Annotated in this window: 58 protein-coding genes and 1 pseudogene (2 of these 59 only partly in view); 26 read left to right on the top strand and 33 right to left on the bottom strand. The window is 54.3% G+C overall.

All coding sequences use genetic code 11. The features are described from left to right. Positions 1-846: the 3' portion of a LysR family transcriptional regulator gene (locus tag AC0T7J_RS22615; RefSeq protein WP_473797316.1), read on the top strand. It extends 48 nt beyond the left edge of the window; only the last 846 of its 894 coding nucleotides appear in the window; the start codon falls outside the window, past its left edge; its stop codon occupies positions 844-846. 20 nt (positions 847-866) lie between these two features. Here the strand turns inward: AC0T7J_RS22615 and AC0T7J_RS22610 are convergent, their stop codons facing one another. From AC0T7J_RS22610 to AC0T7J_RS22595, 4 genes are read right to left on the bottom strand one after another with little or no spacing between them, the layout of a single operon-like run. Then, positions 867-1706: a metal ABC transporter permease gene (locus AC0T7J_RS22610; RefSeq protein ID WP_473797313.1), complete on the bottom strand. Its 840-nt coding sequence runs from the start codon at positions 1704-1706 to the stop codon at positions 867-869. Next, positions 1706-2566 carry an iron/manganese ABC transporter permease subunit SitC gene (gene sitC / locus AC0T7J_RS22605; protein WP_473797310.1) on the bottom strand — a complete coding sequence of 287 codons (861 nt, stop codon included), beginning with the start codon at positions 2564-2566 and terminating at the stop codon, positions 1706-1708. The genes AC0T7J_RS22610 and sitC overlap by 1 nt, the downstream gene beginning before the upstream one ends. A 2-nt stretch (positions 2567-2568) precedes the next feature. Next, positions 2569-3384: a manganese/iron ABC transporter ATP-binding protein gene (locus AC0T7J_RS22600; RefSeq protein WP_473797307.1), complete on the bottom strand. Its 816-nt coding sequence runs from the start codon at positions 3382-3384 to the stop codon at positions 2569-2571. Continuing rightward, positions 3381-4295 (bottom strand): metal ABC transporter substrate-binding protein, encoded by a 915-nt coding sequence (locus AC0T7J_RS22595; RefSeq protein WP_473797305.1) that lies wholly within the window; start codon positions 4293-4295, stop codon positions 3381-3383. Before AC0T7J_RS22595 ends, AC0T7J_RS22600 begins: the two co-directional genes overlap by 4 nt. A gap of 458 nt (positions 4296-4753) precedes the next feature. On the opposite strand from AC0T7J_RS22595, the gene AC0T7J_RS22590 reads away from it, so the two are divergent. The 4 genes from AC0T7J_RS22590 (at position 4754) to AC0T7J_RS22575 (ending at position 6418) form a co-directional block, all read left to right on the top strand. Continuing rightward, the gene (locus AC0T7J_RS22590; protein ID WP_473797302.1) at positions 4754-5047 is read left to right on the top strand and encodes a hypothetical protein; all 294 of its coding nucleotides are present in this window, start codon (positions 4754-4756) and stop codon (positions 5045-5047) included. A 247-nt stretch (positions 5048-5294) separates the two neighbouring features. Continuing rightward, complete coding sequence (ycgZ, locus tag AC0T7J_RS22585) at positions 5295-5540, top strand: regulatory protein YcgZ (protein WP_473797299.1); 246 nt, start codon at positions 5295-5297, stop codon at positions 5538-5540. A gap of 172 nt (positions 5541-5712) precedes the next feature. Then, positions 5713-6006, top strand: coding sequence for a hypothetical protein (locus AC0T7J_RS22580; RefSeq protein ID WP_473797296.1), 294 nt, complete (start codon positions 5713-5715; stop codon positions 6004-6006). A gap of 157 nt (positions 6007-6163) precedes the next feature. Further along, positions 6164-6418 carry a biofilm/acid-resistance regulator YmgB/AriR gene (locus AC0T7J_RS22575; RefSeq protein ID WP_010246887.1) on the top strand — a complete coding sequence of 85 codons (255 nt, stop codon included), beginning with the start codon at positions 6164-6166 and terminating at the stop codon, positions 6416-6418. A gap of 469 nt (positions 6419-6887) precedes the next feature. On the opposite strand, the gene AC0T7J_RS22570 is transcribed toward AC0T7J_RS22575, so the two are convergent. Then, complete coding sequence (locus AC0T7J_RS22570) at positions 6888-7082, bottom strand: hypothetical protein (RefSeq protein WP_010246886.1); 195 nt, start codon at positions 7080-7082, stop codon at positions 6888-6890. A 425-nt stretch (positions 7083-7507) separates the two neighbouring features. Between AC0T7J_RS22570 and AC0T7J_RS22565 the strand changes: the two genes are divergently transcribed. Further along, on the top strand, positions 7508-8524 hold the full coding sequence (locus AC0T7J_RS22565; RefSeq protein ID WP_473797293.1) for a substrate-binding domain-containing protein: 1017 nt from the start codon (positions 7508-7510) through the stop codon (positions 8522-8524). A 116-nt stretch (positions 8525-8640) separates the two neighbouring features. Continuing rightward, entirely contained in the window at positions 8641-9036 is a 396-nt protein-coding gene (locus AC0T7J_RS22560; protein WP_010246880.1) for a (R)-mandelonitrile lyase, read from the top strand. Positions 9037-9058: 22 nt separating this feature from the next. Here AC0T7J_RS22560 and AC0T7J_RS22555 read toward each other — a convergent pair whose 3' ends face one another. Further along, on the bottom strand, positions 9059-9943 hold the full coding sequence (locus AC0T7J_RS22555; RefSeq protein ID WP_473797289.1) for a LysR family transcriptional regulator: 885 nt from the start codon (positions 9941-9943) through the stop codon (positions 9059-9061). A gap of 99 nt (positions 9944-10042) precedes the next feature. Between AC0T7J_RS22555 and AC0T7J_RS22550 the strand changes: the two genes are divergently transcribed. Next, positions 10043-10768: an SDR family oxidoreductase gene (locus AC0T7J_RS22550; protein ID WP_473797285.1), complete on the top strand. Its 726-nt coding sequence runs from the start codon at positions 10043-10045 to the stop codon at positions 10766-10768. Positions 10769-10814: 46 nt separating this feature from the next. On the opposite strand, the gene AC0T7J_RS22545 is transcribed toward AC0T7J_RS22550, so the two are convergent. The 4 genes from AC0T7J_RS22545 to AC0T7J_RS22530 all read right to left on the bottom strand — a co-directional run bounded on the left by AC0T7J_RS22545 (position 10815) and on the right by AC0T7J_RS22530 (position 14046). Further along, positions 10815-11555: a YoaK family protein gene (locus AC0T7J_RS22545; protein ID WP_473797282.1), complete on the bottom strand. Its 741-nt coding sequence runs from the start codon at positions 11553-11555 to the stop codon at positions 10815-10817. Positions 11556-11765: 210 nt separating this feature from the next. After that, positions 11766-12095, bottom strand: a complete 330-nt coding sequence (locus AC0T7J_RS22540; protein WP_473797279.1) for a DHCW motif cupin fold protein — start codon at positions 12093-12095, stop codon at positions 11766-11768. A 33-nt stretch (positions 12096-12128) separates the two neighbouring features. Then, positions 12129-12821: an aspartate/glutamate racemase family protein gene (locus tag AC0T7J_RS22535; protein ID WP_473797401.1), complete on the bottom strand. Its 693-nt coding sequence runs from the start codon at positions 12819-12821 to the stop codon at positions 12129-12131. Positions 12822-12888: 67 nt separating this feature from the next. Next, complete coding sequence (locus AC0T7J_RS22530) at positions 12889-14046, bottom strand: MFS transporter (protein WP_473797398.1); 1158 nt, start codon at positions 14044-14046, stop codon at positions 12889-12891. 137 nt (positions 14047-14183) lie between these two features. On the opposite strand from AC0T7J_RS22530, the gene AC0T7J_RS22525 reads away from it, so the two are divergent. Beyond that, the gene (locus AC0T7J_RS22525; RefSeq protein WP_045139980.1) at positions 14184-14690 is read left to right on the top strand and encodes a MarR family winged helix-turn-helix transcriptional regulator; all 507 of its coding nucleotides are present in this window, start codon (positions 14184-14186) and stop codon (positions 14688-14690) included. A 5-nt stretch (positions 14691-14695) separates the two neighbouring features. Here AC0T7J_RS22525 and AC0T7J_RS22520 read toward each other — a convergent pair whose 3' ends face one another. After that, a complete protein-coding gene (locus AC0T7J_RS22520; protein WP_473797276.1) occupies positions 14696-15298 on the bottom strand; it encodes an XRE family transcriptional regulator in 603 nt (200 codons plus the stop codon). 43 nt (positions 15299-15341) lie between these two features. On the opposite strand from AC0T7J_RS22520, the gene AC0T7J_RS22515 reads away from it, so the two are divergent. Together AC0T7J_RS22515 and AC0T7J_RS22510 are read left to right on the top strand one after the other, a co-directional pair. Then, complete coding sequence (locus AC0T7J_RS22515; RefSeq protein WP_473797274.1) at positions 15342-16037, top strand: B3/B4 domain-containing protein; 696 nt, start codon at positions 15342-15344, stop codon at positions 16035-16037. Between the two features lie 115 nt (positions 16038-16152). Further along, positions 16153-16473 (top strand): hypothetical protein, encoded by a 321-nt coding sequence (locus tag AC0T7J_RS22510; RefSeq protein ID WP_473797272.1) that lies wholly within the window; start codon positions 16153-16155, stop codon positions 16471-16473. A gap of 31 nt (positions 16474-16504) precedes the next feature. On the opposite strand, the gene AC0T7J_RS22505 is transcribed toward AC0T7J_RS22510, so the two are convergent. After that, complete coding sequence (locus tag AC0T7J_RS22505) at positions 16505-16834, bottom strand: hypothetical protein (RefSeq protein WP_191918215.1); 330 nt, start codon at positions 16832-16834, stop codon at positions 16505-16507. A 93-nt stretch (positions 16835-16927) separates the two neighbouring features. Here AC0T7J_RS22505 and AC0T7J_RS22500 point away from each other — a divergent pair, with 93 nt between their 5' ends. The 4 genes and pseudogenes from AC0T7J_RS22500 to AC0T7J_RS22485 all read left to right on the top strand — a co-directional run bounded on the left by AC0T7J_RS22500 (position 16928) and on the right by AC0T7J_RS22485 (position 20057). Beyond that, the gene (locus AC0T7J_RS22500) at positions 16928-17386 is read left to right on the top strand and encodes an STM2901 family protein (RefSeq protein ID WP_473797269.1); all 459 of its coding nucleotides are present in this window, start codon (positions 16928-16930) and stop codon (positions 17384-17386) included. Beyond that, positions 17380-17673, top strand: coding sequence for a DUF1493 family protein (locus tag AC0T7J_RS22495; RefSeq protein ID WP_473797266.1), 294 nt, complete (start codon positions 17380-17382; stop codon positions 17671-17673). Before AC0T7J_RS22500 ends, AC0T7J_RS22495 begins: the two co-directional genes overlap by 7 nt. 242 nt (positions 17674-17915) lie before the next feature. Beyond that, positions 17916-19063 (top strand): annotated as a pseudogene (locus AC0T7J_RS22490) (IS3 family transposase). Between the two features lie 616 nt (positions 19064-19679). Further along, positions 19680-20057, top strand: a complete 378-nt coding sequence (locus tag AC0T7J_RS22485; RefSeq protein ID WP_473797262.1) for a RidA family protein — start codon at positions 19680-19682, stop codon at positions 20055-20057. Positions 20058-20082: 25 nt separating this feature from the next. On the opposite strand, the gene AC0T7J_RS22480 is transcribed toward AC0T7J_RS22485, so the two are convergent. The 3 genes from AC0T7J_RS22480 to AC0T7J_RS22470 are packed head-to-tail and all read right to left on the bottom strand — an operon-like array spanning position 20083 to position 21301. Continuing rightward, entirely contained in the window at positions 20083-20610 is a 528-nt protein-coding gene (locus tag AC0T7J_RS22480) for a DUF4865 family protein (RefSeq protein WP_473797259.1), read from the bottom strand. Continuing rightward, positions 20607-20996: a tautomerase family protein gene (locus tag AC0T7J_RS22475; RefSeq protein WP_473797256.1), complete on the bottom strand. Its 390-nt coding sequence runs from the start codon at positions 20994-20996 to the stop codon at positions 20607-20609. The genes AC0T7J_RS22480 and AC0T7J_RS22475 overlap by 4 nt, the downstream gene beginning before the upstream one ends. Then, a complete protein-coding gene (locus AC0T7J_RS22470) occupies positions 20996-21301 on the bottom strand; it encodes a carboxymuconolactone decarboxylase family protein (RefSeq protein WP_473797253.1) in 306 nt (101 codons plus the stop codon). Before AC0T7J_RS22470 ends, AC0T7J_RS22475 begins: the two co-directional genes overlap by 1 nt. A 96-nt stretch (positions 21302-21397) precedes the next feature. On the opposite strand from AC0T7J_RS22470, the gene AC0T7J_RS22465 reads away from it, so the two are divergent. Beyond that, on the top strand, positions 21398-22279 hold the full coding sequence (locus AC0T7J_RS22465) for a LysR substrate-binding domain-containing protein (RefSeq protein WP_473797250.1): 882 nt from the start codon (positions 21398-21400) through the stop codon (positions 22277-22279). 1 nt (position 22280) lies between these two features. Here the strand turns inward: AC0T7J_RS22465 and AC0T7J_RS22460 are convergent, their stop codons facing one another. The 4 genes from AC0T7J_RS22460 to AC0T7J_RS22445 form a co-directional block, all read right to left on the bottom strand. Next, entirely contained in the window at positions 22281-22826 is a 546-nt protein-coding gene (locus AC0T7J_RS22460) for a TetR/AcrR family transcriptional regulator (RefSeq protein WP_473797247.1), read from the bottom strand. Between the two features lie 127 nt (positions 22827-22953). After that, a complete protein-coding gene (locus AC0T7J_RS22455) occupies positions 22954-23085 on the bottom strand; it encodes a hypothetical protein (protein WP_010670579.1) in 132 nt (43 codons plus the stop codon). Positions 23086-23222: 137 nt separating this feature from the next. Beyond that, entirely contained in the window at positions 23223-23777 is a 555-nt protein-coding gene (locus AC0T7J_RS22450; protein WP_473797244.1) for a GNAT family N-acetyltransferase, read from the bottom strand. A gap of 243 nt (positions 23778-24020) precedes the next feature. After that, on the bottom strand, positions 24021-25574 hold the full coding sequence (locus AC0T7J_RS22445) for a methyl-accepting chemotaxis protein (RefSeq protein ID WP_473797241.1): 1554 nt from the start codon (positions 25572-25574) through the stop codon (positions 24021-24023). A 264-nt stretch (positions 25575-25838) separates the two neighbouring features. On the opposite strand from AC0T7J_RS22445, the gene AC0T7J_RS22440 reads away from it, so the two are divergent. Continuing rightward, positions 25839-26456 carry a pyridoxamine 5'-phosphate oxidase family protein gene (locus tag AC0T7J_RS22440; RefSeq protein ID WP_473797238.1) on the top strand — a complete coding sequence of 206 codons (618 nt, stop codon included), beginning with the start codon at positions 25839-25841 and terminating at the stop codon, positions 26454-26456. Between the two features lie 123 nt (positions 26457-26579). On the opposite strand, the gene AC0T7J_RS22435 is transcribed toward AC0T7J_RS22440, so the two are convergent. From AC0T7J_RS22435 to AC0T7J_RS22425, 3 genes are all read right to left on the bottom strand, one after another. After that, positions 26580-26972, bottom strand: a complete 393-nt coding sequence (locus tag AC0T7J_RS22435) for a VOC family protein (protein WP_473797395.1) — start codon at positions 26970-26972, stop codon at positions 26580-26582. A 289-nt stretch (positions 26973-27261) separates the two neighbouring features. Further along, positions 27262-27627: a type II toxin-antitoxin system PemK/MazF family toxin gene (locus tag AC0T7J_RS22430; RefSeq protein ID WP_473797236.1), complete on the bottom strand. Its 366-nt coding sequence runs from the start codon at positions 27625-27627 to the stop codon at positions 27262-27264. Further along, positions 27627-27899, bottom strand: a complete 273-nt coding sequence (locus tag AC0T7J_RS22425) for an AbrB/MazE/SpoVT family DNA-binding domain-containing protein (RefSeq protein ID WP_473797233.1) — start codon at positions 27897-27899, stop codon at positions 27627-27629. The genes AC0T7J_RS22430 and AC0T7J_RS22425 overlap by 1 nt, the downstream gene beginning before the upstream one ends. 151 nt (positions 27900-28050) lie before the next feature. Here AC0T7J_RS22425 and AC0T7J_RS22420 point away from each other — a divergent pair, with 151 nt between their 5' ends. Then, a complete protein-coding gene (locus AC0T7J_RS22420; protein WP_473797230.1) occupies positions 28051-29241 on the top strand; it encodes an MFS transporter in 1191 nt (396 codons plus the stop codon). 112 nt (positions 29242-29353) lie between these two features. Then, positions 29354-33883, top strand: coding sequence for an ATP-dependent helicase (locus AC0T7J_RS22415; protein WP_473797392.1), 4530 nt, complete (start codon positions 29354-29356; stop codon positions 33881-33883). Here AC0T7J_RS22415 and AC0T7J_RS22410 read toward each other — a convergent pair. Next, entirely contained in the window at positions 33848-34795 is a 948-nt protein-coding gene (locus AC0T7J_RS22410) for a LysR family transcriptional regulator (RefSeq protein ID WP_473797227.1), read from the bottom strand. The genes AC0T7J_RS22415 and AC0T7J_RS22410 overlap by 36 nt on opposite strands. A 95-nt stretch (positions 34796-34890) precedes the next feature. On the opposite strand from AC0T7J_RS22410, the gene AC0T7J_RS22405 reads away from it, so the two are divergent. After that, positions 34891-35745: an aldo/keto reductase family oxidoreductase gene (locus AC0T7J_RS22405; protein WP_473797224.1), complete on the top strand. Its 855-nt coding sequence runs from the start codon at positions 34891-34893 to the stop codon at positions 35743-35745. 39 nt (positions 35746-35784) lie between these two features. Here AC0T7J_RS22405 and AC0T7J_RS22400 read toward each other — a convergent pair whose 3' ends face one another. The 4 genes from AC0T7J_RS22400 to AC0T7J_RS22385 all read right to left on the bottom strand — a co-directional run bounded on the left by AC0T7J_RS22400 (position 35785) and on the right by AC0T7J_RS22385 (position 40754). Then, on the bottom strand, positions 35785-37284 hold the full coding sequence (locus tag AC0T7J_RS22400; protein ID WP_473797222.1) for an alpha/beta hydrolase: 1500 nt from the start codon (positions 37282-37284) through the stop codon (positions 35785-35787). Positions 37285-37302: 18 nt separating this feature from the next. Continuing rightward, positions 37303-37863, bottom strand: a complete 561-nt coding sequence (gene pagP, locus AC0T7J_RS22395; RefSeq protein ID WP_473797220.1) for a lipid IV(A) palmitoyltransferase PagP — start codon at positions 37861-37863, stop codon at positions 37303-37305. A gap of 337 nt (positions 37864-38200) precedes the next feature. Next, positions 38201-39652, bottom strand: coding sequence for a sugar porter family MFS transporter (locus AC0T7J_RS22390; protein WP_473797218.1), 1452 nt, complete (start codon positions 39650-39652; stop codon positions 38201-38203). Between the two features lie 199 nt (positions 39653-39851). Then, positions 39852-40754, bottom strand: a complete 903-nt coding sequence (locus AC0T7J_RS22385) for a LysR substrate-binding domain-containing protein (protein WP_473797216.1) — start codon at positions 40752-40754, stop codon at positions 39852-39854. A gap of 197 nt (positions 40755-40951) precedes the next feature. Between AC0T7J_RS22385 and AC0T7J_RS22380 the strand changes: the two genes are divergently transcribed. The 4 genes from AC0T7J_RS22380 to AC0T7J_RS22365 are packed head-to-tail and all read left to right on the top strand — an operon-like array spanning position 40952 to position 44921. Then, positions 40952-41701: an SDR family NAD(P)-dependent oxidoreductase gene (locus tag AC0T7J_RS22380; protein WP_473797213.1), complete on the top strand. Its 750-nt coding sequence runs from the start codon at positions 40952-40954 to the stop codon at positions 41699-41701. Between the two features lie 54 nt (positions 41702-41755). After that, positions 41756-43054 carry an MFS transporter gene (locus AC0T7J_RS22375; protein ID WP_473797210.1) on the top strand — a complete coding sequence of 433 codons (1299 nt, stop codon included), beginning with the start codon at positions 41756-41758 and terminating at the stop codon, positions 43052-43054. A gap of 12 nt (positions 43055-43066) precedes the next feature. Beyond that, complete coding sequence (locus tag AC0T7J_RS22370) at positions 43067-43909, top strand: transketolase (protein ID WP_473797207.1); 843 nt, start codon at positions 43067-43069, stop codon at positions 43907-43909. A 1-nt stretch (position 43910) separates the two neighbouring features. Then, the gene (locus AC0T7J_RS22365) at positions 43911-44921 is read left to right on the top strand and encodes a transketolase family protein (protein ID WP_473797204.1); all 1011 of its coding nucleotides are present in this window, start codon (positions 43911-43913) and stop codon (positions 44919-44921) included. Between the two features lie 1159 nt (positions 44922-46080). On the opposite strand, the gene AC0T7J_RS22360 is transcribed toward AC0T7J_RS22365, so the two are convergent. From AC0T7J_RS22360 to AC0T7J_RS22350, 3 genes are all read right to left on the bottom strand, one after another. Further along, positions 46081-47052 (bottom strand): ParB family protein, encoded by a 972-nt coding sequence (locus AC0T7J_RS22360; RefSeq protein WP_010246824.1) that lies wholly within the window; start codon positions 47050-47052, stop codon positions 46081-46083. Positions 47053-47059: 7 nt separating this feature from the next. After that, a complete protein-coding gene (locus AC0T7J_RS22355) occupies positions 47060-48259 on the bottom strand; it encodes an AAA family ATPase (RefSeq protein WP_010246822.1) in 1200 nt (399 codons plus the stop codon). 1757 nt (positions 48260-50016) lie between these two features. Continuing rightward, on the bottom strand, positions 50017-50946 hold the full coding sequence (locus AC0T7J_RS22350) for a RepB family plasmid replication initiator protein (RefSeq protein ID WP_010246820.1): 930 nt from the start codon (positions 50944-50946) through the stop codon (positions 50017-50019). Between the two features lie 459 nt (positions 50947-51405). Between AC0T7J_RS22350 and AC0T7J_RS22345 the strand changes: the two genes are divergently transcribed. Continuing rightward, complete coding sequence (locus AC0T7J_RS22345) at positions 51406-52776, top strand: aldehyde dehydrogenase family protein (RefSeq protein ID WP_473797201.1); 1371 nt, start codon at positions 51406-51408, stop codon at positions 52774-52776. Positions 52777-52778: 2 nt separating this feature from the next. On the opposite strand, the gene AC0T7J_RS22340 is transcribed toward AC0T7J_RS22345, so the two are convergent. Beyond that, complete coding sequence (locus AC0T7J_RS22340; RefSeq protein WP_473797198.1) at positions 52779-53957, bottom strand: NAD(P)/FAD-dependent oxidoreductase; 1179 nt, start codon at positions 53955-53957, stop codon at positions 52779-52781. Between the two features lie 92 nt (positions 53958-54049). Continuing rightward, complete coding sequence (gene zigA, locus AC0T7J_RS22335; RefSeq protein WP_473797195.1) at positions 54050-55279, bottom strand: zinc metallochaperone GTPase ZigA; 1230 nt, start codon at positions 55277-55279, stop codon at positions 54050-54052. A 119-nt stretch (positions 55280-55398) separates the two neighbouring features. On the opposite strand from zigA, the gene AC0T7J_RS22330 reads away from it, so the two are divergent. Then, a complete protein-coding gene (locus AC0T7J_RS22330) occupies positions 55399-55737 on the top strand; it encodes an ASCH domain-containing protein (protein ID WP_473797193.1) in 339 nt (112 codons plus the stop codon). Here the strand turns inward: AC0T7J_RS22330 and AC0T7J_RS22325 are convergent, their stop codons facing one another. Next, positions 55738-55961, bottom strand: the 3' end of a protein-coding gene (locus AC0T7J_RS22325; RefSeq protein WP_473797190.1) for a helix-turn-helix domain-containing protein. It continues 325 nt past the right edge of the window; the window shows 224 of its 549 coding nt (coding positions 326-549); its start codon lies off the right edge, out of view; the stop codon is at positions 55738-55740.

Genomic DNA, 55961 nt, shown 5'->3' with positions numbered 1-55961 from the left:
GAAGAGCGCAGTTTCACCCGGGTGGCGGCAAAGCTGGGTGTGTCGCAGTCGGCGCTGAGCCACGCGATTCGCGCTCTTGAAGAGCGTCTCAGCGTCCGGTTGCTAACGCGCACGACACGCAGCGTTGCCCCGACAGAAGCGGGTGAGCGGCTTATCACTACCCTCGCCCCGCTGTTCAGCGAAATCGAGTCTGAGCTGGTCAATGTCGCTGACAGCCAGGGTAAAATCTCTGGCACCATTCGTATCACCGCAGGCGAACATGCGCTGAGCTCCACACTCTGGCCGCTGCTTAAACCCTTTCTGCAACGCTACCCCGATGTCAATGTTGAAGTGTCGGTGGATAACAGCCTGACCGATATTGTCAGCGGCCGTTTCGATGCGGGCGTGAGGCTGGGTGAGCAGGTTGAAAAGGATATGGTGGCGGTGCGCATCGGGCCTGACTGGAATATGTGCGTGGTGGCAGCGAGCAGCTATTTTGATCAGCACGGCAGACCTGAGACTCCCTATGATTTACAGCAGCATAACTGCATCAACCTGCGGCTGCCCACGCTGGGTGGCCTTTATAACTGGGAGTTTATGCGTGATGGCAAGGAGATCAGAGTCAAAACGCAGGGTCAGTTAGTTTTTAATCATCTCGCGTCGCGCATTGATGCGGCACTGAGCGGGATGGGGATCTGCTATGTACCGCAGGATAGCGTAGCGGAACACCTTAAAAGTGGCCGTCTGGTTCAGGTGCTGGCTGACTGGTGTGAGCCTTTTCCGGGATATTATCTTTACTATCCCAGCCGCAGGCAGCACACCAGTGCCTTTGCGCTTTTGATTGATGCGGTGCGCTATCGCGGCTGAGCTACAGTCGCGATAGCCAGTCAGCTGGCATTAAGCCGCTGACGTTCCAGTTGCCGGGTTTTGCGGCCTGAAATCACCATCGCCACGATAAACACCAGTGCAAACAGCACCACGATCGTGGGGGCTGGCGCGCTGTCGATAAAGAACGAGAGATAAACGCCGCTTAGCGACACCAGCACCGACACGACGACCGACACCAGCAGCGCATGAGAGAAACGCCGGGTGAGCAGAACCGCGATAGCACCGGGCGCGATCAGCAGGGAAATCGACAGGATAATTCCCACTGCTTTCAGCGTCGCCACAATGGTCAGCGAGACCATGCAGAGCAGCCCGTAATGCAGCCAGCGTGCGGGTAAGCCAGAGACCTGCGCCTGCTGCGGATCAAAACTGAACAGCATAAAATCACGCCATTTCACCGCAATGACCACGACGATCAGCGCTGCGATAAGCGATGTCTGAATAATGTCAGCGCCTGTAATGCCGAGCATGTCACCAAACAGAATGTGATCAAGATGCACCTCAGGTTTCACGGCGATATAGAGGATCAATCCCACCGCGAACATGCCGGAAAAGACGATCCCCAGCACCGTGTCCTGTTTGATGCGACTGTTGTCCTGCAGAAATCCGCTGGCAACGGCACAGAACAGACCCGCAACAAATGCGCCCACAGCCAGCGGCAGCCCTGCCATCCAGGCGAGCACGATGCCGGGGAACACCGCATGACTCATGGCATCGCCCATCAGCGCCCAGCCTTTCAGCACCAGAAAGACCGACAGCAACGCACAGGGGATCGCCACCACCAGCGCAATCAGCAACGCGCTGTTCATAAAAGCGAACTGGAAAGGTTCAAAAATCCACATCAGCCAGGCTCCTTTACGGGACGATGGCGGCCACGACGCCGGTTAGCCAGCAAGCCATGTTTTGGCGCAAAGACAAACGCCAGCAGGAACAGCAACGTCTGCGCCACCACGATGATGCCGCCCGTTGCGCCATCCAGGTAGTAACTCGCCCACGCACCGAGAAAACTGGTGATACTGCCAATCGCTACGGCAATCATCAGCAGACGCGGGAAGCGATCGGTGAGCATCCAGGCGGTCGCGCCTGGCGTCACCACCAGACAGATCACCAGAAATGCACCGACGGTTTGCAGCGCCGCCACGGTTGAGACTGCCAGCAGGGTAAAGAAGAGAACTTTCAGTCGTTCAGGGCGCAGTCCGATGGCGCGCGCGTGATTCTCATCAAAGAAGGTGACCATCAGATCCTTCCACTTAAACAGCAGAATGAAGATCGACAGCCCGCCAATCAGCGCCAACTGGAGTATATCCGCAGGTGCAATCGCCAGAATATTGCCGAGCACAATGGTCTGAATGTTTACCGCTGTCGGATTGAGCGACACCATAAACAGACCCAGACCAAAGAAGGAGGAGAAGATCAGGCCGATGATTGCATCTTCTTTTAAGCGGGTGCGCTGATTGAGTAACAGCATACTGCCCGCCGCCAGCCCGCCTGAGAGAAACGCGCCCAGCGCAAAGGGCAGTCCCAGCATGTAAGCACCCGCCACGCCCGGCACGATGGAGTGCGACAGTGCATCGCCAATCAGCGACCAGCCTTTGAGCATCAGATAGCAGGAGAGAAACGCGCACAGGCCGCCGACCATGGCGGAGACCCACATCGCGTTGAGCATGTAGTGATAACCAAAAGGCTCCAGTAACAGTTCCATGGTCAGTTCCCGTCTTCAGGTGCCGTACGTGGCGCAATAAAAGGCCGCTCATCGTCGGTGATAATCTGATCGTCCAGCCCTTTCACCATCACATGACGCAGCACCCCACTGAACGCGCGCTCAAGATTAGCCGCGGTAAAGGTGGTACGGGTCGGGCCGCTGGCCAGAATGGTGCCTTTGACCATCACGGTGTAATCGCAGAACGCCGTGACCGAACCCAGATTATGCGTTGAGACCAGCATGGTCTTGCCTTCATCACGCAGCTCACCCAGCAGGCTGATGATTCTGGCCTCAGTCTGAACGTCCACGCCGGTAAACGGCTCATCCAGCAGGATAATGCTGCCCTGCTGGGCAATGGCGCGCGCCAGAAATACCCTTTTCTTCTGTCCGCCGGAGAGCTCACCGATTTGACGATGGCGGTAATCCAGCATATCGACCCGCGCCAGCGCCTCACTGACAATCTGCTGGTCGTGCGGTTTGGGTCGACGCAGCAGGCCCATATGACCGTAGCGACCCATCATCACCACATCGTCCACCAGCACCGGAAAAGACCAGTCCACTTCTTCCGACTGCGGCACATAAGCGACCAGACTCTGACGCAGCGCTTCACGGGTTGGCATGCCGAGCACCGAGATGCTGCCGCTGGCGAGCCGGACAAACCCCATCAGCGCTTTGAACAGGGTGGACTTGCCGGAGCCATTCACTCCCACCAACGCCGCAATCGATCCACCCGGCACGCTGAAGCTGGCATCATGCAACGCGGTGTGACCGTTGCGATAGGTCACGGTCACATCGGAAACAACGATAGTGTCTGTCATTGCGCTTTCTCTCCCGCTTTGATGCCCTGCGCCAGCGTCTGGGTAGTGACTCTGAGCAGATCCAGATAGGTCGGCACCGGTCCCTGAGCGTTGCTTAATGAGTCGACGTAAAGCACCCCACCGTAATGCGCACCCGTTTCCCGCGCGACCTGACGGGCTGGCTTATCCGACACAGTACTTTCACTGAACACCGCCGGAATAGCATTTTTCTTCACCTGGTCGATCACTTTTCTCACCTGTTGCGGCGTGCCCTGCTGGTCCGCATTTACAGGCCACAGGTAGAGTTCTTTCATGCCCAGGTCGCGAGCCAGATAAGAGAATGCGCCTTCGCTGGTCACCATCCAGCGTTTATCCTCCGGGATGTCGGCAATCTGCTGGCGAAGCGGATCCAGCGCGGTGGTGATTTTTTGCTTATAGGCGGCTGCGTTCTGACGATAGGTTTCCGCATGCGCCGGGTCATATTTCACCAGCGCATCGCGAATGTTATCGACATAGATCAGTGCGTTGTCCGGTGACATCCAGGCGTGCGGATTCGGTTTACCGTTATAAGGCCCCTCGCCAATACCAATCGGTTTTACCCCGGCAGAGACAATCACTTCAGGTACCCCATCCAGATGCTGATAAAAACGCTCAAACCAGCGTTCGAGATTAAGCCCGTTCGCCATAATTAACTGCGCACCCTGCGCACGTTTGATATCGCCGGGCGTCGGCTGATATTCGTGTATTTCAGCACCCGGTTTGGTAATGGAAGTCACTTCAGCCGCATCGCCCGCCACGTTCTTTACCATGTCAGCGATTACCGTAAACGTCGTCACGACCTTAAATTTTTCTGCTGCATAGCTGCTGGTCGCCATCAGGGTTGTCAGCAGCGCACTCAGTAGCAGGATGGTTATTTTTCTTATCGGGACCATAAGGTGATCTCCAGAGGTGATTAAAAACAGAACATAATTAGCATAGGCTATTTTTTATAGCACAGGCTATACCTTTGTGACAGCGCGGGCTTGTGAAGTTTTTTCAGCATCCGGTGCCGAATGTGAAGTTTTGTAAATGAATAGTTTTAATTATTGATATATAAGAAGTTAATTTCAATGATGGGCGGTTTATGGAAAGCGTGAGGTAGAGTTATAACCGGGTTTTACGCCCTTCTTATACCCAGCTGGGTAAACTGCAAAAGCGATAACAGGGTTACAATGAGACCATCCTGACGGTACAATCAATTGAACAGCGTTCTGTAATCTGGCGGCTCTCGCCTGACACGCACAGCAGAGCAACAATTAAAATAATCTTATTGCCAGGCTGAATTGATTAAGCTTCGTAAATTTTTTTGCTACAGTTAATGTTACTTACCGCAATCACCCAGGAGGATAATTTGTATTTTTCCAGCGACGAAAAAGCGAATGTCATCATTGGCGAAGCCGCAATGAACCTGTTTAATGCCGGTCAGGAAGTGAATGTTGAATTGCTGATTAATGAGCTAAAGGTCATGGCTAACTCTGAAGTTAATGAGAATCGCCTTGAGCAGATGCAGCATGCGCTTCAATGGCTGATGGGGTTCAAAACCATTGGTTCTCGCAGCACCGCTCCGGCGAACTGGCTTTCCAAAACTTTTGGCAAAGAGCCCGCGGCTCCCGTCTCTGCTGATGACATCTTCTTTAAACACTAACCCGGATGTGCCGTTCCGCGCCGGCCTTAATATTCAGGTCGGAGCGTCGGTGGAGTGTTAATGATACAAGAATCTGGTACAATTTTTACCTCTCTACAAACTCCTCGTAACACCCTGTTTTAAAAGCCATAGCATTTTTTGCACAAAAAAAATTAATCCAAAAATCCAAAATTCTGTACAAGTTTTGGAAAGATGTATAACTTGCGCATCCAGAGTGCATACATTTAAACCACCTGAGGACAACAACATGCGTCAGAACGGACAAGCCCCGGAAACGATCAGCGATATTGCCCGTTACTTCAATCAGGCCAGCTCACCGTCGCAACAGGAGACGCTGGGTTCGGTTGTAGTGGAAATTCTGCGCGCTGGTCATACCCTTAGCCGGAAAACGATTTGCAGCAAACTGTTAAGTCGTCTTGAACTGGCTGCGACGCCAGAAGAAGAGAGCCATCTGCATGAACTCATTGCGATGCTTTTTCGTCGCGACGAGTAGTGCCCTCTCACGGTCGTACGTTATTCAGGACGCCTGCTTTCAGCCATCATCCAGGAAGATCTAACGTAGTAATAAGCCCAGTACTGCTTCCCGTATCAGGTGTGCTAAGTCGCACCCGCTGACGCATACGGACCCGCAGCATGGCCATTGATTCGCAATCAGAGAAGCCAGTATGTACAGAAGTGAAGATGAGAAACTGACAGATGTCATGATCGGCGAAGCCGTTCTGACATTACTCAAGTCAGACAAACCGGTATCCAGTAATGCCTTAATCGCACAGCTCGAACAGATGGCTGCTGATGCTGATGACGACATGAAAGTGTCAGTGATCCGCAAAGCCATCACTGAAGTCCGTAATGGCATGGTTGCCGCACGCAAACGCGTGCAGGGTGACGGCGCCGAACGTGATAACACGGCTCATCGTATGAACAGTGATGGCCCGCCTGAGGGTTCGAAAAAGCATTAATTGAGCCTACTGCGTACCTGATACATGCGGCTAATTTTAAGCGAAACGGCAGACCTGAACAGAATTTTAAAGCAGGATGGGCAAAACGAAAACAGCGGCTACACTCGTTTTTGACTTCAACCATTGCATCTGACTCATTTTCCTCAGAGAAAAAATCATGCAGCATTCATCATCAGATTCTTCAATCATTGACTACTTCCGCAGCGCAGGCGATCAGCTTGCTCCGGAAACTGAACTGCTGGGCGCAGTGATTCGTGACATTGTTGCTGATCAGGGACGTGTAACCAATAAAGCGATCATCCTCTATCTGATCGCTGAACTGGAATGCACTTCAGATGTTGTCAGGCTGGATGTGTTACGCAAAACGCTGGAAATCGTCGTTGGCCGCACGCCAGACGATACCGGCATCTGATACGCCATCCTGCGTTACCTCTGGTAACGCAGGATCCCCTGCCTGCCCCGCCCGCTTTTGTTACTTTCCATCACTTTCGCTGTATACCCGATATGCCACACAGAAATTATCCGATATAACCATTCTTCTGCAGATTAATGATGTGTCAGGGATTTTATCCCGGCGATAACGCTTTTTTGCAAGCATACCTGATGATAATCATTCAGGCTTAATAAGATCTGCCAATGAAATGACATACTTCTTTATCTGACGTCCGCTACCCATATTGAATAATCAACAGAAGGATCTGACTGACATTTTTAATGTAGTCATCAACCGTCTCACTGAATAAAAAACAAACGACCGAACCACAGAAAAAACCAGCTTAATGTCTGCCTGCATGATTTAGTGTCTCTTATTCCCGCCGAGGTGAAAAGAGGCAGCAGGGCAGCTATCTGGTCACAGTCTGGGATAACGCCCGACATCAGCCTTAATGCATCTTGCGGGTGAAAAAGCTTATCGCTTCCTGGCACAATGCTTTCAGCCTGCTGTCGCGCGTCTCTTCGCTCAGGCGAAACAGCGCGTCCGTAATGTCGTGAAAATGAACCGGCTCTCCCGCCTTGATCAAATCACTGACTACCGCACCAACCAGCGCACGGATTTCATTATCGTTGTCGTACTTCACACGACCTCCCGATGGTGTATGCATATACAGTCTATCATTAGCGGGAGCCAAAAAACAAAAAAGACGTTAAGCGGGAAATATAAACGAAGCGGCAGAAAGGTTATTAAATATACAGCCTCAGAATATTATCTGGCTTTATTTTCACCCGGTGCAGCCCTGAAGCTATAAATAGCCAAAACGGGGGTAGCAACCGCTGTAATCTATTTTTGCCCGTGTATGATGATAGTCGGGTATTTATATATCGGGGAAACAGACTCCCGGCTGAATGTGTTATAAACACTTTTACAACTCACTGTTTGTTGCGATAACCTGCGCGGCAACTTTCCCGGCCTGATATGTTCTGACCAGCCTTCCTCAAATGATCATCAGACAATGGCCAGCAGTATGATAAAACTAACGTCATCCTCTGGTGTCACGAGCAGCACATGGCTAAATTTACTCTGAAACAGATTGCGGCCCAGTCGGGACTCAGTCTGGCAACCATTGACCGGGCCCTGCATCAGCGCGGCAACGTGCATGCCACGACCCAGCACCGAATTCAGCAGGCGATAGCGGACCTGGAGCTGATGCAAAAAGCGGGGCTCGCCAGGGGAAGAACGATCTACTTCGACGTCATCATGCATACACCTGACCGCTTCCAGCCACTGATCCGTGAGGCGTTCAGCAGTCAGATTGCCAGTTTTACTGCCTTTAAACTTCAGCTGCGTTTCCACTTCGGCGCGAATTTTACTGCGGAGGCGATTAACGCGCTGCTGAATAAAAAGGCGTTGCATAGTCACGGCGTCATTCTTAAGGCAGCCTGTTCCGGTGAACTTAATCCCACCCTTGAATCCCTGCTGAAACAACGCGTTCCGGTGGTCACCATGATGAGCGACCTGCCCGGCAGCGCGCGCCTGCGCTATATCGGCATGGATAATTTTGATGCCGGTAAAGTGGCGGCTTTTCTGATGTCTAAATGGCTGCGGGTGAGTCGTTCGCATATTGTGGCAGTGACCGGCAGTCACGATTTCATTGGCGAACAGGAGAGAATTCAGGGGTTTCAGCGAGCGATGCAGGAGTTTGCGCCCCAGCATCAGGTGAGCGTGGTGGCAGGCGGTTATGGCATTGACGCCCGAATGCAGCGGTCGGTAACACAGTTTTTGCAGAGCCATCCGGATGCAGATGCGGTCTACACCGTCGGTGGGGGCAATCCCGGCATACTGCGCGCTTTTGCCGAACAAAAACGAACGGTTAACGCTTTTATTGGTCACGATCTCGATCGTGAAAATCGTGCACTGCTGCAGGCCGGTAAAATTGATGCCTTGATCGAGCATAATTTACAGCTTGATGCGCTGCACGCCTTCAGAACGCTGCTGGCGTTTCATGGATTTTTGCCCGCCTCAGAACCGGCCGCGCCCTACTCCAAAATCAACATCATCACCCGTTACAACATGACAGCCTGAAAAACTGTCAGGCAATTAATGAACCCGGCTCATAACCGTTTGCCGACTGAGCGGGCTAATCACTCTCTGGCTTGCCGGTTACACTGCGTATCAGACGTTAACAACAGGAGTGAGTCATGAAAATTATCGCCAACGGATCGCTGCCTTCGCGTAAAGGGCCTGCTGAATATTTTACCGGCACGGTACGTATTGATGCGCCATTCCAGGCAACCGAACCCGCCCGAGTGGGTGGCGCAACGGTGACGTTTGAACCCGGTGCCCGTACCGCATGGCATACCCATCCACTCGGGCAAACCCTGATAGTCACGCATGGCCAGGGCTGGATTCAGTGTGAGGGTGAAGCCATTCAGGTGATGAACACCGGTGATATTGTCTGGATCCCGGAAAACGTGAAGCACTGGCACGGGGCAACGCCGGATAACGCCATGACGCATATTGCTATCGCTGAGTCACTGAACGGCTCGCCAGTGGACTGGCTGGAGCAGGTCAGCGATCAGCAGTATCAGCGTTAAACCCGCAGCGGGCATTCTGTCGCTACAGTCTGACGTGATCGATCAGCGCCCTCAGCTTGGGGGCCAGGTTTTTGCGGCTGGGAAAATAGAGATAGAAGCCGGGAAAGACGGGCAACCATGCATCGAGCAGGGTTACCAGTTCGCCACGTGCGATGTAAGGCTGGAAGGTTTCTTCCATGCCAAAGCTGATGCCGCCCCCGGCGCAGGCGGTGCGAATCATCACCCCCATATCGTTGGTGGTGAGTTGTGGATTGACGGCAACATCAAACTCGCGCCCCTGCTCTGCGAACTCCCAGCGATATGGAGCCAGACCAGGCCCTTTTCGCCAGCCGATGCAGCGATGATTGACCAGATCCCCGGGATGTTGCGGCGTGCCTGCGCGCGCCAGATAGGCGGGTGACGCTACTGCCACCTGACGCTGCGCGGTGGACACCGGCACCGCAATCATATCCTGAGCAATCACCTCCCCCAGCCGCACGCCCGCGTCATAGCCCTGTCCGACAATATCAAACTCCTCATCGGTGACGGTGATCTCCAGCTCAACCTGCGGGTAAGCAGTAATAAAGCTCGCCAGCAGTTCTCCCCCCAGCATTCGCTCTGCAATCGAGGAGATCGCCAGCCGCAGCTGGCCCCGGGGTTCCGCAGCCAGTTCGGCAATATCGGTCACGGCGCGATTGAGCTGATTAATCGCCGGCGCCACTTCGGCATAGAGCCGCTGTCCGGCTTCTGTCAGCTGAACCGAGCGTGTGGTGCGCTGCATCAGCGTGATATTAAGCCGGTCTTCCAGACGTCGCAGACTCTGGCTGATCGCCGGCCGCGTCACACCCAATTGTTCTGCGGCCAGCCGGAAATTACGCGTCTGCGCCACAATCACAAAAACTTCGAGAGCATTTTTATCGGCATTCATTGGTCAGATTCAGTTACCAGTGCGTAAAGTGTTTGGTGGATTATCTTTATAATCCAGCCGCCGTATGATCGCCAGTGACAACCTGACTGGAGAAACAAGATGACTCAGAAAGTGATTTTAATTACCGGCGCCTCAAGCGGCATCGGTGCAGGCATTGCACGCGAACTGGCGAAAGCAGATGCCATTCTGCTGCTGGGTGCGCGGCGGGAAAGCCGCCTGGCCGCGCTGGCTGAAGAGCTGCAAATCAATGGTGCAGAGGTGGCGATTAAAGCGCTTGATGTCACGCGCCGCGAAGAGGTGACGCAGTTCGTTGAGTATGCGCTGGAGAGATGGGGCCGGGTGGATGTGATGATTAATAACGCCGGTATTATGCCCTTGTCTCCGATGGCATCGCTGAGGGTGGAAGAGTGGGAACAGATGATCGATGTAAACATCAAAGGGGTGCTGTATGGCATTGCGTCAGTGTTGCCGACCATGCTGACTCACCAGCGTGGTCACATCATCAACATCGCGTCGATAGGTGCGCTGGCCGTGTCGCCCACCGCGGCTGTCTACTGCGCCACCAAGTTTGCAGTGCGGGCGATTTCCGACGGATTACGTCAGGAGAACAGCCAGCTGCGGGTGACCTGTGTTCATCCTGGTGTGGTGGAAAGCGAGCTGGCATCAACCATTACCGATCCCGCAGCCGCCGGGGCGATGCAACACTATCGCGCTATCGCATTGCAGCCAGACGCCATTGGGCGCGCCGTGCGCTATGCCATTGAGCAGCCTGAAGAGGTGGATGTGAACGAAATTGTGGTGCGGCCAACCCGAACGCAGCAGTAAGCAAACCGCCCGATGCGCTCTGTGCATCGGGCGGAAGATTTTACTGTCAGTAAAGGCTTCTGCGGGTACGCTGCACGGTAATGGCGATGGCCGTCAGTGCCACCAGCATCAGAACGATCCCCAGCCCAACCATGGCATTAAAGCCATAGACTTTAAACAGCAGGAGACCTGCAATACAGCCGCTCAGGAATGAAAATACGGTAGTCAGATGGGTGTGCAGAACCTTCTGGAAAAAGCGGCGATCGTCGGTTTCAAGATGCACGGCGTGGGACGTGTGAGCAAAGATCCACGAACCCAGCGCAATACCCGCATCGGTCAGCGTGCCGGTAATGTGGGTCGATCTGACGCGGCCATTGGAGAGCTGCGTTGAGGTCGCATTATGAATCCCCATTAAAAAGCCCAGCATCAATAGCACTTCCCCGTTAAAACTTGGCCGGTAGAAGACGATCTCAAAGACCGATGCCGCCGTCAGCGCCGCCCCTTCCGTCAGAATAATCAGACAGAATATCGTGCGTAACTTATGTCTGATCCCCACCACCACCGCCAGCCGGGCAACGGTACAGCCCAGCACAAAGGCAATAATCAGTGCCATTAAAAACAGCATGGTATGGAGGTCGCTGGTGGTCACTTCCTGGGAGATCTGCGACGTGTTACCGGTCATATGCGATGGGAAAAATCCAAACGCGCCCAGCGCCATGGCATTAAGGATGCCGGCGGTGGTAGCGAGCACCAGCGCCAGCAGTCGATCTTCGGTATGTGAACGAACTTTCTTCTTTTTAATCAGCACAGGTTTCCCCACCTCAGGTGAATGCAAACGTTCTTATAAGGCTCCAAGCATACAGCCTGATGGGAATTATTCCTGTCAGAACCAGATAACTCTGATGAAATAAGCCATTAATTTTGCTGATTTTTATAAAGCTGATTCAGTTTACTTTTAAAAGTGTCAATAACGCGATGATTCACCAGCGAGCGACCACCCAAGGTGCTGACAGTGGTCTCAGTCAACGATAAAGAGTTGCGCGCCGGTAGACGTAAAGGAGCGATGTGGTTCGGCATCGTCCGCCACCTGATAGCTGACGCCCGGTGTCAGCACGAAACGGCGACCATCTTCCAGTTCAGTATGCAATTCACCCGCCATGCACAGCAAAATATGGCCCTTTGTGCACCAGTGATCGGCGACATAGCCTGGTGAATAGTCGACCATCCGCACCCGGATATCATTAAACGTCACGGTTCGCCAGGTCGCCTGTCCCTGGTCGCCGGGATGAATCGTCTCTTCAATCTGATCCCACTGAGTCAGGCCAAACGGCAGATTTTCAATTTTCATGCGATTTCCTTGTGGTTAAGTGCAGGATAAACGTCAGGCCAGCGCCTGGATAACGGCCTCTTCCGCGTGGATAAGCGTGGTATCAAACAGGGGCACGCTGGCATCCGTGGCATCCACCAGCAGTGTGATTTCGGTGCAGCCCAGAATAATAGCCTCCGCCCCCTGCACAACCAGCTGCTGCATGATCTCACCAAAACGGCGACGCGACGCGGGATTGATTTCGCCCAGACAAAGCTCGTGATAAATCACCTCATGCACAAAAATCCGATCCTCTCTCTCCGGCGTGATCACCTCAAGATTGAACTGCTGCTGAAGCCGCCCGCGATAGAAATCCTGTTCCATGGTGAATCGCGTCGCCAGTAATCCGACCTTACGCACCCCGGCCTGCTGAATGCGGCGGCCAGTGGCGTCGGCGATATGCAGCAGCGGAATGCCTGTTGCGGTGCTGATTTGTGCTGCCACTTTATGCATGGTGTTGGTACAGAGTACGATGAACTGCGCGCCAGCCCGTTCCAGATTGCGTGCCGCTTCAGCCAGTATCTCTCCCGCCTGCTGCCACTGGCCCGCGGCCTGTAGCTGCTCAATGCGCTGAAAATCGACGCTATAGAGCACCAGTTCCGCCGAGTGCAGGCCGCCCAGCCGCTGTTTAACCTGCTGATTCAGAATGCGGTAATAGAGCGCGGTAGACTCCCACGACATACCGCCTAACAGACCAATGACTTTCACAATGCACTCCGCGTTCAGGGGTTTCATTCCAGCATGCCAGATCGACATTGTTCGGCAACGGCTTTGTTCAGTGGATACTGTTCTGCGGTCTGAAGCATCGGGCAATCACCATCAACAGCACCACGCCAGCGCTCATGATCAGCCAGGCCTCGGTCATTGATGTGCCGCTATCACGCACCCAGCCTGCCAGCAGCGGCATCAGAGCTGCAATCAGATATCCGCCTCCCTGCACGCGTGACAACAGAATGCCCGCCTCTCTGGCACTGCGCGCATGATCCAGTGTGACGATCAGCGACAGCGGAAAGAGCGCACCGATGCCCGTACCCAGTAACAGCGAAGAGAGTATCGGCATCGTACCTGGGTAAAACACCAGACTCAGCAGCCCCAGCAGCAACAAGGCCAGCACGCCAAGCAGCAGCGGACGGCGATCGGGAAAGCGATGTAACGTCGCCGAGACGATGAATCCTGCTACCACTTCGGTTAAGGTCAGGGCCGCGAGCAGATAGCCACTGTGGCGAGCACTCCAGCCCAGTTGAATATAGAATGGCGGCAGCCAGGCCAGCACCAGCGTGTACGCACCCGTGCCGATGCCAAAAAAGAGCATCAGCAACAGGGTACGCCGCACAGGCAGCGTCGTTGCATCAGAGGCCACGCTCACCTGCGGCGATCGCCTGACTAAAGTCAGCCAGATCAGCAGTGTGACCAGCGTTAACCCACCGGAGAGCGCCAGCGCGGGTTGCAGGCCCAGCCATGAAAACAGCGGGTCGGCACCGGCAGCGGTCAGTGCCGCGCCTGCCATAATGCCCGTGCTGAACAGCGCCATCAGCGTCGCCGCGGCCTCAGCAAAGCGTTGCCGGATCAGAGCGGGCATCAGCGCCTGTATCACGCCAATCCCTGCGCCTCCCGCCAGCGCGGTGAGCAGCAGCTGAGAGGGAGTCAGCGTAACGCCGCGCCACAGGCAGGCGACCGTCAGACAGAGCAAACCGGCGGCGATTCCCCTTACCGGCCCGATGCGGGCGATCAGCCACGGGCCAGAGAGTGCGGCCAGCCCCATCATCGCCACCGGCAGGGTGGTCAGCAGACTGAACGTCGTCGCCGTCAGCCCGGCCTGCAGTTGCAACACCGGGAACAGCGGGCCGATAATCGCCAGCATAGGACGCAGGTTCAGCCCGATAAGAAAAGCGATCACGGCAAACAGAACGGGGAACAACACTTTATTTTTCATCATCGACGCCTTGAAAGAGGATTGACGTTGACAGCACCGGGCTGTCACCATTTATCTTAACGTTAAGATAAATTACCCCCGGTGTTAAGAGGCTGCGCACAACCCGACAACATAACCACAATATTTAAAGGTGATTTATGCATGACCATATTGATTTCGTTGTCAGTCAGTGGGACGACGCGATGCCCGATCTCGACGCCTCTTCAATGCGGATCTTCGGCAGGGTGCTGCGTCTGATGAAACATCTGGCGAAAGCGCGCAGTCAGGCACTGGAGCCTTTTGGTTTTCAGGAGGGAGAATTTGATGTGCTGGCGACATTGCGACGGGCGGGATCGCCTTTTCGCCTGTCGCCCACCCAGCTCTACCAGGCGCTGCTGGTGACTTCCGGTGCGATGACAAATCGTCTGAACCGGCTGGAGCAGCAGCATCTGATTGAGCGTATTGCCGCGCCAGAGGATAAGCGCAGCATGCTGGTCGGGCTGACGCCGCACGGGCAGCAGCAGATTGAGCATGCACTCCGCGTCCATACCGCTACGCAGGAGGCGCTGCTGGCCCCGCTTGGCGCTTCAGAGCGTGCCGAACTGGAAAGGTTGCTGAAAACGCTGCTGCTGGTGTGTCCAGGCGAAGCGACAGCCGCAGAATAACGCCGTCAGCGCTGCAGTTCGGCCACTGTCATGGTGAAGATAACCGGCAGTTGATCGGCACTGGCATAGGCATGCGGCATATCGGTTCGCGCTACGGCTGCACAGCCCTGTTGTACCACCAGGGTCTGCTCTCCCACCGTTAGGGCCAGCGTGCCCTGCTCGACATGCAACAGTTCGAGCGTGCCTGAGGAGTGACCGGCAGAACGGAAAGCTTCGCCCGCCAACATCTGCCAGCGCCATAGCTCGATCATATCCGGCCCACGGGTGCCCGCCAGCAGCTGCGCATAACCGCCCTGCTCACCCTGCCATAGCCGGGGCATTTCGCTGTTCTCAATCAGCCAGGCGTCAGGCGCATGCGCAACGTTAACGATATCTGCCACCGAGACGCCCAGCGCGGCTGCCACTTTACAGAGAATAGCGATGCTGGGATTGGCAGCACCCTTTTCGATCTCCACCAGCATGCCTTTACTGACACCAGCCCGGCGCGATAACTCATCCAGCGAGAGTTTCTGACTTTTACGCCAGCTTTTGATGCTGTCCGAAACAGCCTGATTGACACTGGCGACATCGGCACCCGCATCGGTCGTTATATTGACTTTTTTGGTCATCGGTCATTACTATGAAATAAATTAGTCACTGAGAGAGTATCCGATGTTATCTGTTCATCCGTCAATCGATCCCGCTGTTTTCGCGCTCGCTCCCGGCTTTCGTGCCATGAGTATTGTGGTGGAAACCACACCGATTACCCGACCAGAAGTTGCCAGCGAAGCACTGAAGAGTGCATGCCAGCAGGTATTAAATAATGATGCGGCTTGGGCAGACGCGCATCTCGCCGCCTGGGCTGAGGTGTTTAAAGCCTTTGGTGCCAAAGCGAAACGTACACCCTGTTCGGCTGAAGCATTGCGTAAGCGCGTGCTGCGGGATGGCGCATTGCCCGCTATCGATCCGGTTGTCGATCTCTATAACGCCATCAGCATTCGTTATGCGCTGCCGGTCGGGGGTGAAAATATCGCGGCCTATGCTGGCGAGCCACGTCTGGTGATTGCTGACGGCAGTGAACGTTTCGATACCGTTAAAGAGGGCGAGGTGGTTTATGAGTCGCCGGAACCGGGCGAAGTGATCTGGCGCGACGATCAGGGCGTGACCTGTCGCCGCTGGAACTGGCGTCAGGGTGTAAGAACCAGACTGGATGCCAGTGCGCAGCAGATGTGGTTCATTCTGGAAAGTCTGCCCGCTATGCCGCTCTCCGCGCTGCAACAGGCCAGCGACGATCTGGTTTCAGGATTACAGCAGATGATGCCGGGTGCGCAAATCAGCACGACCCTGATTGAAGCGCCAGCAAACTGAACATTGCCTCAACAGCGGCTGAACGAGGTTAACGGTGAGCGGAAACTGTGGCAGGATACGCGCCCTGCGTCTGGCCATACCCGGCTGACTTAACGGCACTCAACCGGTGATTAAAATGGCTAAAGTAAAATATATCCTGCCCCTGCTGCTGATCCTCGCTCTGGCCGCCTGGTGGTTTATCCCACATGACAGTGAGGAAGATAAAGCGTATTACGTCGCGGTGTTCTGCGCGATTGATCATGATAGTAAGCAGCCACTCGACCAGCAGATGCAGAACGTCATTGAAGGCGCCAATTCTGATTATGCGCTGCAAAAAATCACCTATAAATCGGGGCTGGGTCGCAGCGTGATTGGCCGCTGGCAGCAACTGACCCCTGATGAGCAGCAGCGCGCCGTGCAGGATAACCTCGCCTGCCAGCAACTGCTGAAACGCTGATTTCTGACAGGCGTGTTGATAGGATCATTCATTAGATTTCGCGCTGGCCATTACAATGGGCGCGCCCGTCATGGCTTATCCCTCCGCACCTGAAATTACCGTTTTTTTTGTCTACGCCAGACAGGATTGCATTAAAAATCGTGTTAAACGCTATTGATGGTGCTGAAAGCCGTATCAATATGGCGGCATACAGTTTGAACATTAAGCCCGTTGCGGCGGCACTGGCGTCCGCGATAAATCGAGGTGTAACTCTTAGGATAGTTGCCGATGAAAAGCCAATAACATCCGATACACCACGGTGACTTTCCTGCTCAATCAGGGTGTGATGGTATGAATGAAAAGCCGTTACGCCATCACGCATAATAAATTCATGGTGGTTGTCAGGCCTGAACGCGGGAGGTATTGTTTAAGAAGCGTCAGGACGATAAATGAAGGGAACTTGAGGGAGCTGACAATGGACACCACTGAAGAACTCAATAACACCTATTTCTACGCGGGCAGACCGAACCTCAACGCTGGTGAACTCTTTTTCATGATTTTCTGTGAAGAAGTTGCTGAACAGCTGGGCATCGATGACTTCGGCGCGATCGTAGCCATCCTTTCAGGCCGTAATGTCCTGAACACACGTACCAAACCGCGCGATGCTCTCAAGGGAACGTCCTATGCCTCACGGGCAGCGCGCAAGGTGTTCCCTAAGGCCAAGTTTCCCTTCGGCATTCAGCTCCCCACCATTGTAGGGGGATACCCGCCCCGGACCGCCCGTATTCTCTTTACACATAAGCTCAGCACCTTTGTCGGACGGGCGATACCCGTCGTCGGCTGGGTGATTCTGGCCAGAGATGTTGCCGATATCAGTTTCAATTCGGTCAGACTATACAACACCATCGCCCGCGGGGAGGATAAGTTATGGTAGATGACCTCCAGGCGCGCGTAATGGCGCTTATAGAGCCGTGGAACGGCCGATCTCTGCTAACGTTCAGAAAAAAAACACTCACGCCTGAGATGTCGCTCAATCTGGACATGAAGCTTGACCCGGAGGATGCTGCGGAGTGCCTTCAGAACGTTTTCGATGCGTTTGGAATGGATTCTGACCAGGTGACTTTCAGCCTCTACTATCCAAAAAACCCGCGTGTGGCCATCCCTCTTACTATCGGGATGTTGGTAGAGGCAGCGCGTACAGGTCATTGGTGTTACGACTGAGGTGCAGAGAGTCCACCCCTTACTTCCGGTAATCCTCAAGGACATCCTTAATGCTCACACTTAACTGCTCATCAAGGGCTCAGACTCTGCTGACACTCTCTGCAGGTTTTTCCTGTAAAGTTCATGAATTTGAAGGGGTTCTGTTATCGTTAGATCTTGAACAAATTTATGAATCTGACTGAATCGCCACGGGTTTAACAGACACCTCAGAGTCATTTAAGATGGCTTGAAGAGAGGTGCCCATGAGCGGTAAGCGTTATCCCGAAGAGTTTAAAATTGAAGCAGTCAAACAGGTTGTTGATCGCGGTTATTCTGTTGCCAGCGTTGCAACACGTCTCGATATCCCCACCAACAGCCTTTACGCCTGGATAAAGAAGTACGGTCCGGATTCTTCCGCTAATAAAGAACAGTCAGTTGCTCAGGCCGAGATCCGCCGTCTCCAGAAAGAGCTGACGCGGGTTACCGACGAACTGGACATATTAAAAAAAGCCGCGGCGTACTTCGCAAAGCTGTCCGACTGAGGTACGCCTTTATCCGTGACAACACCTGTTGCTGGCCTGTTCGCCTGCTCTGTCGGGTGCTGGATGTTCATCACAGTGGTTTTTACGCCTGGCTTCAGCAGCCGCATTCACAACGCCATCAGGCAGATCTGAGACTGACAGGACAGATTAAATAGTTCTGGCTGGAATCGGGATGCATCTATGGTTATCGCAAGATCCATCTGGACTTGCGGGACAGCGGTCAACAGTGCGGAGTCAACAGAATCTGGCGACTGATGAAACGTGTCGGGATAAAGGCTCAGGTCATATACCGGAGTCCGCGGGCATGTAAAGGCAAGGCCAGTATCGTGTCGCCCAACAGGCTCCAGCGACAGTTCAATCCGGATGCTCCGGATGAGCGTTGGGTAACGGACATAACCTACATCAGGACCCACGAAGGCTGGCTGTATCTTGCCGTGGTTGTTAATCTGTTCTCACGCAAAATTATCGGCTGGTCCATGCAATCCCGGATGACAAAGGACATTGTCCTGAACGCACTGCTGATGGCTGTATGGCGGCGTAATCCCCAAAAACAGGTGCTGGTTCATTCGGATCAGCGCAGTCAGTACACAAGCCATGAGTGGCAGTCGTTCCTGAAATCACACGGCCTGGAGGGCAGCATGAGCCGTCGCGGTAACTGCCATGATAATGCGGTTGCAGAAAGCTTTTTCCAGTTGTTGAAACGCGAACGGATAAAGGAAAAGATCTACGGAACGCGGGAAGAAGCCCGCAGCGATATTTTTGATTACATCGAAATGTTTTATAACAGTAAGCGTCGGCATGGTTCTAGCGATCAGATGTCACCGACAGAATATGAAAACAAGTATTATCAACGGCTCGGAAGTGTCTAGATTATCCGTGGCAATTCACATTTTCTTGCGGCACGTAAGCTTCCCAGAACGTCTTCAGAGGCCATGCCTTTGCCATCTGCAATTTCCTTTTTAGCTTGCAAGGCCAGCTTGAAAAGGGCGTTTATGTTACTTTCCTGCTCAATCTCTCTGATCTCAGCCTGACGCTCAGCTGCAGTCTGGATGAAAAGCTCCGAGACGCCATTTTTAGTGACGCCGATAGAGACGATTCAAATTTTCTAATAGATTAAAAATCTTCACAGAATGTGAGATTTGAGCTGTCCCTCTCTATGATGAGGGACAGATGAAGACTACAATCCAGCAGTAAAATTGTGTACATATTTACCCTCTCTACGCAACTGTTCCTGCAGCGCAAGACATCATCCTGATAAGTTGGAATCTGAAGATAGCCGAACTGTTTAACACTTTGTCTGTAACGTACAACACAGGCCCGGCGTTGATGTCTGAAATCGACTGAAATCGTCAAAAGATCGCCTTAACCACCAGCAATCACCTCTTCTGCCTATTTCCGATTTGTTAACACAACCCGCTATCGACTCTCGGCCTGCTTTGATGCCGGTAGCCTGTATCGTATGAAATCACTTTAAAAAAAGAAAATATGATGATGCCAGAACGCAAAAATTATCCGCAACTGGGTGAAGTAAAAGCACCTTATGTCCACGCAGTGAAACATGGCGCGACGCTGTATGTCTCAGGACTGACCGCTTTCGGTACGGCGGCTCAGCAGGGAGATATGGCTGAACAGGCAGAAGCCATTTTTGATCAATTCAGGGCGATTGCCGCGGCTGAGCATACGTCGCTCGCATCGCTGCTGAAAGTCACGATATTCATCACCTCTTTCACAGAGATCACCGCGCTGCGGGAAGTGCTTTATCGCAACTACGGCGAGCATCTGCCCGCCAGCTCGCTGGTACAGGTCAGCGGACTTTTCTCCACTGACCTGCGCATAGAGATTGAAGCCATTTTTGCCCTGTGAGTAGAAAGCAGCGACATACTCAATGCTAGAGCTGCAGATCCGCGGCGGCTGCGCCCCGCGCCAGATAACCGATGCGATAGACTTCCTGCTCGCCAGCGGGGCGCTGGAGTGACGCGTTAACCTCTACGCCCTGCCAGCGGCTCACATCCCAGGCGCTGATCCCTGTTGTTACCGGCAGTGTCGTGAGGTCTGAATGCGGTGGAATCGTCCAGCGGTTCAGCGTTATAAAGCGGGCGTCGGCCAGATCAGGGATGTGGGTCTGCCCCTCAAGCGCCAGCCAGCTTTCGATGATCGGCCAGCCAAAATCCCTGACCAGCGTCGCAAAGCCAGGACTTTGCAGGAAACGCTGCATGCCACTCGCCTCCCGCCAGAAATAGAGCGGCGCATAACGGTTTTCATTCTGTCCGCCATCATCACGGCAGGCGTAGAGATACGCCTTGGCCACCAGCCCTGGAAAGCCATCAAGCCGGGCTCCGTTCAGACTGATGCGCTGTTCAATGATGCCCATGTCGTAGTCAGCGGGCAGGGTAAAACGATAGTGCATGATAATCATAACGCCTCCTGTGCCAGCATCCGGCCGCCGCTAAAGCTCCACTCTTCGGTGCTGTTAAACTGAATGATGATCATCACGTCGTCAGGATCGATCGCCATCTCCGCCTGAAGCGTCGTACAGAGTGAATGATAAAACCGTTGCTTCTGTTGCCGGGTTCGCGGTCGGCCTGCCGTCACCTGAAACAGCACGACATTATCGCTGCGCCCGCCGCTGAGATAGTGACGATCAAATACCCGCTGTCCGGCGGGCAGCATCTCAATCACCTGAAAGCAATCATGCTCAGGAACGTCAAATTCCGCGACCAGCGCCTGCTGAAGCAGCGTGGAGATCTGATGCAGAGCCGCTTCGCTGTAGCCCTGACGCAGGGTAATTCGGGTAAAGGGCATCAGTGATTATCCTCCAGATAACCCAGCGCGGTAACGGCGGCGGGCCAGCCTGCGTAAAACGCCAGATGGGTGAAGCTCTCCACCAGTTCATCCTGCGTCAGCCCATTTTGTCGGGCGAAATCGATGTGCCCAGGCAACTGCTGGACTCTCCCCAGCGCGGTTAACGTTGCCAGCGTCAGCAGGCTGCGTTCACGCGGTGACAGCAGCTCGCGCTGCCAGATATCGCCAAACAGCACCTGCTGCGTCAGTTCGGCCAGTTTTGGCGCGCGCAGCGCCAGTGTTTCCCGATCAAGCGATTTTTTCATTGCACACTCCTCAGTGATGAGACAGAGTGTCACTCAGGCTTTCAATCCTGAAAATCAAATTAATCATCACTTATCATCCATATTTACAGGACAATAATGAAGAAGGTACCGGAGTCCCTCGATTTGGATGCGCTGCGCAGTTTCGTCGCGGGCATTGATGCCGGCAGCTTTGCCCTGGCGGCACAGCATCTCTGCCGGTCTGCCTCGGCTGTCAGTGCGCAGCTCAAAAAACTAGAGCAGCAATGCGGCACGTCGCTGGTGATGAAAAAAGGGCGGCATGTACAGCTGACCCGCAGCGGTGAACAGCTGATGAGTTACGCCAGACGCCTGCTGTCGCTGAACGATGAGACATTGCGGGCAGTGAAAGGCGAAGCGTTGCAGGGCGAAATACGCATCGGGATGCAGGAGGATTTTGGCGAAGCGTTGATGCCAGCCATTCTCGGCGCGTTCAACCGGCAGCATCCGGAGGTGATGCTGACCGCACGCGTCGACAGAAATCTGCCGCTGCTTACGGCGCTGGCCCGTCATGAACTGGACCTTGCGCTGCTATGGCAGGCAGAGCAGCAGGCTGGCACGCAGTTAATTGGTCAGTGTCCGTTAGCCTGGATACAGCATCCGGCGTTTGATCTGGCGGGATATCTGCAGCGCGGCGAGCCGCTGCCGCTGGTGGCATTCGATGCGCCGTGTGTCATGCGATCGCGCGCCACCGAGGCGCTGGATAAGGCAGGTATTCCGTGGCGGGTGGTGTTCACCAGCCACAGTCTTAGCGGGATCTGGGCGGCATTACAGGCCGGGCTGGGCATCACCCTGCGCACCCGCGCCGGGTTGCCGGAGACGCTGATGATTGAATCACACCGGCTGCCAATGCCCGGCGATCTGGGAATCGCGCTCGCCCGCTCCGATCAGGGTGACGATCCGGCGCGTGCGCTATTGCAGCATCTGATCACGCAAGCCGCCCTGCCCTTTGTTCAGCGCTGATTTAAAATGCCCGCTGAACCAGAGACGAACAGTATTCTGCTGAGATGTCGCGGTCACCGAACAGAATATGAAACATCACCGGTGCCACAACCCCATCGACAATGCGCTCAACATCAAAACCTGATTCGCCGCGTGCGATGGCCCGATTGTTAAGCGTTTCAAGATGCTGATAAGTAAACCCACAGCATTTCTGACTCGCCCCTTCAGCCTGACTCCCTATCACATCAGCCAGAAGCTCACGACCGACTTTGGACGACATCTCTTCAGCATAGTGCTGGATGAACGCGGTAAGATCGCTGGCCGTCGATCCGGTATCTTCCGGTTCTGCGATAGGTCGCATCCGTGCCACGGCCACATCCGCCAGTAACTGGGACAGATCGCCCCAGCGCCGATAGATCGTGGAAGGTGTTACACCCGCCTGTTCGGCGATCATCGGCACTGTAAGAGCTGAACGATCAAGCGTTTCAAGCAAGCGGTTAACGGTGTTATGCACTTCCGCCTGAATACGTGCGCTGCGCCCACCCTGCCGAATCATCTCCCTCGCCATCTCTTTCTCCCGCTTTTATCAGCCTGAACGTCATAGCTAAAGCAACGAAGTTGCATTAGCAGATAACGGCAGTGTACCGCATCTCAGGCTGAGCAGGCGCTAATGTGTGCTATCGGGCGGTTGAGCATCAAGGCTGCAGTTTACTCAGGACCGATTTAACCGGCTCGGCGGTGAGATGTGACGAACGGTTATCTGATGCGCCTATCCATAAAAGACTGACTGCCATAACTGCTGAAATAAAAATTGTACGAATATCCATAAAGCCTCCCCCTGATTGAGGTGGCTAAAGTAATCCACACAGCGGAGTGTTAATCGCGGAATAAGAGAGGGTTTAAAGGGATTTGAGGCGAAAAGGTGGCGCAGATTTCACCACGCCTGTAACACAAACGGGAAAGATCAGACGGATGCGGTAACGATGTTGCCAGCCGCAAGCCAGTCCCGTCGTGTGAGGGTGTACATCAGGTTAGGAGGCAACCCCTCAGGATCATCGACCCTTTTCAAAAAGGTCAGGCCCGCTTTTTCCAGTACCCGGCGCGAAGCCAGATGGTTTTCGCGCGTCACACCTGTAATGATGCTCAACCCGGCCTCTTCGAATCCGTAGCGAATGGCTCTGCGGGAAAGCTCGGTGGCATACCCTTTTCCCCAGGCAGCAGGCTCAAACCGGTAACCGAGATTATTCGTCTGACGACCATCAAACTGGCTTCTGAAGACGCCCCCGAAACCAATGATTTTATCCGGATGGGCTTTTTCAAATATCGTCCAGTCACCAAAACCCTGTTCCTGATAGCTCTGTAATGTGCGCTCCATGGCCTGAATAGCATATGCTCTGTCGGGCCATGGACCTCGCGGGTTAAATTTATGCGTTTCGGGGTCGCTATAGATTCTGAAGAGGTCGTCAAGATCCTCACGAAGAGTATACCTGTAGAGCAGCCGCTCTGATTCCCAAACCATCCTGCGCTCCTTTTGGGTGCTGAATAAGCAATCTTTACTCTTTATATCAGCAAGTTCTCCTGTCACCAACTCTGTTACCCCGACTCAACGGCTGACAGCTAATCACTGGCAGCATGTCACCTCTGACGTAAGTACACAGAAAACCTGCGTTGCAAGGCCATGCAGGCATCCTGCCGGAATCCGGTCAAAAGAGCAGACGCGGCTGGGGGGCTCGCGTCCGGTCTGTTCTGTTGCGCCTGGCGTTTAAACTGCGCTGTGCAATTTAAACGAATCAACCATGCCACGCAGTGCATGTGCCTGCTCAGACAGCGACTGAGAAGCCGACGAAGACTCTTCAACCAGTGCGGCGTTGTTTTGCGTCACGCCATCCATCTGACTCACGGCGATGCTGACCTGTGAAATACCCTGCATCTGCTCGGAGGAAGACAGGGAGATATTATCCATTGCCTCGGCCAGCTCACTGACCATACCGACAATTTTCAGGATGCTCTGGCCGGTTCCGGCCGCCACCGAGACACCCTGCTCCACCTGTCCGACGGTCTGTTCAATCAGCGATTTGATATCCCGTGCCGCGGTTGCACTTCGCTGTGCAAGCGAGCGAACCTCACCTGCAACGACGGCAAATCCACGCCCCTCTTCTCCGGCTCTTGCCGCTTCAACGGCTGCGTTAAGCGCCAGGATATTGGTCTGGAAAGCGATACCTTCAATAACGCCAGTGATGTCGCGGATTTTTGCGGCGCTCAGTGAGATGCCATTCATGGTTTCGGACATACGCTGGACATCGTTTTCACCGCCGCGAGCCAGCGAGGCCGTTTCACGAGCCGAACCGGCAGTCTGCTGTGCGCCAAGGGTATTGCTTTTTACCGTCGCGGTAAGTTGCTCCATGCTGGCAGCCGTTTCCTGCAACGCAGACGCCTGCTCCTCGGTTCGTGAAGATAACTCGGTATTACCACGAGAAATCTCATCAGCGGCCAGCGCCACGGAACCCGCAGCCTCTTTAATACGGGAGACCAGCTCACGTAGATTGGCCTGCATACCACTCAACGATGCCAGCAGGCTGTTGGTATCACCGCGTCGCAATGCCACTGACGTGGTGAGATCGCCTGAGGCGATAGCGGCAGCCAGTGCCTGAGCCTGAGCCGGTTCGCCTCCCAGCTGACGCATCAGGATACGCACGGTAAACAGACAGGTTGCCGCTGCCAGCAGAATTGAGATGCCAGTGAGGATCATCAGCGTAAAGCCAGTACGCGCCGACGAATCACTGCTTATTGTCACCGCGTTCTGGCTCTCTTCACTCTGAATCGCTGAAAGGGTGTTAAGCGCATCCAGCAGCTTACGCTGCGCGGGACGCGTCACGGTCAGCAGATAGGCAGTGGCTTCCTGCGAACGATGATCCAGACCCAACCGGCCAGCCTGTTCAAGGGAGTCGAGCGTGGCTTTCTCTACTGACAGCCCCTTGTTGAACGCTTCGCGTGCAGCAGGGGTAGCATCATCCATCATACGGGTCAGCGACTCACGGGTGGTGATGTAAAGCGTTTTCTGAGTCTGCAGCCGTTTCCATTCCGGTTCCATCGCTTTAGTATCGGTCAGTAACGCCATATTGCGCACTGCAATGCCCATGTCACGCAGGCCACCCCGCATATCAAGTACCATCTGATAGCGTTTCATCTTCACATTGACGACATCGTTCATGCCATCACGGGCATTGTTAAGAGCGTGTAAAGCAATCCCGCTACACAGAATAAACAGCAGAATGAGCAGGCCAAAGCCGGCATACAGACGAGTTGAAATTTTCACAGGCGAGTCTCATGAGTGGATGTAATAAGGTGATCATGTCTTTCTGCTATCGGCATTGTGTGAAGAATTTGTAGCCACGGCCGGTAATAAACTTTTTTCAGGCGGAGGAGTGACGGGTACGCGCAGACTCATTATCGTAAAGAGTCGCTTGCTGACTCTGGCTCTGGTGTTACTGATGTTAACGTTATGCTTTAGCTGGTATGTCGGGTTTGTGGCGTATCATAAGCGTCATGGGAATCGGATTAATAAAAGGAAAGTGCAAAAATGGCTGAACAGAGCAGCATTATCACTGAACTTACCGAACTTGAAGGTCTTTACGGCACGGTTGCCCGGCCCTCTGTCGCTAAGGTGACCGATCATATTCATCCCGCTTATCGTCCGTTTATCGCCGCCTCGCCTTTTGTGGCGCTGGCAACGTCGGGGCCCGAGGGACTGGATGTTTCACCGCGCGGCGATCCGGCCGGATTTATCGAAATCGAAGATGACAAGACCCTGTTATTACCTGACAGACGCGGCAATAACCGCATCGACAGCCTGCGCAACATTCTGCATGACAATCGGATAGCACTGCTTTTTCTCATCCCTGGCATTGGCGAGACGTTGCGCGTGAACGGCACGGCAGCGATCAGCACCGACCCGGCGCTGCTAGAGCGCTTTGCCATCAACAATCAGCTGCCTAAAACCGTCTTGCGCATCACTGTGGAGAGCGTTTTCTTTCAGTGCAGCCGGGCGATTATTCGCTCCGGATTATGGGATGCCGAAACGCAGATCTCACGGCAGTCGCTGCCCAGCACCGGTTCCATCCTCAGACAGATTGCAGAGATTGATGGCGACGCCTACGACAAAGCGCTGCCTGAACGATTGAAGAACTCCCTTTATTGATCGCCGTTCAGGGCCTGGAGGCTTCACTTCATCCTGTGTGCTGATGAGTGAGGTACTGATACTTTCGGACCGCAGATCATCGTGCGTCTGCAGTCAGGCCTCTAAGCGCAAACAGCGATAGCGTTACGCAAAGCTCTCCAGTAGCTGCTTTGCATGAAGGTAGTCGTAAGAGGTCACTTCAATTTTATTATTACTGAGATCGCTGAAATAGACGGACATCGACACCTTGTGGTCACTGACGCTGAAAGGGATTTTATTCTTACTGAGTACAGGTATAAGTTCGTTAAAAGATGAGGCTGCCACTCCGAAAGCCACCGTATGGCCTGGTGGCTGAGATTTTCGCAGGAAAAGAGAGAGTGATGCTCTGTTATTCCTTATAACCAGCGGCCCACCCTGTTCAAACCAGAAGTACAGTGAAGGGTCGCGTTCAAAGCCCAGGATCTCGTTGTACCACTTTTCTGCCTGTTCAATATTTTCAACGTAGAGATGGATATGATCGATCTCATCTATCTTCATCATCTGGCTCCCTGATTGCTTTTAACAGTGAGACTCGCCGAAACGTTGTTGATAAACAACCCGCAAAGCACATAACAACACTCAACAGGAAATGGACAGAGAAGAGCGCAGTAAAGCGGCCCGGAGAGACAAAGCGCAGGCGAAGAGAGAGCGGATGTACGTCAGCATAAACAGGCCCCATTTGGGGTTGCAACGCTTCCATCAGGTCACGCGATCACAATATGGACCTGATCTTTATGCATTCCAGGAATTTATAATTATTTAGTTTTAACTGTCAGACAGTGTTGATTTACCGCGGGTCGATAAGGTCTAAGACTAAAGACAATATTTCATCCATAACATGTGGCTCGACTGTGGCGGCATAGCTTGCCTTGCACGCAGTCAGGTCAAGCGAGCGCACCTGATAGCACAGCGCAACGCCGGTCACTTTGCCGGTATCTGTACTGTTACCGTCCAGATAAACAGTCACGCCCTGTGAGCGTGATGCGCCGCCGCCGCTTGTTACCGGCACGCACACTGCCGTTCCCAAAGCCGCAACCAACTCCCGCTGCGAAATAACAAGGTAATAATGCGGCCCTTTAAACTTTCGCCCTTCAACCGGATCGCCATTAACGTGCCAGATTTCGCCTTTCTGCGGCACTCTCCCTGAAACCATCAGATAGGCTCCCTGCCCTGCGGCGCGTCGTTCAACCCCTCGGCGGCCTCTTCGTTATACTGTTGAATTTCCTGCTGATCGATACCGGCCAGCAACTGAGCAACTGTGCGGCGACCGCGTGGTACACGCGTTACCGGCACAATATTCACCGATTCGCCTTCTGCGGTGACGTCCAGCTCAATGCCGACGGTCCAGCCCGCTCTGGCAGCAATCTCGCTGGGGATAGTCAGCACGACCGCCCCGCCCTGCTGACGAAGTCTTGTTGAAGCCATATCTCCTCCCATGTGTGACTAAGTAACACAACCCTTACCACAGGGTGACACTAAGTCACACAGCAAAATAGGTTAAAGCAAAGATATTGCATTAAGGCACAGATAGCCGTATACCTTATTAAAGCTAATACTTTGCATTAAGGTGATTTCCATGAACCCCACATTGACGCCTCAGGCTGCTGCCCGTACCACGCTTTTCAGTTTTACCGGTGCAGCGCTGATCTCCGCCACCAGCAGTGCGCCAACGCCGCTCTACCCGCTCTATCGCAGCCTGTTCCATCTCACGCCAACCATGCTGACACTGATCTTTGGCGCCTATGCTTTCGCGTTGCTGGCCGCGCTACTGACGGTGGGTAAAGTGTCCGACTATACCGGCCGCCGTCCGTTGATGCTGCTGGCGCTGGCGATCAATGCGATCGCGCTGGTGATCTTTATGACCGCCAGTTCTGCGGCGACCCTAATCGCCGCCCGACTGGTGCAGGGCTTTGCTACCGGTATTGCCTTGCCGACCTTTGGTGCCAGCCTGATTGACGCCAGTAAAACCCGCGGACCATTGCTGAACTCGTTCACTGCCTTTCTGGGGATGACGCTGGGCACGCTGGCGGGCGGCATACTGCTCACCTTCGCGCCCTTTCCTACGGTGACGATCTACGCGTTGCTGCTGCTCCTGATGCTGGTTGCCATGGCGCTATTGCCTCTGATACCTGAAACCATTGCGCCTCAGCCGGGTGTTCTGGCCGCACTGCGACCCCAGGTCAGCATACCGCGACGCGCGCTGGGGCCATTGTTAATGGTAACGCCGGTTAACATCGCAACCTGGATGCTGGGCGGATTTTACCTTTCACTGATGCCCTCAATAGTGGCGAACGCAACCGGCCTGACATCGCCTTTTGTCGGTGGCTCGATTGTGGCGACACTGATGCTGAGCGCAACGGCAGCAGTATTTCTCTTTCGTCCATTACCGCCTGCGCGGGCATTAATTATCGGTACGCTGATGCTGATAGCGGGCGTCAGCATCACGCTTGCGGGGCTTTCTCTGCACAGCGTGGCCTGGCTCTATCTCGGCACCGCCATTGCGGGTCAGGGATTTGGATCGATTTTCTCCAGCGTGCTGAAAATCATTATGCAGTTAGCTGAAAGTCATGAACGCGCCGGACTGTTTTCCGCCTTTTTGATCAAAAGCTATCTCGCCTTTGCCCTGCCTGCGATTGCCGCCGGAATGGCAGCGCCCCATATCGGACTGAACCAGACCGCCTGGTTCTATGGCATGACTATCATCGTGCTGTCACTGGTGTCGCTGCTGGCGATCAGGGGTCGCGCTTTAGCCGGAGCGGCCAGTTAACAAACCCGCCAGACGCGGCCAGATGTCAGTCGTGTCATCCACAAACGACAATTTTCACTTACACTCAACGGATTAATTTCAGGCGCAGTTGCTGCGTGATACCGTGAGTATGATGTCGAAATCCCAATCTGATGCGGTTTTAGCCCGGTTTTCATCCGCCACACGACGCTGGTTTTCTGCCACCTTTGCTGCACCCACGCCGGTGCAGCAGGCGGCATGGCAGGCGATAGCCAGCGGAGAACATGCGCTGGTGATCGCCCCGACCGGGTCAGGGAAGACACTGGCGGCCTTCCTCACTGCCATTGACACGCTGTTTCAGTTCCGAACCGCGCAGCCCTCACCTGCACGTGAAACGACTACCCGCATTCTCTATATTTCACCGGTTAAAGCGCTGGCCGCGGACGTACAGCGCAACCTTAATCTGCCGCTGGCGGGCGTTTACGCTGAGCGGCAGGCGCTGAATGAGCCAGAGATCACGCTGAATATCGGAATGCGATCCGGCGATACGCCCGGTGCAGAGCGCGCCAGGCTGGTGCGCCGTCCGCCCGATATCCTGATCACTACACCCGAGTCACTGTTTCTGATGCTGACCTCAAAAGCCCGCACGACGCTGCAGGGTGTGACCACGGTCATCGTCGATGAGGTGCATGCGGTGGCGGGATCGAAGCGGGGTTCCCAACTGGCGCTGAGTCTGGAGAGGCTCGATGAGCTGCTGCCCCAGCCTGCCCAGCGTATCGGGCTTTCCGCCACGGTACGACCGGTTGAGCGGGTGGCCGCCTTCCTTGGCGGCTGTCAGCCCGTTCAGGTGGTGAATCCGGCCGCAGACCGGACGCTGCACCTGACCATCGAGGTGCCGGTCGAAGATATGACCGATATCGCCAGCCCCGATGACCTGAGCGGTGAAGCCACGCCTGCCAGCGGATCGATCTGGCCGCACATTGAAGCGCGCATACTGCAGCAGGTCATGGCCCATCGCGCCACGCTGGTGTTTGTGAATTCGCGTGGCCTGGCGGAAAAGCTGACGGCGCGGCTCAATGCGCGTTATCTGGCGCAGCAGACAGCCGCTGGCGATCGGGATGCAGAACGCGACGACAGTGACGATCTTATTGCCCGTTCGCATCACGGTTCCGTCTCGAAGGAGCAGCGAGGCGAGATTGAAGCCGCACTGAAGCTGGGCAGACTGCGCTGCGTGGTGGCCACTTCGAGTCTGGAACTTGGCATTGATATGGGGCCGGTGGATCTGGTGATCCAGGTGGGCGCACCGCTTTCAGTCGCCAGCGCACTGCAGCGTGTGGGACGCGCCGGACATCAGGTCGGCGGCGTATCAGCCGGCATCCTCTTTCCGCGCACCCGACGCGATCTGCTGGATTCGGCCGTCATATTGCAGTCAATGCGTGCGGGCCAGCTCGATGCGCTGGCTCCGCCGCGTAACCCGCTCGATATTCTGGCGCAGCAAACCCTGGCGGCCGTCGCAATGGATCCCTTACAGGTCGATGATTGGTACGCGCAGGTCTGTCGGGCCGATCCGTTTCGCACGCTGTCGCGTCGGCTGTTTGATGCCACGCTCGATATGCTGGCGGGTAAGTTTCCCTCCGACGCCTTTGCTCAGCTACGGCCGCAGCTGGTGTGGGATCGTCAGAGCGGACTGCTGACGCCGCGACCCGGCGCTCAGCATCTGGCCGTGACCAGCGGCGGCACCATTCCCGATCGCGGCATGTTCAGCGTCATCCTGCCGGAAGGTGAAGAGCAGGCTGGCTCACGTCGTGTCGGCGAGCTGGATGAAGAGATGGTCTATGAGTCGCGGGTCAATGACATTATTACCCTGGGCGCAACGTCGTGGCGGATTCAGCAGATTACCCACGACCAGGTGCTGGTGGTGCCTGCGCCAGGCCGTCCGGCTCGTCTGCCTTTCTGGCGAGGAGAAGGTGTGGGCCGCTCGGCCGAGTCGGGTGCCAGCCTCGGGCTGTTTCTGCGTCATCTGAATGCGGCTTCACCGGCGGATGCGCAGGAGCAGTTGCGCGCGCTGGGGCTGGATGCCCGCGCAGTCACAAATCTGCTGGCTTTGCTGGCTGAACAACGCGCCGTCACCGGCGTATTGCCGGACGATAGCACGTTGCTGATTGAACGCTGCCGTGACGAAATCGGCGACTGGCGGGTGATCCTGCATTCGCCCTGGGGAAAGCGGGTTAATGCGCCCTGGGCGCTGGCGATTGCCGCCCGAATCCAGCAACGACTGGGCATTGACGCTTCCGTTGCGGCCAGCGATGACGGCATTGTGGCCCGCTTTCCCGCCAGCGAGGGAATATTACCCGGCGCTGACCTGTTTATGTTCGACGCCGACCAGTTGACCCGGGAGGTCACTGAGAGTGTCGGTCAGTCGGCGCTGTTTGCCGCCCGCTTCCGTGAATGTGCCTCACGCGCTCTGCTGCTGCCGAGGCGTAATCCGGGTAAACGATCGCCGCTCTGGCAGCAGCGGCTGCGCGCCGGTCAGTTGCTGGAAGTCGCACGTCAGTATGACGATTTCCCCATTCTTATCGAAACCGCACGCGAATGTCTGCAGGATGTCTACGATCTGCCTGCCCTGCACCAGCTGATGCAACAGATGGCACAGGGAAAAGTAAAGCTGGTCGAGGTGACGACCGAACAGCCCTCCCCTTTTGCCGCCCCGCTGCTTTTTGGCTACGTTGCAGAGTTTATTTACGCCAGCGACGCCCCCCAGGCAGAACGGCGCGCCTCACTGCTGGCGCTCGACAGTAACCTGCTGGGTGAGCTGCTCGGCCAGACCAGCAAGCGTGATTTGCTGGCACCTGACGTCGTTGAGCAGGTTGAACAGGAACTGCAGCGCATCGATTCCCGCTATCAGGCACAGCACATCGAAGGCATTATCGATCTGCTGCGCGATGTTGGCCCGCTCACGGTTGCCGGTATTGCGGCACGTTTCCGTGGCAACGGCCAGCACATCGAGGAAGCCGTGACGCAGTTCGCGGCCGCGCAGCGAATGATTCCGGTCATCCTCGCCGGTGAAGAGCGCTGGGCAATCATTGAAGATGCAGCTCGCCTGCGTGACGCACTGGCCGTTGTCCTGCCTGTCGATCTGCCCGCAACATTTCTGGAGCCGCAGCCCGATCCGCTACGCGATCTCATTAACCGCTACGCCCGTACCCATACCCTCTTCACCGCCCGACAGCTCGCCACGCATTTTGGTCTGGGTATCGCCATTGTGAATGAGGGACTGCTTTCTCTGCATCAGCAGGACAGCCTCCTGAATATGGGTGCGGCAGCAGGCGAATCGGAAACGGAGTGGGTTTCCACAGAGATCTTCAAACGGTTACGCTTACGTTCACTGCAATCAGCACGTGAGGCAACCCGGCCTGTTCCACCTGCCGCCTGGATCAGCCTGCTACTGGAGCGTCACGGTGTGCTTAACACGCAGCGTGAAGAGCATCAGGGTGTCAGCGGGCTGTTGCGGGTGATTGAGCAACTTGCGGGTGTGCCGCTACCGGCCTCGCTGTGGGAGTCACAAATCCTGCGCGCCAGGATAGCCGACTATCAGCCCGCGATGCTCGATGAACTGTTAGCCAGTGGTGAGGTTACCTGGTGCGGACACAAAGCGCTGGGTCAGAATGATGGGTTGATCTCGCTGCACCTCATGGAATATGCCGCTGAAACGCTGCCGGTGATTGACACCACGCAGCTTCTGACGCCGATTCAGCAGACGATTCTCGACGCACTGAGCCGGGGTGGCTCGTGGTTTGTTCATGAGATCATGGCACTGATGGACGAGGCAGAGACGCAAACCACCGATATTTATGCTGTCCTGTGGCAACTGGTGTGGCAGGGCTATGTCACTGCCGATAGCTGGATTGCGGTGCGTGGGCTGCTGACCACGCCAGGCGCGACTCGTTCACGTCCGGCGCGTACCCTGCGCACCCGTTTTGGTCAGCGCTTCACCCCGGGCGCACTTTCTGCACGCCGACCGGCGGTCAACACGCTGGCTGGTCGGTGGTCGCGGGTTAACCGACAGGAGATAGCCCCTGCCCGGCTGGCCCTGTCGCTGGTGGAAAATCTTCTCGACCGTTATGGGGTGATCAGCCGGGGTAGCGCGATATCGGAACAGATCCCCGGAGGGTTCCCGGCGTTACAGCCGGTATTACGCAGCATGGAAGATGCCGGACGACTGCTGCGTGGCCGGTTTGTCGCGGGTGCGGGCGGCGCGCAGTTTGCCGACCATAACACCATTGAGCGGCTGCGGGAGCGGGCAGAAAAGCCGCTGACTGCGACAGATGCGGTGGCGCTGGCCGCACCGGACCCGGCGAATCCGTTTGGCGCGTTGCTGAGCTGGCCGCTCCACGCCAGCGGCATCCGCCCGACCCGCCGTCAGGGGGGACGCGTGGTGATTGCAGGCGGCGCGTTACTGCTCTACCTGACGCCAGGAGGCAAAGAGTTGCTGACATTCGCCGACGATCCCGCGCTGCAGCAGGTCGCGGTGGCGGCGCTGGGCCTGGCACTGAAGCGTGAAAAGCCCGCGAGTTTCACGCTGGAGAAGGTAGATGGTGAACCGGTGTCGCAGTCACCGCTGCTTAACGCGTTGCGACATGCCGGATTTTCACGGGTGCCGCAGGGGCTCAGCTGGTATAGCTGAGGTTTTTTCGTGCACGTTTTTTTCGCGGACAAAGTCGATAAATGCCTGAAGCGGGGCAGGAATCAGGCGGCGATCGTTGTAGTAAAGCCACGGACCGGAGAAAGTCAGCCACCAGGGTTGCAGCAGCGGTTCCAGCCTGCCGCTGTCAAGGGCTGGCCTGAGCCACTCGTCAAACAGATATATCACGCCGCTTCCGGCGATGGCCGCCTCCACCGCCAGATCCATTGCGCCACCGACCGAAACTACCAGCGGCCCGCTGGTTTCAACACTGATCTCTTCGCCCTCGTGGCTGAAGGTCCAGTCAGCCATGATGCCGCTGGCATAACGGCCACGCAGACAGCGATGATGGATCAGGTCGCGCGGATGTTCCGGCCGGCCATGTTCTGCAAGATAAGCCGGAGAAGCCGCCAGCGCGAACCGTTGCTGTCTGGGGCCGATGGGCATCGCCACCATATCCTGCTCCAGCCGCTCATCATAACGGATCCCGGCGTCACAACCGTCACGAAAGACATCCTGCACGCTGCTCTCCGCCACAATTTCCAGCCGGATATCGGGATAACGCTGCAAAAATTCCGGCACCAGCGCGGGCAGCACCAGCCGGGTTGCACTGACCGGCACATTCAGCCGCAGCGTGCCGCCAGGGGTGTTACGGTAGCGATTCACTGCATCCAGCGCGGCGTTAACTTCATTAATCGCGGGCAGCAAACGTTCCATCAGCGCCCTGCCCGCTTCGGTTAACACCACGGTTCGGGTGGTGCGGTGAAACAGACGAATACCCAGCTGCTGTTCCGCCCGTCTTACCGCATCGCTCAGGCGTGATGCATTGCTGCCGGTGACGCGTGCCGCTTCACGAAATCCCCCCGCTTTTGCCACCGCCACGACGGCATCCAGCAACGCCATATCGATCGCCATTGTGCATCACCCCGTACAGTCTGTCCTGATTTAACCGGATAGTTGCACAGCTGAATCACCGTTACAATTGATCCACATTCACGCAGGAGGTTTTCATGTCAAACACCACCATGACTTATACGTTAGGCGATCGTGAAGTTAACCGTATTGGCTACGGCGCTATGCAACTGGCCGGGCCGGGCGTGTTCGGCCCGGTAAAAGATGAAGCCCGGGCAATTCAGGTTTTGCGCGATGCACTCGCGGCAGGTGTTAATCATATCGACACCAGCGACTTTTATGGCCCGCACGAAACCAACCAGCTGATTAAAAAGGCGATCCATCCCTATCCGCAGGATCTCTGCATTGTCACCAAAGTGGGTGCCCGACGCGACGCCAAAGGCGGCTGGCTGGCGGCGATGGAGCCAGAGGCGCTGACGCAGGCTGTGGAAGATAATCTGCGCAACCTGGGGCTGGATGTGATTGAGGTGGTGAACCTGCGCAGTATGTTGCATCCGGCCAGACCCAAAGAAGGCTCTCTGAAGCCACAGCTGGAGGCGCTGCTGGCGTTACAGGCGCGCGGGCTGATTCGCCATATTGGCCTGAGTAACGTCACCGCCAAGCAGATCGCAGAAGCTCAGGCGATGACGCCAATCGTCTGCGTGCAGAATATGTATAACCTGGCGCATCGACAGGATGATGTACTGGTGGATCAACTGGCGCAGCAGGGCATCGCGTATGTGCCGTTCTTCCCGCTGGGCGGCTTCTCTCCGTTGCAGTCGGATCAGCTTAATGAAGTGGCTGCATCCCTGAATGCCACGCCGATGCAGGTCGCACTCGCGTGGCTGCTGCGGCGATCGCCCAATATTTTACTTATTCCAGGCACCTCTTCCCCGGAACATCTTAAAGAGAACCTTGCCAGCGGCAGCCTGGAACTGTCGGATGAAGTGATGGAAAAGCTGAACGCTATTTAACATCAGGCCCGCACGATGCGGGCGTGATGCTTTACTGATTCAGAAACTACTGAGACAGGTTGCAAGTTGCGGCTTGTCGCTACAACTGATGTGATGATCGATTCGGTTAATCATATAGGGATAAAACGGATTAGAGGTGGCACGCATAATCGAGTCAAGCCCGACAATCAGCACCGCACTTTCACCGCGCAGTGACAACGTCCCAAAACTGATACCAAACTCATTCTTCTTCTCGGGCGCACTGCCATATAACCCATCCTCAGCCGGAAACGGAATCGCAACGTGCGACAGCGAGTAGAGACCCGCCGGATAGTCGATTGCCAGCAGCTGAATCTGTTCCTGCATCTCTCCGGCTGGCACACTTTTTGTCACCATTTCCAGCGAGGTGGCGGAGGCATTAGTGATCACCGTGGATGAGTAATGACGACGTGCCGCAGGCAACAGCTGGTTAACCGCGGTGTAAGAGGAGTGACGGAATAACGGACTGACGCTGACCGCCTGATTGATATCGAATAGCACCAGTTCGCTGCCGTTCACTGGCAGATAGTTATATAGCGAACGGATGACCGAAGGCGTACTGACGGTAGAATCCATGACCGACTGAAAGGTCAGCACGGGCGGGAAACCGGAGAGCTGCTGATTACGCGCGTAGAGCAGGATCTCTTTCTGCAGCGCCTGCGTCAGCAAATAGGTCTGCCGGGCTGCGTGAACCGGAAAAGAGTTATATTTAAACGGATTAAACTCCGGCACGATATTCAGCCAGGCCGTTTTCGAGAAGGCAGGGAAAACCGAGGGCAACCCGGCAACACCTGCGAACCGGGCAAAACGAGTCACACCGATCATCGGCGATAACAGAATCAATTGCTGAGGACGACGCAGCGTGTGATCGCCCAGGCTGTCGAGCGCATATTTTACCGCCAGCGCCCCACCGTTAGAGAAACCCACCAGATGTAGCGGCGTCTGCGTGCCCGCCAGCCGGGTCGCTTCCCGCACCGCCAGGCGTGTAGCGGCCATCCAGTCCTGCCAGTCAACATCGGTCAGACCCGAAGGCACCGTACCGTGACCCGGTAACCGTATCGCCACTGCCACAAAACCCTGCTGACGGTAAGCCTCTGCCACATGCCGCAGACTATAAGGACTGTCGGTCAGTCCATGCAACAGCACCACCGCACCGCGCGGCGTGCCCGTCGGTTGCAGAATATAGGACCGGTTCCAGTCCTGCGCAAAATGCCCCGGATAGATCATGCTGCCAGCATAGTATCGGTTGAGTGGTGTTTTTTCTTCCGCATCCAGCCGGTCGCTGACCTGCTGCTTCATCTCGTCGAAAAGATGATTTTCGGCCTTGAGGTAGTCGGCATACGTCGCATTATCGAGCTGTTCCACTGTCAACTCATGCGGGATCCAGGTGTGCCAGCGATGTAACTCCGGCCCGCGTTCCGATTCATAGATTCGGAAAATTAGCAGCAGCAGTAACAGCATCCCGACTACTATCACCAGCCGCCAGAGCCTGCGTATGACTGTTTTCCACTTCCGGGTCATACATCCTTTCCTGAAAAATTAAAATGCATAGCGAAACCACGCGAACAGCACGTTGCCATTATTGAACGTGCCCGGAATATAGGTGAACTGTACATTCAGCGCCTTATAACCGGCCGAGAACAGCGGCAGAATAATCGGTAGCGGAATATAGTTACCAAAATCTTCACGCGCGGTGATACCGGCGGTTAATCCCGCACCAAGGCGAAAGTCCTGATTCGAACCTGGATACCAGCCCTTCTCCCAGCCATAACCGACAATAGGCTGCCACTCATTGTGTGAATCTTTGAAAGCCATTGCATAAAGCGCGCTCCAGTTGCCGCTGTCGCTGTAGCGGGAAATGCCCAGACCGCCCCCCCAGGGATGCTCGTTATAGTTATCGGTTTTTTCTTTGTCGTACATAAAGCGGGCGTGCCAGCTGACAAATGGCAGGTAGAGATCGGTATGCTGAGGCGTGTTCCAGGTCTGCGCAACATCGTCCGTGAATCCATTCCACCAGGAGGAGATCGGTGTGTTTTCAGCATGCAATGGCGCAGCAGTCAGCAGTGCGGTAAAAACTGCCGTCGTGATTAAAATTTTCATAGTGCGTACCGGTCAGCGTGCGGAGCAGATGAAAAATGAGTATAGCGCAGAGCCTGAGGCAATCTTTGTCAGCGGTCATGCTTCGCTTAACCGCGGGTTTCTGAGGACCTCAACGACCAGTCATTCATCCAGTCTCTGGCGATTTCAGCCTGAAATCGCCAGAGCTGTACGGAAATTAATCGAGGAAAATAACTGATTACAGTGAATGTTGTCTGACAGGACTTAATGAGAACAAGATCCGGGGAAATGCGGTGCAATGGAAAGTAAGAAAATAGCGAGGTAAGGAGGTAAGGAGGTAAAACCGGATTCAGCCGGTGGGCTGAATCCGGTGGGAGACTCAGGAGGCTTCAGCCTCTTTCGGCTTTTCACCAAACTTTTCTTTCATGTGTGACTCAATCTCTTCCAGGCTTTTGCCCCGCGTCTCCGGCACCATCGCCATCACGAAGATCAACGATCCGACGTTAATCGCAGCAAAGATGAAGAAGGTGGTGCTGCCGGCATATTCCATTATCGGTGGAAAACTGAAGGCGACTATCGCGTTAAAGATCCACTGTAGTGAGACAGCGCCGCCGGTTAACACGCCGCGCAACTGCATCGGGAACAGTTCCGACATCATCAGCCAGTAGACCGGCGAGATGCACATCTGCATGCAGAACAGGAACAGCAGAATGCAGCCCAGAGCGAGGTAGCTCTGCATCAGGCTGGGAGCGATAAAGGTCATCACGCTGCCCAGCATAATCTGCGAAGCGACCACCAGACACAGGCCGGTAATCAGCATTGCCCGGCGTGGGAAGCGACTGACCGCCCAGATACCGACAATCGCCGCCACCACTGAGACCACGCCGTTACCGATGGTCGCGGCAATCGACGCGCTGGTGCCAAGTCCGGTCTGTTTAAGGATGATCGGGGTGTAATACATAAAACCATTAACCCCGGTGAACTGGGCAACAAAGCCCAGCCCGACGCCGATAACCATCAGGCGAATCACCCACTTCTCACGGATCAGGGTTTTTGCATCCGGCCCACGTTCCGCTGCTCTCGCCTGCTTCTTCATCTGCGCCATTTCATGGCGCACTTCACGCGGCGTTTCACGCAGGTACTTCAGGATCTTCTTAGCTTCTTTCAGACGCCCTTCCGCCACCAGCCAGTGTGGTGAGGCGGGAACGAAGAACGTGCCGATAAACAGTAAAAGACCCGGCACCATGGCAATTGCCAGCATGTAGCGCCACAGGTGCTCATCATGCAGCAGATAGCTCAGCAGCGTACTGGCAACATAAGCAATGAGCTGTCCGGTAACGATCATCAGCTCATTGCGACTGACCAGCGGCGCACGCAGGCGCGGTCCGGCAATTTCGGCGATAAACACCGGCACGGTTGAGGAGCCGCCGCCGACAGCAATCCCCAGCAGGAAGCGCATTGCCACCATGACATTGACAGAAGGCGCCAGCGCTGTTCCCAGTGAACCCAGCACAAAAATAACCGCCAGGCTGCGAAGGGTAATACGCCGGCCAAACCGGTCAGAGAAAAAACCACTCAGGAAAGAGCCGATCGCGGCACCGAACACCAGTGAAGAGGCCACCAGCCCTTCAGTGAATGAGTTCAGTCCAAGTCCACCCTGATCGGGTGGTGAGGTCATATAGGGTAACGCACCCGAGATAATCCCGGTGTCATAACCAAAAGCCAGCGCGCCCATAGTGGCAACCAGTACCACTAAAAAAATGCGCTGGCGTACCGTATCTGCAGGCGCGTGATCGCCCGCTTCACCAGAATCTGGTGTATTCGTACTCATAATATCCCTGCCATTAATCAGTTAAACATCCGTTTGATTAAATTTCATACGGAATAGAAATGGAACATATTTACCGAGTGGGTAAAGAAGTGTAGACGGTATTTAACAGTTAGCTTTAGCAATGCGATTTTTATAACGGGGAGAGTTAACCGAATAAATAAATCAGCGTAATAATGACGTCATGAAATTTATTTTAACATTAGGTTAACACTTTCAGTTCCTGCTGGATCCAGCTCAGGAAATGCGCGACGCGGGGAAACTGAGCAAATCCCCGCGGGAAGACCAGATGGTGGGCGCTGACGGGCAGACTCTCCTGTTCGGACAAGACTCTGACCAGTTTTCCGCTGCGCAGATAATCCTCCGCCAGCAATTCACTTTCAAATATGAGACCGTGGCCTAACATCGCCGCCTCAAGACTCATATAAGAGCGATCAAAGCGAAATAACCACTCTTTATCCGGCTGAGGTAATTGCTGAGAAGCAAACCACTGCGGCCACTGAATAAGCGGCGACTCCGATAATATCAGCGCATGATGAATTAAATCAGCGGCCTGATTAACCGGATGCTTTTTCAGATACTCAGGCGAGGCCAGCACCGACATTCTTTCGTGGCGGATCGTTTTAATCTCGAATGAGTTCCAGTCCGGGAATCCATGGCGTATCGCAATATCAATATTGTCGCGGCTGAAAGATAAATTCTCATAAGAGCAGGAGAGCGTGAGCTGGAACTCGGGATAGTTGTCGCGAAATTTATGGATGCGCGGCAACAGCCACAGCAGACCGAAACTGGGTGCGCAGTGGATCCTGAGGTTGCTGCGGGCTTTCTCGTTACTGATGCGCGCTGTCGCCTGCGTCAGACTCAGCAGTATCGGACCAATCTCCCTGAGGTAATGCTCACCCGACAGCGTCAGCACTACGCCCTTTGCCGAGCGATTAAACAGAATACAGCCCAGTTCACGCTCCAGTTTAGCCAACTGATGACTGGCCGCCGATGGCGTAATGCTTAATTCCTCGGCCGCACGCGCAACATTACCAAAATGAGCCACCTGCTCAAAAACCCGCAGTGATTTAATCGAAGGTAAGTGATCAGACTGCTTTTCCATCCGCCTCTCCACAAAGGAATTTTGTGATATGTGCCCATTTTTAAATCGCAAAATTGTTAACTGCATCAAACCAACAAATTCATTCAGCATCAAATGAATTTTTTTGCATTGCCAATATTAGCCGCTTTATCAATTCTGATCGTGACCCTGCCGGTAGCGATACCGAACCACTAATAATTATTTTTCTGGAGTGGACAATGTTACTCGAAAACAAAGTTGCGATTATTACAGGTGCCGCCTCTCAGCGCGGCATTGGGCGGGCCACAGCCGCCTGTTTTGCTCAGCATGGTGCGCGCGTGGTGGTGCTCGATTTAGATCTGCAGGCCGCTCAGGCCAGCGCACTGTCGTGTGGTGACGGGCATCTCGGCCTGGCCACGGATGTGACCGATCCCCTTTCTGTTCGTCGTGCCATCGACCAGATACTTGAACGCTTCGGCCGTATTGATGTGCTGGTCAACAATGCAGGTATTACTCAGCCGGTTAAGACACTGGAAATCAGCATCGAGGATTACAACCGTATTCTTGATGTCAATCTGCGTGGCACGCTGCTGATGTCTCAGGCGGTAATCCCCACCATGCAGCAGCAGAAAGGCGGCAGCATCGTCTGCCTGTCCTCGGTCTCAGCACAGCGCGGCGGCGGGATTTTCGGCGGCCCGCATTACAGTGCCGCTAAAGCAGGCGTTCTGGGCCTGACTAAAGCGATGGCGCGTGAGTTTGGCCCTGACCAGATACGCATTAATGCCCTGACGCCCGGCCTGATCCAGACAGACATCACTGGTGGCCTGTTACAGGATGAACGCCGCCACGCCATTCTCGATGGGATACCGCTCGGCCGCCTTGGGTCCGCCAGTGACGTCGCCAATGCTGCGCTGTTCCTCGCCAGCGATCTCTCCGGTTATCTCACCGGCATCACGCTGGATGTGAACGGCGGCATGCTGATCCATTAAATAGCGCCCTTCCCTGCCCGCACGCCTGGCGGGCTAACTTCGGGAGTGAACACCATGACCACGCTTAACCTGAGCGTAGCCTCTGCTGCGCGCGATATCACCTATCGCAAAATTGCCTGGCGCCTGATGCCCTGGCTGATGCTCTGTTACCTCTGCGCCTATCTTGATCGGGTCAATGTGGGTTTCGCTAAATTACAGATGATGGATGATTTGTCACTCAGCGAAACCGTGTATGGGCTGGGTGCAGGGATTTTTTTTATCGGCTACTTCTTCTTTGAGGTGCCGAGTAACCTGATCCTGCACCGTGTCGGCGCACGCCGCTGGATTGCGCGCATTATGATCACCTGGGGAATCATCTCGGCCCTGTTCGCCTTTGTTGAAACCGCATGGCAGTTCTACCTGCTGCGCTTTCTGCTCGGCGTCGCCGAGGCCGGTCTTGCGCCAGGTCTGTTGCTCTACCTGACCTACTGGTTTCCATCACATCGTCGCGCGCGTATGACCGTGCTCTGGTTTGTCGCCATTCCGCTCTCAGGGATGATTGGCGGCCCGCTCTCAGGCTGGATTATGGCGACCTTTGCAGGCTTTCACGGATGGGCAGGCTGGCAGTGGATGTTTATGCTGGAAGCTATCCCCACACTTGTTATGGGTTTGGTGGTACTGCTGGTTCTCAAGGATCGCGTTGAACAGGCAGAGTGGCTGGATGAAGATGAGAAACGCCGGGTGCGTGCCGATCTGGACGAGGATAATCAGCAGAAGGCCTGTCATGGCACGGTAAAAGCCTTTGTCGCCGACCGTCGTCTGTGGCTGCTGGCGCTGATCTACTTCTGTGTGGTGATGGGTCAGTACGCCCTGACGTTCTGGCTACCGACGCTGGTGAGAAACTCAGGCGTCAGTGAACCGCTGCATATTGGGCTGCTGACCAGTCTGCCTTACCTCTGCGCCATTATCTTTATGCTGCTGGCCGGGCGCAGTGGCGATCGCTATCGTGAACGCCGCTGGCATTTGATTGTCCCGATGCTAATCGGACTTACCGGACTGACGCTGGCGACCCTGCTGAGCCATAGCGTCTCCCTGTCACTGCTCTCCCTCTGTATTGCCGCTGCGGGCATTCTTTCCGCCTCATCGTTGTTCTGGATGTTGCCGACAAATCTGTTAGGTGGCGTCTCTGCTGCCGCAGGCATCGCCGCGGTGAACTGCATTGCTAATCTGGCCGGTTTTTTCTCACCGTGGCTGATAGGCACCCTCACCACCGCAACCGGTACGCCCGCTTCCGGAATGTACTTTATTGCTGCAGTCCTGCTGGGTGGCGCGCTATGCGTGCTGCGCATCCGGGCAGCGGACGTTAATCGTTAATCAGGAGGTAATATGACTGACCCTCGTCACACATCACACGCGCTCTCATTGCAGCAACGAGCCACCAATATTCGCCGTCATGCCTTATTAATGGGCCAGGTTCAGGGGCAGGGATATATCGGTCAGGCGCTGGGAGCCGCCGATTTGCTTGCTGTCAGCTATTTCCACGCCATGAATTACCGGCCGGATCAGCCTGAGTGGGAAGACCGCGATCGCTTCTATCTGTCAATTGGCCATTACGCTATCGCCCTTTACGCCGCCCTGCTGGAAGCAGGCGTGATACCTGAAGAAGAAAGGGAAACCTATGGGACTGATGAGAGCCGCTTGCCGATGTCCGGCATGGCCGCCTATACCCCAGGCATGGAAATTACCGGCGGTTCACTGGGTCATGGATTAGGAATTGCCGTGGGTGCCTGTCTGGGGCTGAAGCAGAAAGGCTCACAGGCACGAGTCTATAACCTGCTTTCAGATGGTGAACTGAATGAAGGCTCTACCTGGGAAGCGGCAATGTCCGCCTCACACTGGCAGCTTGATAACCTGATCGCCCTTATCGACGTCAACAATCAGCAGGCTGACGGTCATAGCAGTGAGATTCTCGCTTTTGAACCGATTGTGGATCGCTGGCAGGCTTTTGGCTGGTATACCCAGCGGGTTGATGGCAACGATATCTCTGCTTTGCAGGCCGCCTTTGATGCGGCTCGCAGCTGGCCCGAACCCCAGCCGCGCGTCATCATTTGCGATACCCGAATGGGCAAAGGCGTGCCGTTTCTGGAAAGTCGTGAGAAAACCCACTTTATTCGGGTCGATGCCGATGAGTGGGACAAAGCCCTGACCGCACTTGAGCAAGGAGTCTGAGATGAGTTCACAACCGCAAAAAAAACGTCTGACCACATCCGCCATGATCGCCTCGATCGCCGCTGAAGGTCAGCCCACGGTTTCAGCCCCTTTTGGGCATGCTCTGGTCTCTCTGGCAGAGCAGCGCTCAGATGTGATCGGGCTGACGGCTGATTTAAGTAAATACACCGATTTGCACCTGTTTGCAGAGGCTTTTCCGAAACGCTTTTATCAGATGGGCATGGCGGAACAGTTACTCATGAGCGCCGCTGCGGGTATGGCGCGCGAAGGCTTTATGCCCTTTGTCACCACGTATGCCGTCTTTGCTTCCCGCCGCGCTTATGATTTTATCTGCATGGCCATCGCCGAAGAGAATCTGAACGTTAAAATTGCCTGTGCGCTGCCTGGCCTCACCACCGGCTATGGGCCGAGTCATCAGGCGACTGACGACCTGGCTATCTTCCGGGGCATGCCGAACCTGACTATCATTGATCCGTGCGATGCACTGGAGATTAGCCAGGTTATACCGGCTATTGCTGAACATCAGGGTCCGGTCTATTTACGCCTGCTGCGCGGTAAGGTTCCGCTGGTGCTGGATAAATATGACTATTGCTATCAACACGGTAAGGCTCAGCGCCTGCGAGGCGGTAAGCATGCCGTTATTATCAGCAGCGGATTGATGACTATGCGCGCACTTGAAGCCGCTGAAGTACTGGAGAAGCAGGGGATTGAGGTGGGTGTGGTTCACTCACCCATGATAAAACCTCTGGATGAAGAGACCATCCTGCGTGAGGCTGGGGAAGCATTGCATCATAACCAGCTGGTTATCACCGCTGAAAATCATTCGATAACCGGTGGATTAGGCGAAGCTATTGCGGCGCTGTTAATGCGAAACCATGTGACGCCGCGCTTTAAACAGGTTGCTCTGCCGGATGCATTCCTGGCAGCAGGCGCATTACCGACGTTGCATGACCGTTATGGCATATCAACTGATGCGATGGTTAAGCAGATCACCGCCTGGCTTGAAGCCTGAAGCATCTCGAAACCGGGCCTGGCCCGGTTTTTTTCTTAACACCTTCTGTACTGACGTAGAAAGTCATCCTCCCATCGCTGGATTACGTTACTGCCCATCGGCCTGATTACTGATTGCAGTGGTCAGCACTCTCTGCGTATTTGCAACTACTCTGTATGCCGATAACAGCCACTGTTAACCCGGCTCACTGCCATCAAGATGTTATTTCTCGCAATTCACTGTAAACAGCAGTTCAGTGAGCCATCGTCTTTTATCAGGTGGGCCGATAGGGGCTCTTCATTCGTAATCCGCCGCTTTCCTCTGCTTTACTCAATACAGTGAATCTGATGCCGGTCAGCTACCTTTCCGTTATGACCAGCCTGCGATAAGCGTTTTCCGTTAATCAGGTTTCCAGAACGTTCGCAGCCAAAGCGACATCTTGTTTTCCCCACCTTATGAAAATAATTTTTATCGCATGATAAAAGTTATCCACTTTTTCTGTGGATAAGTGAGGGATATTGTCTGAGTATCTTTTTTCTCTCTCTGTTCATCTCTTTACTGTCAGTAAGATACGCTTCTTTTCTGATCACATCTGTTCGCCCTCAGGTCTGAAACGAGGGCGTTTTTCGCTGCAGACATGGCGATTTCAGGCTGAAATTCTTTAATTTTTTATATTAAAAACAAACAGTTAATTATGAAATATGGCTGGCGGGATAACTTATGAAAAAAGGGCAGGCATAGGGATTAGCGAAGTATGATAAGCCGGTACGCTGTGACTGAGGTTTAGTGTGGGTTGATTGGTCACTAATGAACCAGACCCGGAAAATCATTACTTGCAATATTGTAACCGTCGGATCCGCGCTGGCGGCGATCAGATTCATTAACGATAGCATCAGACCAAACGCGCTATCTCTTTTTATAGTGAACAGTGCGATTTGGAGGCGGCCTCGATATCTGGCGAAATAGTTTAGGGAAAAGGCGATTTCATGCGGCTTTTTAGCAAGAAATAATAATTTAAGTTGTTTATTTTCAACATGTTAAATAAAAATACATCCTTAAAAACCTGGCGATTTCAGCCTGAAATTTGAATATCCGCTATCTCTTTTAATAACGATTCGCTAAAAAAATCAAAAAAAAGCCAGCGTTCGTCGCTGGCTGATTTGATTGGAGTGCAGATGCCCTAACGGTTGAGATATTTTTTCAGGGTCTCCGCAATAACTTTATCCAGCTCTTCCTGCAACTCTTTCGACTGCCGGTTAAATTCATAACTGAACATCCGTCCGCGTACCTTTTTGCGGGCAAAGCGATCTTTATCAGCAAAAGACCAGAGCGCAGTCGCCTGGGTTTTATCTTTTTCAGGTTCTTTGATCAGAGTCTGGCTGCCCTGTCGAATCAGACGCAGGATATGATTTTTAAGCTCGTCTTCGGCCAGACCTTCACGGGCACAGACCACATCAATTTCCCTGGAAATAGACTTGATCAGCGCTTCGACGCTTTGCCCGGACTCACTTAACTTGTCAGCTGCCTGTAACAACGCTTTATAGTCGGGATAGGTCAGCTCGGCGTGATTAGGAAAAAGTGAAATCAAATCTGACGGAACGCTGGCGGCCTGCAGGGCACGCGTCACTTTTGCCTGCGATAAGCCCTGATTTTCAGCAATCTCTTTCTGCGACAAACCGCCATCTTTAAGCGTTAAAAGACGCATCCCCACTTCGCGGAGATTGTGTTCCCGTGCCGTCTGAATATCCTGCGCCAGTCGGCGAGCTTCATCAGCGGTAATGGCCGCGTCAGTGATCAGCACGTCCAGGCCGGTTTTGCAGTAGAGTGCGGCTGCCCGACGACGTGAGCCGTCGAGGATTTCGATGCGGTCATCGCGCATCACGCCAATAGCGGGAAAGAACTGCTGCAGCTTAATGGTCCGGATAATGTCGCGCAGTGAATCGGGTGTCAGGCCTGCCTGATCGCGACCGTTGGTTTCCATTGTGACAAACGTTTTGCTTTCAACGTCGCTGGCGGCAATCCGTTCAAAACGAAACAGGGCGCGTTTGCCCGTTGCCAGAACGAATGTCTGGTTGTGCTGGCTGTCTGGTGTGTCATTTTCCAGTGGAGTCTGGCTGAAGGTTCTGCCAATCGTAATTCTTTTTGCGCTCATACAAACCTCAGTTCAGGCGAATAAATTCGATACGGTCGAAGACGGCTTTTGCAAAGTCTTCTGCGGCGGATCGTGCATTCTTCAACGCTTCGCTGCTGCCGACGTAAGTCGAAGGATTGGCGGAGATAACCGTATCAAAGGATTCGCCACAACGTTCAAAACCATCCAGGCGGGGAAGGGCAGCATCAAGCATGTCGCCACCAAAAATCTCTTTTGCCAGGCTATGACAGAGTTTGTGGTCTGCTTTATTGGAGAGCTTCGACATGAAGCCAATATTGCCCTGCAGCCGACAGGTCGCGCCGGAGTCTTCGATAATCGCAATCAGTTCCGGAAGACGTGTCAGGTATTTTAGTGTCGAGTGAAAGTCTACCTGAGCCGGTGGCACCGGAGTCATCAACAGATCTGACGCTGCAATCGCATTCTTCAGGAAAGCATCAAGATGCGGGCCGCTGTCGATAAAGATAAAGTCATAATCTTTTTTCAGTTTGGCAATAACGTTGTCGTACAACACGGCATGAACATTCTGTTGTGGCAGATGCTCAGCACAAAGCTGATCCCAGCTTGAGGCGATAAAGGCGTCATCAATCGAGGCAGGCAGTACATCCACACCCGGAATGATCGACGGAACAATAAACTCGTTGACCAGCTCATCACGGGAGACATTCTGCAGCATTGCCTGCGCGGCAGTCGCTTCCACCAGCCCGACGGAGCGCTCGTGGTTCAGAAACATGGTTGCAGAGGACTGTGGATCAAGGTCGATAACCAGGATGCGCAGATCTTCAAAAAGCAGATGGGGATGGGCACGCAGCGCATGTGCCAGAGAGACGGTTGAAACCGTTTTGGAGACGCCGCCTTTCAGATTACCAACAAACAGGGTGTAAGCGTCACTGTGGCGATCACGATACTTCGGCACGCCACGATGATGATAGATATCGATAATGTTCTGAATAGACATGGCATATTTAACGGAAGAACCGGCCGCGCGTTTATCAAATTGATAACCGCTCTCTTCCATCTCATTGACTGCATAATCCACACTGGCTCGGGTCAGTTTGGGCAACTTTGCCAGCGCCGCTTTGGCATAGACCTGATAGTAGGTATTTTCATGCAGTTCCTGCTTTTGCGCCTGGATTTGCTCGGTGAGGCTGAGCAGCATGCGTTCTGAACGCTGCGCAACCTTCATCACCTGCTTGTCATCATTAGCCATAGTTGCTCCAAACATGTAGGATTTATGACTTTATACAGAAATCCTGCACGTGAGGCAATAAATTATCTTCTCAACATAATCTCCGTTTTTATGTAACTGCACGGGTTGTGGTGAGCTTCATCACATTTTTTCGTCTTACCGAATATATTTTGCAGGTGAATTGCGGTCAGCATTCACTGTAATCAGTAAAACATTCACTGTAGTAAGCAAACGGGTTTAAAAAATCATCAGACAAACCGGGTACAGTGTGCGGGAAAGAGACGAACTCAGGACGCAGTCCTGGAGAGATGAACCGTTCACTGTATTCAGTAAGGCTTGTTTCCCAGCCTGTGGCCTTATGAAGCAGGCGGAAGAGCCAGGGACACATTGATAAACGGATTTTCAGTTAGTGGTTGCAGGTTGCTGTGCTGATTTTTGCCACAGCATCACTTCAACATTCACTATAGTCGGTAGCGTTTTACGTTTTCAGCACTGTGAAGAGCAACGTTCACTGTAATCAGTAAACTTGCCGATCAGAGGTCAGAAGAGAGAGCAGGGGAGCGTAAACGTTCACTGTAGTCAGTAAAGATGGGTTGAAAAATCCACAGCGGATTATAAAAGCATCGAAATCTGAAAAGGGAATATACACCGGCAATGTAACAATCAGCTCTGGTCTGCGGTACAGAAGCGTACAGCCCATAAACGTTCACTGTAATCAGTAAATCCGGAAAGCCGTAAACATTCACTATAGTCAGTAACATCACACGCAGAAGGGGGATGAGAAGGAGAACAACTACACAATCATTCACTGTAGTCAGTAGTCCATAGAAAGAGGCGATTCTGTTCTGGATCAGAGTGTGCCGACGTGGCCGTGAAAGACTCAGACCGAACGAGCAACGGCTTCTTTCTTCTGGAGCCCCTCAGGCAGTCATGCACCAGCCTCGTATACATCCGCAAAACCGTCAGCAGTCTCAGTTTCACTTTAACGTTCACTGTAATCAGTAGAGTGCACGATGCCTTCAGGTACATCGCAGAAAACATTCACTGTAATCAGCAGAACGTTCACTGTAATGAGTAGCACATCAGCATGCTGCCATGGCAGTAATGGCAGTAATGGCAGTAATGGCAGTAATGGCGGTAATGGCACGCCTCAGAACGAGCATCTGGCAATAACGTTCACTGTAATCAGGAGTGATTCGGAAAGCCTTAAAAAGAGGCACCATGGTGAGGCGAGGATAGTGCCCATCTGCAAACATTCACTGTAATCAGTAACAGTGTCACTCTGGTCTCTAAGGTAATTCAGCTCACTTGAGTAATACGTATCATGTGATACACGGTGAACAGACCCATCACGGTAAAGCGCATCCAACCCTGGATTGCTGGTCAGCCGGTAATGCTCTTTCACAACAAAGCAGAGCAAAGGCATTCACTATAGTCAGTAAAAAGGATTCACTGTAATCAGCAGAAAGGTACTTAGCCAACCGGATTCAGGGCATTCACTGTAATCAGTAAACCCGGTAAAAGTGAGTGCTAACCGGTATGAGAGTAAGTACTAACTTACCTGAAGGGTCTTGTTATCAGAAGAATTTAAGGGGAGGAGAGTCTGAACACACTTTTGCGCAGCGGCCCGGATACTGATTACAGTGAACATTACTGATCACAGTGAATGCCTGGAGAGTACTGATTACAGTGAACGAAGTGTAGATGGCGCAATGTCACCGGCAACGCAGAAAGTGACACTGCCACGCAGGAATACTGATTACAGTGAACGTGAGGGATCAATCATCAAACTCAATCTCATCCAGCGAATCGATGCTCTCCAGATTACTGATGCCATCGAGCTTAGGCGTACGGCTGTGGATAATAAAAAAGACTGAGCGGCCACGCTTCACTTCTGAGTAATCCAGATAACCGATCTCTTTCAGCTGCTCCATTGCGCGCCGCACGACATGGTTCTGCGTAGTGGTCTTAGAGCCGAGATTCAGGCGCATACGCAGGCGCGCAAGCGAGATAGGTGCAGGATTGGTCGGCAGGCTCTCCAGGAAGGTGTAGAGCGCCTGTGCAGACTCTTTACGCTTAAGGCGAGAGATTGCACGGAGCTGGAGCAGCACCTTATGGTCGAAGTTGTAGAGTTCAAACAGTTTCGGGTCAGCCTGTATGCGCACAATATCTTTTTCGCGGTCGTAGTACGCAGACTGAACAAGGTGGGTATGATAGGCCTTACCGTTACCTTCAAAGGAGAGCGTATTGGTCGCTATGCGGCGCAGAGAGGCATCAAGACGCTTACGCAGGGCGGCTGAAGAGTTGGCAGAGGGAATGCCACACATCTTCACAAAATCGATAAACGGCAGGGTGACCGTATCGCCTTTGGTCGGATAGCGGGAAAAAGATTGAATAATGCCGGCCCAGGTTTTGAAATCGTTGTCCATATCCAGCCGCGCGCCGGTAATGGTAATCTTTTCGTAGCCTTCCGCTTTTACCAGCGTCAGGTTCTTCAACTCTTTCGTCGCATCTGTTGATGCCATCGCACCGGATTTTCCACGAGCGGTTGATTTCAGCGTCGGCACGAACAGTCCGAGACGCATTAATGCGACAGGCTGGACAGTGTTATTCTTGTTGGGATGAAGCTGAATAACTTCACCACTGTTTTTGGTCACTGACAGAAAAGGTTCTAGTAACGCTTTGTTTTCGTTGTCTTTATCTGCCATGGCGTAAGATCTTCATTCTGTGGATGAAAGGGATCGTTTTCTGACTACAGTGAACATTAGCACTGTTTACAGTGAACATTCTACCTGGTACAGTGAATAAAGTACTGATTACAGTGAACACTTTACTGATTATAGTGAACGCGATCACCCTTTCAGCCCTTGTGGGGTGCGGCCTGCGACGATCGGGGATCTCTTAGGATCTCTCTATGATCTATTAAGGATCGTTTATTAGGATCTGGTCACTGTATAAGTGGAAAACTTAAGTCGTGACATCATTTTAAGACGTGCTGACCATCAGCAAAAACTGGCCCGCAATCTGCCCACTGCATGACAGGCTAATCAGCTACAGCAGCTTTCATTCTCAATAAATAAACAACTTCCTCACTATTATTCATTTTTCATCATTAACTACAGCGAGTATCGTCTCTCCATCACTGACAGATTGAGGAAAACGGCACTATGACTGAACATGCCCTATCACGGAACCCCACAACTGGTGAAATTCTGGCACGCTATCCTTTGCAGAACAGTGCAGAGCTGGAACAGACACTGACTGAAAGCGCATCTGCTTTTGCAGCATGGAAACGCAGCACCATGTCGGACCGCGTTCACGTATTGCGTCAGCTTGGCGAACAGATCCGTCTGCGTGAGCAGGATCTTGCCCGCATGATCACCCTGGAGATGGGTAAACCCATTGCACAGGCACGCGCTGAAGTTCTGAAATGCGCTAACTTATGCGACTGGTATGCGGAACATGGCCCTGCAATGCTGGCCGATCAGCCTACTCAAATTGCCGATGCATGGCAGCGATTCCGGCCCATCGGGGTGATCCTGGCTGTGATGCCATGGAATTTCCCTCTGTGGCAGGTTCTGCGGGGCGCAGTGAGTATGTTGCTGGCAGGCAACACCTATCTGCTCAAACACGCGCCTAACGTCATGGGAAGCGCCACACTGATGGCTGAGCTGTTCAGGGCAACCGATCTGCCTGCTGGCGGCTTTAACCTGATCAACGTCGATAACGATGGAGTCTCCGTCGCCATCAAAGATGACCGCATTGCTGCTGTTGCCGTTACCGGAAGTGTCCGGGCTGGCGCCGCGATCGCTGCACAGGCGGGCGCAGCACTCAAGAAAACCGTGCTGGAGCTGGGTGGATCCGATCCCTTTATCGTGCTGGCGGATGCCGATCTTGATGAAGCGGTTAAATCAGCAGTTATTGGACGTTTCCAGAATACCGGGCAGGTTTGTATGGCTGCCAAACGCTTTATTGTGGAAGCTCCGATCGCTCAGGAATTTGAAAAACGCTTCACTGCCGCGGTTCAGGCGCTCAGCATGGGCGATCCGCTGGATGAAAACACCTTCCTGGGCCCGATGGCACGCGCCGATCTGCGTGACGAACTGGATGGACAGGTAAAAGCCACGCTGCGTGAAGGTGCACGTCTGGTACTGGGCGGCGAGAAAGTGGCAGGGCAGGGTAACTACTACGCGCCGACCATCCTGGCTGATGTCACCAGCGACATGACCGCGTTCAGGCAGGAGCTGTTTGGCCCGGTAGCCGCTATTGCGGTTGCCAGGGATCCACAACATGCGCTGGAGATCGCCAACGACAGCGAATTTGGCCTCAGCGCCACCGTCTGGAGCGGTAATGAAGAGATTGCCGATCGGCTGGCGCTGCAGCTGGAAGTGGGTGCTGTGTTTATTAATGGCAACGGCGCGTCCGATCCGCGCGTTACCATTGGTGGTGTGAAGAAAAGCGGTTACGGCCGTGAGCTTTCGCACTTTGGTGTGCACGAATTCTGCAACGTGCAGACCGTGTGGAAGAATCGTCGCTAGTGTTACTGTGCCGACGGAAGATAAGCGGGCGCTGTTTTAGCGACCGCACTGAGCGGACGCAGCAACCGATGCGGTGCAAACGCACTCAGCATTGGTGAGCCTGTGCCGCTCAGCATCTCCTCAGCCACCAGCCTGCCCAGCAACGGGGCAAGGGTCATGCCGCTATGGCTGACCATCAGATAAACGCGTGCTGACTCGCTGATGTAGCCTAATGCCGGCAAGCCATCTGACGGACGCGACCGCTGTCCTGTTTCAATCCGCTCAATTCTCGCGCCTTCCGCGTTTGTAAAAAGCCGCCGCAATCGGCGCAGCATCTCTTTGCCAATCAGTCCATCCGGTGAGACCGGGCGTGCCGGATCGGCGTGCTGATCCAGATCCAGCGCCTGCAGCATCAGACGGCCACCGCCATCCGGCCGCACATTCAGTTCCGGGGTGATCAGATTGCATTTAAGTGGGATCGGCAGAGGCTGGGTCTGCGCCAGAAAACTGCAGGCAACAGGATCGGCGCGGTTCGCATCGGTCATCGCCAGTTCAAGCCCGCACTGACTTATCAGTTCCGGCGCCCAGCGGCCGGTAGCCAGCACCAGCTGATCGCCGCGCCATTCATCCCCACTGGCCAGCGTAAGATGGACATCCTGCGCCGATTCAGTCAGCGTCGTCACTTCATTGTTGCAGACCAGCTGCCCGCCACTGGCACGCAGGTCAGCCAGCAGAGAGGCGATAAACAGGCTCGGATAAAGCAGACACTCCGACGGGAAAGACCATGCATGCTGAATGCGGGGATCGAGCCGCAACTCGGGCAGAGCACTTAGAAGCGCGGCGCGGCTACGTTTCTCAACGGGGTAATCGAGCGTTGTGAGCTTTGCTGCGCGCTGCGCCAGCTGACGCAGGGATGATTCATCGGCCGCCCACTCCAGCGTGCCGGTTTCCAGCAGCCATCGGGGCGATGCAGGATGGCTGGCCTGCCAGCACTTATGCTCGTCTATCGCATGGGCATTAAGATCATGGTAGCTGGTGGGTTCTTTGCCGTTGGCATTGACCCAGGCATAGCTGATCTGGCTGGTGCCGCTGCCAGGATAGTTTTTATCGAAGACGGTGACCTCTGCGCCCCGTCGCGATAATGACTGCGCGACGGCTAAACCCAGCACGCCTGCACCGATTACGGCAATACGTTGTGGCATATCTGGTCTCTCCTGAACAGGGATTTATGGAAAACTGCTACCCGCCGGTTCGGTTACTATTGCGAAGTCAAAGAAGTACGTCAACTACAGCGTCAGGCAGTGGTTTCCTCGAACCACGCGGGCACCGGATCGGCTAGCGTGATCCAGTGCTCAGGGCCTGCAGCCATCTCCTGGGGTGTCAGCAGTGCATTATCCAGTGCGGCACGGACGCTCTTCTCGTCCATCTCAATGCCGATAAAGACCAGCTCCTGCCGCGCATCGCCGGTGCCTTCCTGCCACTGCTCAACGATGAAGTTAAGCGAATCCGCATCCTGTGGCCATTCCGTACGCGGCACGCTGACCCACCAGCGACCAGCATAACCCTGACGCGCCACCGCGCCCGCCTGCGACCACATCGCGGCATAATCGGGCCGGCTGGCCAGCCAGAAGTAGCCTTTAGATCGGAGAACCCCATCAAGCTGGTGATTGACTACTTGCCAGAAACGCTGCGGATGGAACGGACGGCGGGCGCGATAGACAAAATTGCGAATGCCATACTCCTCCGATTCCGGCTGATGCTCACCGCGCAGGGTCTGAAGCCAGCCGGGTGCCTGCGCTGCCCGGTCGAAATCAAACCGACCGGTATTCAGCAGGCAGTCCAGCGGAACCTTGCCAAATTCGCTTTTCACAATGAGTGCATGCGGATTAAGCGCATGCAGAATGCCCTGCAGTTCATGCAATTGCGTCTGGCTGAGCAGATCCGTTTTGTTCAGTACCAGCAAATCGCAGAATTCAATCTGATCCACCAGCAGATCAACCACTGAACGCTCATCCTCCTCGCCCAGCGACTCACCGCGAGACTGAAGATCATCGACTGAACGATAATCACGCAGGAAGTTGAAGCCATCAACCACGGTAATCATGCTGTCCAGCCGGGCGTAAGCTGACAGACTTTCACCTTCTTCATCTTCAAACGTAAAGGTTTCAGCAACCGGCAGCGGTTCAGAAATGCCGGTAGACTCAATCACCAGGTGATCGAAACGCCCGGCCTGAGCCAGCCGTTTTACCTCCAGCAGCAGATCTTCACGCAACGTGCAGCAGATGCAGCCGTTACTCATTTCGACCAGCTTTTCGTCGGTACGCGACAGCTGCGCGCCGCCATCGCGAACCAGCGCAGCGTCAATATTAATTTCAGACATATCATTAACGATCACTGCGATCCGACGCCCTTCGCGGTTGTTCAGAATATGATTAAGCAGGGTAGTTTTACCGGCACCGAGAAAGCCGGAGAGAACGGCAACCGGCAGACGGGGATCTTCGGATGTCAAAGTAGAGAGTGTCATGGTGTTACCTGTAAGAACGCGATTATAGATATGTTATAACATAACATTAGTAAGATTGTTTTCAACCCGGATTTGAGGTTTTGTTTCGGGTATCAAAGAAGGTTTAAAAGGGAGTGGAAATGCAACAACTCACGCTTGTCCCGCGTCTGATGCCAGCCGTCAGGTCCGGAGAGAAAACCTCGACGATTCGCTGGCAGGAGGGCGATATCACCCCTGGTCCGCTGAGACTGGTGAATCAGCAGGATGAAACGGACGCGGTAATCGTGTGGGTGACGCAGGTCGACACGCTGCGCTTAAGCGAAGTCGCCGCGACGCAGGGGAAACAGGAGGAATGGCCTGATGCGGTGCTGCTGGATGGGATGCGTGAGCACTATCCGGAGATCAGGCTGAGCAGTGAGGTGCAGCTAATCACCTACCTCACGCCCGCAGAAACCCTGCAGATGCTCACTAAACAGTGATTAACTGTGCTCAATCACCAGCAGCGCCATCGTATCGGCTTCCAGCGCCCGAAGGATATGCAGCTCATCGCCCGGATAGGTAATGTAATCACCCACGTCCAGCTCCACCGCACTGTCGACCGGGCCCACCAGCGCACGTCCTTTCGCGATAATAATGTGCTCAATGGTATTGGGAATATGGGGCTGTGAAATGCGTTCGCTGCCGGGCTGAACTTCCAGCAGAT

It is taken from the genome of Pantoea sp. E956-1 (assembly GCF_982223955.1).
Note: the sequence above shows the minus strand (reverse complement) of the source record. Positions and strands in the feature narration are given on the sequence as shown.

Coding starts and splice junctions, on each gene's coding strand:
- AC0T7J_RS22610 (WP_473797313.1), bottom strand. CDS start 1,706: ATGTGGATTTTTGAACCTTTCCAGTTCGCTTTTATGAACAGCGCGTTG.
- sitC (WP_473797310.1), bottom strand. CDS start 2,566: ATGGAACTGTTACTGGAGCCTTTTGGTTATCACTACATGCTCAACGCG.
- AC0T7J_RS22600 (WP_473797307.1), bottom strand. CDS start 3,384: ATGACAGACACTATCGTTGTTTCCGATGTGACCGTGACCTATCGCAAC.
- AC0T7J_RS22595 (WP_473797305.1), bottom strand. CDS start 4,295: ATGGTCCCGATAAGAAAAATAACCATCCTGCTACTGAGTGCGCTGCTG.
- ycgZ (WP_473797299.1), top strand. CDS start 5,295: ATGCGTCAGAACGGACAAGCCCCGGAAACGATCAGCGATATTGCCCGT.
- AC0T7J_RS22580 (WP_473797296.1), top strand. CDS start 5,713: ATGTACAGAAGTGAAGATGAGAAACTGACAGATGTCATGATCGGCGAA.
- AC0T7J_RS22575 (WP_010246887.1), top strand. CDS start 6,164: ATGCAGCATTCATCATCAGATTCTTCAATCATTGACTACTTCCGCAGC.
- AC0T7J_RS22565 (WP_473797293.1), top strand. CDS start 7,508: ATGGCTAAATTTACTCTGAAACAGATTGCGGCCCAGTCGGGACTCAGT.
- AC0T7J_RS22560 (WP_010246880.1), top strand. CDS start 8,641: ATGAAAATTATCGCCAACGGATCGCTGCCTTCGCGTAAAGGGCCTGCT.
- AC0T7J_RS22555 (WP_473797289.1), bottom strand. CDS start 9,943: ATGAATGCCGATAAAAATGCTCTCGAAGTTTTTGTGATTGTGGCGCAG.
- AC0T7J_RS22550 (WP_473797285.1), top strand. CDS start 10,043: ATGACTCAGAAAGTGATTTTAATTACCGGCGCCTCAAGCGGCATCGGT.
- AC0T7J_RS22540 (WP_473797279.1), bottom strand. CDS start 12,095: ATGAAAATTGAAAATCTGCCGTTTGGCCTGACTCAGTGGGATCAGATT.
- AC0T7J_RS22530 (WP_473797398.1), bottom strand. CDS start 14,046: ATGAAAAATAAAGTGTTGTTCCCCGTTCTGTTTGCCGTGATCGCTTTT.
- AC0T7J_RS22525 (WP_045139980.1), top strand. CDS start 14,184: ATGCATGACCATATTGATTTCGTTGTCAGTCAGTGGGACGACGCGATG.
- AC0T7J_RS22520 (WP_473797276.1), bottom strand. CDS start 15,298: ATGACCAAAAAAGTCAATATAACGACCGATGCGGGTGCCGATGTCGCC.
- AC0T7J_RS22515 (WP_473797274.1), top strand. CDS start 15,342: ATGTTATCTGTTCATCCGTCAATCGATCCCGCTGTTTTCGCGCTCGCT.
- AC0T7J_RS22510 (WP_473797272.1), top strand. CDS start 16,153: ATGGCTAAAGTAAAATATATCCTGCCCCTGCTGCTGATCCTCGCTCTG.
- AC0T7J_RS22505 (WP_191918215.1), bottom strand. CDS start 16,834: ATGCGTGATGGCGTAACGGCTTTTCATTCATACCATCACACCCTGATT.
- AC0T7J_RS22500 (WP_473797269.1), top strand. CDS start 16,928: ATGGACACCACTGAAGAACTCAATAACACCTATTTCTACGCGGGCAGA.
- AC0T7J_RS22495 (WP_473797266.1), top strand. CDS start 17,380: ATGGTAGATGACCTCCAGGCGCGCGTAATGGCGCTTATAGAGCCGTGG.
- AC0T7J_RS22485 (WP_473797262.1), top strand. CDS start 19,680: ATGATGATGCCAGAACGCAAAAATTATCCGCAACTGGGTGAAGTAAAA.
- AC0T7J_RS22480 (WP_473797259.1), bottom strand. CDS start 20,610: ATGATTATCATGCACTATCGTTTTACCCTGCCCGCTGACTACGACATG.
- AC0T7J_RS22475 (WP_473797256.1), bottom strand. CDS start 20,996: ATGCCCTTTACCCGAATTACCCTGCGTCAGGGCTACAGCGAAGCGGCT.
- AC0T7J_RS22470 (WP_473797253.1), bottom strand. CDS start 21,301: ATGAAAAAATCGCTTGATCGGGAAACACTGGCGCTGCGCGCGCCAAAA.
- AC0T7J_RS22465 (WP_473797250.1), top strand. CDS start 21,398: ATGAAGAAGGTACCGGAGTCCCTCGATTTGGATGCGCTGCGCAGTTTC.
- AC0T7J_RS22460 (WP_473797247.1), bottom strand. CDS start 22,826: ATGGCGAGGGAGATGATTCGGCAGGGTGGGCGCAGCGCACGTATTCAG.
- AC0T7J_RS22455 (WP_010670579.1), bottom strand. CDS start 23,085: ATGGATATTCGTACAATTTTTATTTCAGCAGTTATGGCAGTCAGTCTT.
- AC0T7J_RS22450 (WP_473797244.1), bottom strand. CDS start 23,777: ATGGTTTGGGAATCAGAGCGGCTGCTCTACAGGTATACTCTTCGTGAG.
- AC0T7J_RS22440 (WP_473797238.1), top strand. CDS start 25,839: ATGGCTGAACAGAGCAGCATTATCACTGAACTTACCGAACTTGAAGGT.
- AC0T7J_RS22435 (WP_473797395.1), bottom strand. CDS start 26,972: ATGAAGATAGATGAGATCGATCATATCCATCTCTACGTTGAAAATATT.
- AC0T7J_RS22430 (WP_473797236.1), bottom strand. CDS start 27,627: ATGGTTTCAGGGAGAGTGCCGCAGAAAGGCGAAATCTGGCACGTTAAT.
- AC0T7J_RS22425 (WP_473797233.1), bottom strand. CDS start 27,899: ATGGCTTCAACAAGACTTCGTCAGCAGGGCGGGGCGGTCGTGCTGACT.
- AC0T7J_RS22420 (WP_473797230.1), top strand. CDS start 28,051: ATGAACCCCACATTGACGCCTCAGGCTGCTGCCCGTACCACGCTTTTC.
- AC0T7J_RS22415 (WP_473797392.1), top strand. CDS start 29,354: ATGTCGAAATCCCAATCTGATGCGGTTTTAGCCCGGTTTTCATCCGCC.
- AC0T7J_RS22410 (WP_473797227.1), bottom strand. CDS start 34,795: ATGGCGATCGATATGGCGTTGCTGGATGCCGTCGTGGCGGTGGCAAAA.
- AC0T7J_RS22405 (WP_473797224.1), top strand. CDS start 34,891: ATGTCAAACACCACCATGACTTATACGTTAGGCGATCGTGAAGTTAAC.
- AC0T7J_RS22400 (WP_473797222.1), bottom strand. CDS start 37,284: ATGACCCGGAAGTGGAAAACAGTCATACGCAGGCTCTGGCGGCTGGTG.
- pagP (WP_473797220.1), bottom strand. CDS start 37,863: ATGAAAATTTTAATCACGACGGCAGTTTTTACCGCACTGCTGACTGCT.
- AC0T7J_RS22390 (WP_473797218.1), bottom strand. CDS start 39,652: ATGAGTACGAATACACCAGATTCTGGTGAAGCGGGCGATCACGCGCCT.
- AC0T7J_RS22385 (WP_473797216.1), bottom strand. CDS start 40,754: ATGGAAAAGCAGTCTGATCACTTACCTTCGATTAAATCACTGCGGGTT.
- AC0T7J_RS22380 (WP_473797213.1), top strand. CDS start 40,952: ATGTTACTCGAAAACAAAGTTGCGATTATTACAGGTGCCGCCTCTCAG.
- AC0T7J_RS22375 (WP_473797210.1), top strand. CDS start 41,756: ATGACCACGCTTAACCTGAGCGTAGCCTCTGCTGCGCGCGATATCACC.
- AC0T7J_RS22370 (WP_473797207.1), top strand. CDS start 43,067: ATGACTGACCCTCGTCACACATCACACGCGCTCTCATTGCAGCAACGA.
- AC0T7J_RS22365 (WP_473797204.1), top strand. CDS start 43,911: ATGAGTTCACAACCGCAAAAAAAACGTCTGACCACATCCGCCATGATC.
- AC0T7J_RS22360 (WP_010246824.1), bottom strand. CDS start 47,052: ATGAGCGCAAAAAGAATTACGATTGGCAGAACCTTCAGCCAGACTCCA.
- AC0T7J_RS22355 (WP_010246822.1), bottom strand. CDS start 48,259: ATGGCTAATGATGACAAGCAGGTGATGAAGGTTGCGCAGCGTTCAGAA.
- AC0T7J_RS22350 (WP_010246820.1), bottom strand. CDS start 50,946: ATGGCAGATAAAGACAACGAAAACAAAGCGTTACTAGAACCTTTTCTG.
- AC0T7J_RS22345 (WP_473797201.1), top strand. CDS start 51,406: ATGACTGAACATGCCCTATCACGGAACCCCACAACTGGTGAAATTCTG.
- AC0T7J_RS22340 (WP_473797198.1), bottom strand. CDS start 53,957: ATGCCACAACGTATTGCCGTAATCGGTGCAGGCGTGCTGGGTTTAGCC.
- zigA (WP_473797195.1), bottom strand. CDS start 55,279: ATGACACTCTCTACTTTGACATCCGAAGATCCCCGTCTGCCGGTTGCC.
- AC0T7J_RS22330 (WP_473797193.1), top strand. CDS start 55,399: ATGCAACAACTCACGCTTGTCCCGCGTCTGATGCCAGCCGTCAGGTCC.